Origin of the sequence: Hephaestia sp. MAHUQ-44, assembly GCF_023806085.1 — a bacterium.
Classification (GTDB): Bacteria; Pseudomonadota; Alphaproteobacteria; order Sphingomonadales; family Sphingomonadaceae; genus Sphingomonas.
The window spans coordinates 112,867-167,747 of the sequence record NZ_JAMSLX010000007.1; the positions used below are offsets into that span (position 1 = coordinate 112,867).

Here is a 54,881-nt window from a genome sequence, read left to right on the forward strand (position 1 = left end):
CAGGGCCGGTGCTGCTGCTCCATATCGGGCTCGATACGGTCGGGCTCGATGGCGATGGCTTTACCCCCGCCGTGCATGCGGGCGATCGCGTGGCGACGGGCGATCTGCTGGTCACGATCGATCTCGACGCCGTGGGGCGGCGCGCGCGCAGTCTGGTGACGCCGGTGATCGTCACCAATAATGACGCCTTCGTGCTCACCGCCTTGTCCGAGCCCCGGCTGATCGCGGCGGGCCAGGCGCTTTACGAGCTTCGTGCTGTTGCCCCCGCCTCGACGGTCGCGTCTGATGTCGTGGCGATCGCCGAGCGTACGCTGCGGTTGCCGCTTGCGCATGGGCTTCACGCCCGGCCCGCCGCGCGCGTCGCCAAACTGGCTGGTGCGCACGAGGCGGTCGAACTGATCGCCGCCGATGGCCGGACCGCCTCAACGCGAAGCGCGGTCGCGATGCTCGCGCTCGCGCTCCGCCATGGCGATACGGTTACGGTGCGCGGGGCGGAAGCGGGGGTGGCGGCGATCGCCGATCTGCTCGAAACCGGGATGGACGAATATCGCGCGGTGGCGCCTGCCGCGCCCGCACCGGCGCCCGTGCCCGCGATGGTGCTGCCCGATCGGCTGACCGGCGTGGTCGCGGTGCCCGGCATGGCGATCGGCCGCGCCTACCGATGGCGCGATACCGCGCTTGCCGCCGCCGAAGCCGGGGAAGGCCCCGCGCTCGAACGGCAGGCGCTGGCCGCCGCGCGGTTCAAGGTACGCGCGGCGCTCCATGCCGCTGCGCTCGGCAAGGGCGACGGCGCCAGCGTCGCGGCGGCGCATCTCGCCTTTCTCGACGACCCAGAGGTCGAGGCGGCGGCCGAGCGTGCGATCACTGCCGGCAAAAGCGCGGGCTTCGCATGGCGTGCGGCGATCGAGGGCTTTATCGCGCCGCTGCGCGCGGCGGGCGATCGCCGCTTCGTCGAACGGATCGACGATCTGCGTGATCTCGAACGCCGCGTGCGCGCGGCGCTGGCGGGCGAGGAAGCGCCCGCATCTGCCTTGCCCGAGGGCGCGATTCTCGTCGCGGACGAACTCTTTCCCTCGCAATTGCTCGCACTCGAGACGCGCCCGGCGGCCATCGCGCTCGCGCAGGGCGGCGCGACCTCGCATGTCGCGATCATCGCCGCGGGGATGGGCGTGCCCATGCTCACCGGGCTTGGCCCGGCGCTCGCACTGGTCGAGGACGGCGTCGATCTGATCCTGGCCGATGGCACGCTGACGATCGCGCCCGCTGCCGCGGTGATCGCGGATGCGCGCACAGCCGTGATGGTGCGTGCGGCGCGGCGCAAGGCAGCCGAGGCGCGCGCGCATGACCCGGCGATGACGCGCGACAACGTTCGAATCGAGGTGGTCGCCAATCTCGGTTCGGCCGCCGATGCGCGCGCGGCAGTGGCGGCAGGCGCCGAGGGATGCGGGCTGTTGCGCACCGAATTCCTGTTCCTCGATCGCGCCGCGCCGCCCGACGAGGCCGAACAGCGCGCGGCGTATCAGGCCATCGCCGACGCGCTGGGCCCGCGCCCGCTGATCGTGCGCACGCTCGATATCGGTGCCGACAAGCCCGCGCCGTGGCTCGCATTCGCGGCCGAGGAAAATCCGGCGCTCGGGCTGCGCGGCATCCGCCTCCAGCTGGCGCGCACCGATCTGCTCGAGACGCAGTTTCGCGCCTTGCTCGGTGTGGCGCATCAGGGCGCGCTCAGCATCATGCTGCCGATGGTCGCCGATCGGGCCGAACTGGGCGCGGCACGCGCGTTGCTGGGGCGGCTTGCCGGGGAAGCCGGCGTCGCCGCGCCCGCGCTCGGCATCATGGTCGAAACACCCGCTGCCGCGCTGTTCGCCGCAAGCCTTGCCGAAGATGCCGCTTTTTTCTCGGTCGGCAGCAACGATCTCAGTCAATATACGCTCGCGCGCGATCGCACCAATCCGGCGGTGGCCGCGGGGCTCGACGGGCTCCATCCCGCGGTGCTGCGGCTGATCGACGAGACGGTGCGCGGCGGCGCGATCCATGGCCGCTGGACCGGGGTGTGCGGCGGGCTGGCCGCCGAGCCCGAGGCGGTGCCGGTGCTGCTTGGGCTCGGTGTCATCGAATTGTCGGTGCCGCCCGCCACGATCGCCGAGATCAAGGCGCTGGTGCGCGGGCTCGACATGGGGCGCTGCCGCGATCTCGCGCGCGCCGCGTTGCTCGCGCCCGATGCCGGGGCGGTGCGCGCGCTCAGCCGATCGTTGATGGAGGATGCCGCATGAGGCTCTCGTTGCAAGCGCTCCAGCCGCTCGGCCGGGCGCTGATGCTGCCGATCGCGGTGCTGCCGGTGGCGGCGCTGCTGCTTCGGCTCGGCCAGCCCGATCTGTTCGACGTGCCTTTCGTCGCGGCGGCGGGGGCGGCGATCTTCGACAATCTGGGATTGCTGTTCGCGCTCGGCATCGGCGTCGGGCTCGCCAAGGACAATAATGGCGCGGCGGGGCTGGCCGGGATCGTCTGCTTCCTCGTCGCGACGCGCGGGAGCATGACCTTGCTCTCCGTCCCGCCCGAGGCGCTCGCCGGGCTGTCGGCCGATGCCAGCGCGCTTGCCGCCGAGGCGTGGCGGACCAAGGCGATCGCCAAGCTTTCGGTGCCGGTCGGGATTTTGTCGGGGCTGATCGCGGGGGCGTTCTATAATCGCTATGCGACGATCCGGCTGCCCGAATATCTCGCCTTTTTCGGTGGACGGCGGTTCGTACCGATCCTGTCGGGGGTGGCCGGGCTCGGGCTCGCTTTGGTGTTCGGCGGGCTCTACACGCCGATCGATGGGGGGATGGATTCGCTCTCGACGCTCGTGATCGGTTCGGGCGAGGTCGGGCTGTTCTTCTACGGGCTGCTCAACCGGCTGCTGATCGTCACCGGGCTGCACCATATCCTCAACAACCTCGCCTGGTTCCTCGTCGGCGATTTCCACGGCAGCACCGGTGATCTCAACCGCTTCTTCGCGGGCGATCCGAAGGCGGGGGCGTTCATGGCCGGGTTCTTCCCGGTGATGATGTTCGGCCTGCCCGCGGCGTGTCTCGCGATGTATCGCTCGGCCTTCCCCGAGCGGCGCAAGGCGGTGGGCGGGATGCTGCTGTCGATGGCGCTGACCGCGATCCTGACCGGGGTGACCGAGCCGATCGAGTTCAGCTTCATGTTCTTGGCACCGCTGCTTTATGCGCTCCACGCGGTGCTGACCGGGCTGGCGATGGCGCTGATGGACCTGCTCGGGATCAAACTCGGCTTCGGCTTTTCGGCGGGGCTGCTCGATTACGCGCTCAATTTTTCCAAGGCGACGCGGCCGCTGCTGCTGGTGCCCGTCGGGATCGTCTATTTCCTGCTCTATTACGGCGTGTTCCGGTTCGCGATCCTCCGTTTCAATCTCAAGACCCCCGGCCGCGAGGATGAACCCGTGGGCGAGGAGATCGCGCCCGTCGCGGGATCGCGCGGCCCCGCCTTCGTCGCGGCGCTCGGTGGGGCAGCGAATCTTGCGAGCATCGACGCCTGCACCACGCGGCTCAGGCTGGTGGTCGCCGATCAGGGCGCGGTCGATGAGCCACGGCTACGCGCGCTGGGCGCCAAGGGGGTCGTGCGACCTTCGGCACAAGCGCTGCAAGTGGTGCTCGGCCCCGAAGCCGATCTGGTCGCAACCGAGATGCGCGCGGCAGCAGGGCCGCTCGGTGCCGCAGCGGTGATCGAGTCGCCCAGGGCCACGATTACGCCCATCGCCGACGTCACCGCTTGGCTGACTGCGCTCGGCGGCCGCGACAATCTCGCCGAGGTCACCGCCAATCCCAGCCGGCTGATGCTGCGGTTACGGGACGATGCAGTCGATGATGCAGGGCTGGCCGCGCTGGGCGTCCGCGCGGTGGCGCGCACCGAAGGCATGCTGCACCTGATCGTCCCCGACGCCGAACCGATCGGCCGCGCCCTCGCAGCGTGACTGGACATCGCAGGCCAGGTCGTGGACGTAATCGAAGCGGCAGAAGCGCCCACTTGCAGACATATCCAATCTCGATCAGTCTCGGGCCGTGAACATCCGATCCCTAGCTGCGCGCGCGGTCGCCATTGTGCTGATCGGCGGAGTAGCCGGTTGCGATCCGGGCGTTCACGTGGCGTGGAAGAAGGACTTTAGCGGCACTGTCGATTACGACTGCATTGAGCAGGCGCTGCGTGCCGTTGCGCCGGATGTGAGACGAGGATCGTATCAGTCGGATGGGAATGGGCCGCGTGGATTTGAGCGCGGGATCACCGTCACGCAGTTCAACTATTCCGATCCATCTCTATTGGGAGCCTACACTCTCGATGTCGGCGTGAAATCGAATGGCAGCACGCATTATTGGCATGAGTGGGGCAAGATTGGGACTAAGATACCTGTGGAAGAGCAGCGTCTGGTTGTTCCTCTCTTGGTGCGCGCGAACCGATCGGTAGAGCGACGATGCGGCCTATCGTTCGCCGGGACAGCACCGACGCTTGGGGACGGCTAGGTCCGCTCCCCCCAACAGCGGCCATCCCCATCGGTGAGCCTGCTGGTATCCTAAAATTTAGCCGCGCTCGGCGAGCGTGCGCTCCCAGGCGAGCGCATCGGTGACGATGCGATCGAGATCGGCATAACGCGGCCGCCAGGGCAGCGTTTCAAGGATGCGGCGGTTGTCCGAGACGAGCGCATCGGGGTCGCCCGCGCGGCGGCCTTCGATGCGGCGCTCGATCGTCACATTGGTCACCCGATCGACCGCGTCGAGCACCTCGAGCACCGAATAGCCGCGGCCATAGCCCGCGTTCATCGTCAGGTTGCGCGCCGGTTCGGCGATCAGCGCGGCGAGCGCATCGACATGCGCGGCGGCGAGATCGCTGACATGGATATAGTCGCGCACGCCGGTGCCGTCGGGGGTAGCGAAATCGCTGCCGAACACCGCGACATGCCCGCGCTTGCCCGTCGCCGCCTCGACCGCGACCTTGATCAAATGCGTCGCACCCGCGGTCGATTGACCCGATCGGCCTTCAGGGTCGGCGCCTGCGACGTTGAAATAGCGCAGCGCCGCATAATTGATCCGATGCGCGGCCGCGGTGTCCTTGAGCATGATCTCGGTCATCAGCTTGGACATGCCATAGGGATTGATCGGCCGGGTCGGGCTGTCCTCATGCACCGGCACGACCTCGGGGATGCCATAGGTCGCGGCGGTCGAGGAGAAGATGAAATGCTTCACCCCCGCGGTTACCGCGCTGTCGATCAGCGTCCGGCTCGCGGCGGTGTTGTTGCGATAATATTTGAGCGGATCGGCGACCGATTCGGGCACCACCACCGATCCGGCGAAATGCATGATCGCCTCGACCTCGTGCCCAGCGATGACATCGCGCACGCGGCTATCCTCGACCGCCATCTCGACGAACGCGGCGCGCGGGTCGATCGCCCAGGCGAAGCCGGTGACGAGGTTGTCGATCACGACCACGCGGTGCCCCGCATCGAGCAGCGCCAGCACCGCATGGCTGCCGATATAGCCCGCCCCGCCCGTCACCATCACGCTCGCCATCGGTTTTCCTTTGCGTTTCGCCATCCTATCTTGTCTCCCAAGAACGGAAGGAAAGAGCGATGGCAAGCGAAACGGCGATTCTGGCGGGTGGATGCTTCTGGTGCACCGAGGCGGTGTTCAACGACGTGATCGGCGTCGAAAATGTCGAAAGCGGCTATATGGGCGGCTCGACCGAGAACCCGACCTACAAGCAGGTGTGCAACGGCGATACCGGCCATGCCGAGGCGATCCGCATCACCTTCGACGCCGATTCCGTACGCTATGCCGATCTGCTCGATATTTTCTTCGCGACGCACGATCCGACCCAGCTCAACCGGCAGGGCAATGATGTCGGCACGCAATATCGCTCGACGATCTTCCCGCAGGATCAGATGCAGCATCACGCCGCGCTGGCCGCGATCGAACGCAATCAGGCGGAATGGCCGCAGCCGATCGTCACCACGATCGAGCTTGCCGACCGTTTCTGGCCGGCCGAGGACTATCATCAGGAATATTGGGAGGGCGAGGGCCAGCGCAATCCCTATTGCATCGCGCATATCCCGCCCAAGCTCCAGAAGCTGCGCAAGCGCTTCGCCGATCGCGCCAAGGAAAGCGCGCCCGCCTGAGAGTCGCGTATAGACGCCGTGATGGGGCGCCGGCACTTCGGCGCTCCCACCACGGATCGATCAGAGCGGTTCGCCCGTCACATCGGGGCGTTTGCCCGAATCGGCGCCAAGCGTCTTGTAGATGAGGCCGCCGAGCACGCCGCCGACGATCGGGGCCACCCAGAACAGCCACAATTGCTGCAATGCCCAGCCGCCCGCGATCAGTGCCGGGCCGGTGCTGCGCGCCGGGTTGACCGAGGTGTTGGTCACCGGGATGCAGATCAGGTGGATCAAGGTCAGCGACAGCCCGATCGCGATCGGCGCGAACCCGGCGGGCGCGCGGCTGTCGGTCGATCCCATGATGACGAGCACGAAGAACAGGGTCAACACGATCTCGAGCAACAGCCCCGACGTCAGCGAAAAGCTCTGCGGCGAATGCTCGCCGAAGCCGTTGGCCGCCAGCCCGTTGGTCGCCAGCGAATAATCGGCCTTGCCGCTGGCGATCAGATAGAGAAGCGCCGCCGCCGCGATCGCGCCGATGACCTGTGCCGCGACGTAAAGCGGAATGTCTTTCGCCGGAAAGCGGCCGCCGGCCCACAGGCCGATCGTCACCGCGGGGTTGAGGTGACAGCCCGAAATATGGCCGATCGTGTACGCCATCGTCAGCACCGTCAGCCCGAAGGCGAGCGCGACGCCCGCATAACCGATGCCGACACCGGGCACGCTGGCGGCCAACACCGCAGCACCGCAGCCCCCCAATACCAGCCAGAACGTCCCGATAAGTTCCGCTAGCCCCCGTTGTACGTTGGTCATGGCACCCTCCTGTCTCCCGCGTCTCGAAGCATGGCGGGATCGAGGCAGCCTAACCGTCGTTGCGCTGACGTAAAGACCGTTATCGGTGTGCGGCGCGGCGCAGCCGGTCGTTGATCGCGGCGCCGATGCCCGCAGTGGGCACGGGAGCGACCGCGATGCGGGGGCGGGGGGATGCGTCGGCGCGGTACAGCGCATCGAACAGCCGCGCCGCCGCCTCGATCGGATCGCCCGAGGCCGAGAGCGTGTCATCCCCGGCGATCGTGCCGAAACCGATCAGCCATTCGTCGGCAGCCGCGTCGATGGCGTTCAGCCGTACCGGCTTCGCGGGCGCATAATGGGTCGGAAGCTGCCCGGGCGCCTCGACTGCCGATCCCGGCGACGGCCGCTGTCCGGCATCGCTATCTTGCGTCACCGGGGGCTTTTCCTCGCCGGGGTGGTGACAGTGTCGGAGATCGATCTCGGCAATCGGCCCCGGACGAAGGATCGCCCCGTTCTTGACGATCGTCGATTCCAGCCCCGCCGCGGTCGGGCCGTCATCGACAATTAAGGGGATACGCCCATCGAGCGTGGCCAGCACATGCGCCGCGCGCGTCGGGCTGATGCGATTGCTGGCATTGGCCGATGGCGCGGCGAGCGGCTTGCCGGTCGCCTTGAGCAGTGCCTGCATCGCGCGGTGGCGTGGCACGCGCAGCGCGATCGTCGTCAACCCGGCGGTCACCAGCGCCGCGATTCCCGCATCGGGGCGCAGCGGGACGACCAGCGTCAGCGGTCCCGGCCAGAAAGCCTGTGCCAGTGCGCGTGCATCGGCGTCGAACATGCCGATTCGTTCGGCGGCGGCGAGATCGGGGACATGGACGATCAGCGGGTTGAAACTCGGCCGGCCCTTGGCAGCATAGATGCGCGCCACGGCAGCGGTGTTGGTCGCGTCCGCAGCGAGTCCGTAGACCGTCTCGGTCGGCACCGCGACCGGCTCGCCCGCTGCGATCAGCGCTGCCGCCTCGGCGATCGCGGCCGGGCCGTAGCGTAAGGTGCGCGTCGTGACGACGAAGTTTGGAGCGGTCATTTCGTCGCGCTATATCGCGGCGACGTCCAAGCACAAAGAGAGGATGCCGATGCCCTTCACGCCTGCGCTCGCCGATCAGCGCTTCGTGCTCGATCACATCGTCGACATCGCGGCGCTGGCCGATACGCCGCGCTTCGCCGGGGCCACCCCCGATACGATCGACGCGGTGCTCGACGGAATCGGCGCCTTCGCCGTGGGCGAATGGGCACCGCTCAACCGGCTGGGCGATACCGAGGGCGCACGCTGGACCCCCAATGGCGTGTGCATGCCCGATGGCTTCGCCGCCGCCTACAAAGCTTATGTCGAGGGCGGCTGGGGCACGATCGGCGTGCCCGAGGCGTGGGGTGGGCAGGCCTTGCCGTTCACGCTCCAGACCGCAGTGCTCGAAACGCTCGGCAGCGCCAACATGAGCTTCGCGCTCGCGCCGACGCTGACGGTGGGCGCGATCGAGGCGCTGCTCCATCACGGCACCCCGGCGCAGCAGGCGCTTTATCTCCCCAAGCTCGCGACCGGCGCATGGACGGGGACGATGAACCTCACCGAGTCGCAGGCGGGCTCGGATGTCGGGGCGCTCAAGGCGCGGGCGACGCCGCGCGGCGACGGCACCTGGTCGATTCAGGGCACCAAGATCTTCATCTCGTTCGGCGATCACGACATGGCCGACAATATCGTCCATCTCGTGCTGGCGCGCACGCCCGATGCGCCCGCGGGGACGCGCGGCATCTCGCTGTTTCTCGTTCCCAAATACCGGCCCGACGCCGACGGGAATCCGGGTGAGGTCAACGACGTGCGCGTGGTTTCGATCGAGCACAAGATGGGGCTGCACGGCTCGCCCACCTGCGTGCTCGCTTTTGGTGACGAGGGGAACTGCGTTGGCGAGCTGATCGGCGACGAGCTGGGTGGGATGGCGGCGATGTTCACGATGATGAACAACGCGCGGCTCAACGTCGGCTTGCAGGGCGTCCAGATCGCCGAGGCAGCGACGCAGCAGGCGGTCGCTTATGCGCGCGAGCGGATTCAGGGGCGGCGCGAGGGACATCCGGCGGCGATCATCCAATTCCCCGATGTCCGCCGGATGCTGATGCGGATGACCGCAGAGACGCAGGCCGCGCGCGCGTTGGTCTATTACGCCGCCGCGCAGGTCGATCGCGCCGCGCTTAGCGACGAGGGCGCGCGCGGGCGGCTCGAATTGCTTACCCCGCTCGCCAAGGCGCACGCGACCGAGATCGGCTGCGTCGTCACCAGCCTCGGCGTGCAGGTGCATGGCGGGATGGGCTATATCGAGGAGACCGGTGTCGCGCAGTATTTTCGCGAGGCACGGATCACGCCGATCTACGAAGGCACCAACGGTATCCAGGCCGCCGATCTGGTCGGCCGCAAGCTACCGATGGCGGGCGGTGCCGTGCTTGCCGCGCTGATCGCCGACATGCGCGCCGAAGCCGAGGCCCCGGCCCTGCGCGCGCTGATCGACGCGTGCGAGGCGACCGCGCAGACGTTGCTGGATGCGACCGACGACGATCGACTCGCGGGCAGCACGCCGTTCCTGACGATGCTGTCGGTCGCGGTGTGCGGGTGGCTGATGGAACGCAGTGGTCGTATGGCCGATGCGGCAGGCGATCCGGCGTTCAGCACGCTCAAGCGCGCGGCGGCGCGTTTCTATGTCGAGCAGATTGTGCCGGAGGCGTTGGGGCTCGTCGCGGCGGCGGTGGCGCCCGCGGAGGCGCTCTACCCGGTCTGACGTCTATACCGCCTGGCAGGGGAGCGCGGTGGCGATCGCCGCCTTCACCGCGCTCGCGGCCGATTCCGTGCGCCGTTCGGGATGCGCGGTGAGATAGGCGGTGACGAGTTCGGCGGCCTTTTGATTGGTGATAGCGGCGCGGCAGATCGTCTCGTCGCCGGTGCGCGCCTCGGTCAGGAACACGCCGTCGATCACCCCGGCGACGTACATCGAACATTGGCCGTTATTGGGTCGTGCACAGATCTCATAGAGCGTCTGCGCGGTAAAAAAGGCTGGAATCAGCGGCGGTTCCACCGGCGTCTGCGCGGCGGCGCCCAGCATCAGCAGCATGTTCAGCACGTGCATCTCCCATCGGGATCGACCCCTTCGGCTTGGACGAAATCGGAAGCGAATTCAAATCGGCAGCGGCGAGTGATGGCACGTCTCCGTCAGCTTGAAGGCTTGAATTCAGCGACGAGATCGTAGCGCGTGCCGGGAAAGACCTGGCGGACATAGGTGACGAGCGCACCGCGGCGCCATGTCCAGCGTTCGAGGCTGAGGCACGCCTCTCCCGCGGTGAGATCGAGCGCCGCTGCCGCGTCCGGATCGGCGCCAACCGCCGAAATGCGGTGGCGCGCGTCGCTCCACGGCACGTGCGCGAGCAGCCATGATCCGGGCGCGATGGCGGTGAAGTCCTGCGCCGCGGTCTCGGGCGCGGCATGGATCGCGATCCAGCGGCGTTCGAAGCCGAACGGGGCGCTGTCGGCCTGGTGAAGCCCGGTCACCGCGAGGATCGGGCCGACGCGGCCGATCTCGGGCACCTCGGCCCCGGCGTGGCGGCGCTGTTCGGTCAGCGCCCAGCGATACGCCTCGCCGCGCGCCTCGATCACCGCGCGCAGATCGGGCACGTCGAGCACCGCGGCGTGGATCGGCGGATGCGCGACGAAGCTTCCCGCGCGTCGGCGCCGCTCGATAAACCCGGCGCGCGCGAGCGCCCCCAGCGCCTTGCTGACGGTCGCGCGCGAGCAGCCATAGGTCTCGGTCAGTTCGTGCTCGAACGGGATGCGGTGCCCCGGCGGCCACGCCCCCGATCGGATGCGGGCTTCGATATCGGCCCGGATGCGCGCGTCGAGGCTCATGCGAGCAGCCGCGTGAGCGTCGTGCGGTAGCGCGCAGCCACGGCGTCGCGTGCAACGTGGCGACCGTCCACCACCACCTGTCGCCCCCCGCGCCAGACATGCTGGACGGCGTTGCGGCTGGCGAAGATCCAGCCGTCGAGCAGCGCATCGCTGCTGCGCCCGATCAGCGCGGGATCGTCGGCATCGAGCACCACCAGATCGGCGGGCGCGCCGACCGTGAGGCCGGTCGCGACTCCCAATGCTTGGGCGCCGCCTGCCAGCGCGCCGCCGAACAATCGCGCGCCGGCCGACGGCCGATTCTCGTCCGCCAGCACATTGCGTTGGCGCTGTATCAGCCGCTGGGCATATTCGATCGCGCGCAGTTCGTCGGCGGCGTTGATGCGGATGTTCGAATCGGTGCCGGTCGCAAACGCGCCGCCTGCCGCGAGATAGCGGACGGCGGGGAAGATGCCGTCGCCCAGATTGGCCTCGGTGACCGGGCACAGCCCCGCGACCGCGCCGCTCGCGGCGAGCGCGTCGCCTTCGGTATCGGTCAGGTGGGTCGCGTGGATGAGGCACCAGCACGCATCGACTCCCGCATTGGCGAGCAGCCATTCGACCGGTCGCGCGCCGGTCGCGGCGAGGCACGCTTCGACCTCCTTCACCTGCTCGGCGGCGTGGATATGGATCGGGCCGTCGCCCGCGAGCGGCAGGATCGCGGCCAGTTCGTCGGCGGTCACCGCGCGCAGCGAATGCGGGGCGATGCCGATAATGACGTCATCCGGCAGCAGCGCGCGCGACGCGTCGACCAGCCGCGCGAAGCCATCGATGTCGGACACGAACCGCCGTTGGCCCGGCGTCGGCGGCACGCCCCCGAAATCAGCGTGCGCGTAAAAGACCGGAAGCAAGGTCAATCCGACCCCCGTCTGGTCGGCGGCGGCGACAATGCTCGCGGCGGTCGCGGCGGGATCGGCATAACGGTGGCCATCGACATCGTTGTGGAGATAGTGAAACTCGCCGACGCGCGTGTAGCCGGTCTCAAGCATCTCGACATAAGCGAGCGCGGTGATCGCGGCGATGTCGTCGGGGGTCAGCCGGTCGAGAAAGGCGTACATCACGTCGCGCCAGCTCCAGAAATCGTCACCGGCGCGGCCGCGGCGTTCGGAAAGCCCCGCCATCCCCCGCTGGAAGCCATGGCTATGCACGTTGCACAGCCCCGGCACGCCGATCGCGTGCCGCACATCGCCGGGTTGCGCCGCGCCTACCTCGATCGACGCAATCCGGCCGTGCTGCACGCCCACCCGCACGCCGGTCGCCCAGCCGTCGGGAAGCAGCGCCGTCTCGAACCATAGATGCATACGCGTCGCCCTCGCCGATTATGTCTAGACATAATAGCGCGGCGTGACGAGGATGGCGACATGGATCGCACGGTCGACCGACTCTGGCATCATGCGCGGCTCGCGACGATGGTCGGCGCGGGGCTGGGGGTGATCGAGAACGGCGCGATTGCCGCAAAAGACGGGCGTATCGTCTATGCCGGCGCGGCCGAGGGCGCGCCGTCCGACTCGATCGAGCGGATCGATTGCGGCGGGCGCTGGATCACGCCCGGACTGGTCGATTGCCACACACACCTCGTCTACGCCGGCAACCGTGCGCCCGAATTCGAGCAGCGGCTCGAGGGCGCGTCCTATGAGGAGATCGCGCGCGCCGGCGGCGGGATCGCCTCGACGGTGCGGGCCACGCGCGCCGCCGACGAGGGCGCGCTGATTGCCGAGAGCCTGCCCCGGCTCGACGCGCTGATCGCCGAAGGCGTGACGACGATCGAGATCAAGTCGGGCTATGGCCTGTCGCTCGATGCCGAGATCAGGATGTTGCGCGCGGCGCGGGCGCTTGGGGGCCGGCGTGGGGTTCGCGTGGTGACCAGTTTCCTCGGCGCACATGCGGTTCCGCCCGGCACCGACGCCGACGCGTACCTCACCGAGGTGTGCGATCGGATGATCCCCGCGATCGCCGAGGCAGGCCTCGCCGATGGGGTCGATGCCTTTTGCGAGACGATCGGCTTCACCCCTGCGCAAACCGAACGCGTGTTCGCAGCGGCGGCGGCGCACGGCCTGCCGGTCAAGCTCCACGCCGAACAACTCTCGAACAGCCACGGTGCCGCGCTCGCGGCGAAATACGGCGCGCTCTCGGCCGACCATCTCGAACATCTCGACGCCGCCGGGATCGCCGCGATGGCGGCAGCGGGGACGGTGGCGGTGCTGCTACCGGGCGCCTTCTATTTCATGCGCGACTCGCACGTCCCGCCGATCGCGGGGCTGCGCGGTGCCGGCGTCGCCATCGCGCTCGCGACCGATTGCAACCCCGGCACGTCGCCGCTCACCTCGTTGCTGCTGGCGATGAACATGGGCGCAACGCTGTTCCGGCTCACCGTTGCCGAATGTCTGCTCGGCGTGACGCGCGAGGGCGCTCGCGCGCTCGGCCTCGGCCACGAGATCGGCACGCTCGAGGCGGGCAAATCTTGCGATCTGGCGATCTGGGACGTCGAGACTCCTGCCGAGCTCGTCTACCGGATCGGGTTCAACCCGCTCCATCGCCGTGTCTGGAGAGGCCAATGACGATCACGATCCGGCCCGGCGCGATGGCGCTCGCCGATTGGCGGGCGATCTATCGCGGTGCGGCGGTAATGCTCGATCGCGCGGCCGATGACTCCATTGCGGCGAGCGCGGCGGCGGTGGCGCGCATCCTTGCCCGGCACCAGCCGGTCTATGGCATCAACACCGGGTTCGGAAAGCTCGCGAGCGTCAGGATCGGCGACGACGAACTCGAGATGCTCCAGCGCAATATCGTCCTCAGCCACGCCGCCGGGGTGGGCAATCCCACCCCCGCGCCGGTGGTGCGGCTGATGCTCGCGCTCAAGCTCGCGAGCCTCGCGCAGGGTGCCTCAGGGGTGCGGCCGGTGACGATCGCGATGCTCGAAGCGATGCTTGCACAAGACCTGCTGCCGGTGGTTCCGGGCCAAGGCTCGGTCGGGGCGAGCGGCGATCTCGCGCCGCTCGCGCATATGGCCGCGGCGATGATCGGCGTCGGTGAGATCATGCGCGGCGGGCAGACCGGCCCCGCCGCCGCGATGCTCGCCGAGGCCGGGCTCGTCCCGCTCACGCTCGGCCCCAAGGAAGGGCTCGCGCTGTTGAACGGCACGCAATTCTCCTGCGCCTTCGCGCTCGCCGGGTTGTTCGAGGCCGAGGCGTTGCTGCGCGCGGGGTTGGTGACCGGCGCGCTCTCGACCGAGGCGGCCAAGGGATCGGATACCCCGTTCGATCCGCGCATCCACGCGCTGCGCCGCCATCAGGGCCAGATCGAGACCGCGGCGGCGCTGCGCGGCCTGATGACGGGCTCGGCAATCCGCGCGAGCCATGCCGTCAACGACGAACGCGTGCAGGACCCGTATTGTCTGCGCTGCCAGCCGCAGGTGATGGGCGCATGCCTCGATCTGCTGCGGCAGGCAGCGGCGACGCTGGCGACCGAGGCCAATGGCGTCACCGATAATCCGCTGATCTTCGCCGACGCCGACGCGGCGCTGTCGGGTGGCAATTTCCACGCCGAGCCGGTCGCGTTCGCCGCCGATACGATCGCGCTCGCCTTGTGCGAGATCGGCAGCATCGCCGAGCGCCGGATCGCGATGCTGATCGATCCCGCTTTGTCGGGGCTCCCGGCGTTCCTCACGCCCCGGCCGGGGCTCAATTCGGGGTTTATGATCCCGCAGGTGACCGCCGCGGCACTGGTGTCGGAGAACAAGCAGCGCGCCTATCCGGCCTCGGTCGATTCGATCCCGACCTCGGCCAATCAGGAGGATCATGTCTCGATGGCGGCGCACGCCAGCCGGCGGCTGCTCGCGATGGCGGACAATCTCGGCCATGTCCTCGGCATCGAATTGCTCGCCGCGGCGCAAGGCTGCGATTTCCACGCCCCGCTGACGTCGAGTGTAGCGCTTGAGGCGGCGCGCGCGCTGCTCCGCGCCGAGGTGCCGATGATGCACGACGATCACCATGTCGCGCCCGACATGGCCAGGGCGAACGCGCTGGTGCGATCGGAGCGGATTGCGGGCGTCGCCGCCGATCTGCCGGGGGTGGCGTGAGCGGCTGGCTCACCGTCGCACGCGGCGATGCGCCGCTGATCGTCAGCGTGCCGCACGCGGGCACCGACATCCCCGCGCCGCACGATACCGGGATGCGCTCGATCGCGCTGTCGCAGCGCGATGCCGATTGGCATGTCGACCGGCTCTATGCGTTCGCCCGCGATCTCGGTGCGACGATGATCCGCACGGCGGTGTCGCGCAGCGTGATCGACCTCAACCGCGATCCAAGCGGCGCGTCGCTCTATCCCGGGCAGGCGACGACCGGGCTGTGCCCTATTACGACGTTCATGGGCGAGCCGCTGTACGAAGCAGGGGCCGAGCCCGATGACGCCACGATCGCGGCGCGGCGCGCGGCTTATTTCGATCCTTATCATGCCGCGCTCGCCGCCGAGATCGCGCGGCTGCGCGCCATGCACCCCCGCGTGGTATTGTACGATGCGCATTCGATCGTCGGCGTGGTGCCACGGCTGTTTGCCGGGGTGCTGCCGCAGTTCAATATCGGCACCAATGATGGCGCGACGTGCGATCCGGCGTTGACGGCCGCCGTCGCCGCCGCCTGCCCCGAACCCAGGATCGTCAACGGCCGCTTCAAGGGCGGCTGGATCACCCGCCGTTACGGGCGCCCCAAAACCGGCGTTCACGCGATCCAGATGGAACTCGCGATCCGCGGCTATGCCGACGAAGCGGCGCCCGATCGCTGGGACGCCGATCGCGCCGCGCCGATGCAGCAAACGCTGCGTGCCGTACTCGGGGCGTGCCTCGATTTTGCGAAAGGACGCGCATGACCCGTCTCGACAACAGCCGCATCATCAAGGCCGCGCGTGGCACCGAGATAACGGCGAAAAGCTGGCTCACCGAGGCGCCCTTGCGGATGCTGATGAACAATCTCGACGCCGAGGTCGCGGAAAACCCGCACGAACTCGTGGTCTATGGCGGCATCGGCCGAGCCGCCCGCGATTGGGAGAGTTTCGACCGGATCGTCGCTGCGCTGCGCCGGCTCGAGGCCGATCAGACGCTGCTCGTCCAATCGGGCAAGCCGGTCGGCATTTTCCGCACGCATGAGAATGCGCCGCGCGTGCTGATCGCCAATTCCAACCTGGTGCCGCATTGGGCGACCTGGGCGCATTTCCAGCAGCTCGATCGTGCCGGGCTGATGATGTACGGCCAGATGACCGCGGGATCGTGGATCTATATCGGCTCGCAGGGCATCGTTCAGGGCACGTACGAGACCTTCGCCGAAGTTGCGCGGCGTCACTTTTCGGGGGACGCCTCGGGCAAATGGATACTGACCGCGGGGCTGGGTGGAATGGGCGGCGCACAGCCGCTCGCAGCGGTGATGGCGGGGTTCTCGTGCCTCGCGATCGACTGCCAGCCGAGCCGGATCGAGATGCGCTTGAAGACCGGCTATCTCGATCGCGCGGCGCGCACGCTCGACGAAGCGCTCGATATCGTCCGTAACGCCAGCACGCCGGTCTCGGTCGGCCTGCTCGGCAATGCCGCCGATATCTATCCCGAGTTGGTGAAGCGCGGTATCCACCCCGACGTCGTCACCGACCAGACTTCGGCACACGATCCCGCCAACGGCTATCTGCCGCAGGGCTGGAGCCTCGATCGCTGGGCGCGAGAGCGTACGAGCAATCCCGATGCGGTGACCAAAGCAGCCAAGGCATCGATGGCGGTGCAGGTCCGCGCGATGCTCGATTTCCACCATGCCGGCGTGCCGACCTTCGATTACGGCAACAATATCCGTCAGATGGCAAAGGATGAGGGCGTCGCCGATGCCTTTGCTTTTCCCGGCTTCGTGCCCGCCTATATCCGCCCGCTATTCTGTCGCGGCGTGGGGCCGTTTCGCTGGGTCGCGCTCTCGGGCGATCCGCAAGATATCTACAAGACCGACGCCAGGGTGAAGGAACTGATCCCCGACGATCTGCACCTCCACCGCTGGCTCGACATGGCGCGCGAGCGGATTCACTTTCAGGGCTTGCCGGCGCGGATCTGCTGGGTGGGGCTCGGCGATCGCGACCGACTCGGCGTCGCGTTTAATGAAATGGTGGCGAAAGGCGAGGTGAAGGCGCCGATCGTGATCGGCCGCGATCATCTCGATTCGGGGTCGGTCGCGAGCCCCAATCGCGAGACCGAGGCGATGAAGGATGGCAGCGACGCGGTGTCCGATTGGCCGCTGCTCAACGCGCTGCTCAACACCGCCTCGGGCGCGACCTGGGTATCGTTTCACCACGGTGGCGGCGTCGGCATGGGCTATTCGCAGCACGCCGGGATGGTGATCGTCGCCGACGGCACGCCCGAAGCGGCCGCGCGTCTCAAGCGCGTGTTGTGGAACGATCCCGCCACCGGGGTGATGCGCCATGCCGATGCCGGCTATGACGAGGCGCTGCGCTGCGCCGACGAGCGGGGGCTCGATCTGGTGCGGTAAGGGCGCCGGCTTGTGCTGGTGCTATTGCCCGAACGCGCCCCGGCGGTAGAGCAAGGTGATTGCGACGCGGCGGTTGCGCGGATCGGCGGCGTTGTCGGCGATCATCGGTTCGCGCTCGGCGACGCCTTCGATCCGCTCGAAGCGCGCCTCGCCCAGTCCGCCCGCTGCGAGCCGGCGGCGCACGGCTTCGGCGCGGCCCGATGAGAGCATCCAATTGTTCATGTTCGCCGGATTGCCATAAGCGAGACTATCGGTGTGGCCGCGGATCATGATCGGGTTCTGGCTCGGCTTGATCGCGTCGGCGACCAACCCGATCAATTTGTCGGCTTCGGGCTCGAGCGCGGTCGTGCCCAGCGCGAACATCGAATAATCGGCATCGTCGATCAGGTCGATCCGCATCCCGTCGCGGGTCCGCACGAACCGGATGTGCTTGGAGAGTTTGGACAGTTTGCCGTTGATCGCGATCTCGCTCATCACCTGGCGGCGCATCGCCTCGAAATTCTTGCGATCCTCGGCCGCCAATGCCTCGCGGCTCGTATTTTTGAGCGATCCCTCGCGGCCGCTGCCGGTATCGGGACCGCCGGCGGCGCTGAACGGCACCGTCAGCGCGCGCGTGCCCGTTTGCGACGCTTTGTGCTGGTAATTATCCCGATCGACGATCGATTCGCCGCCGAACAGCCCGTTCGAACCGGCGCTGTTCTCGCGCAGTTCGACCAGCGTCGGCGCGAAATAATCGGCGATCGACTTGCGTTGCTTTTCGGTGGTCGCGCCGAGGATCCACAGCAGCAGGAAAAACGCCATCATCGCGGTCACGAAATCGGCATAAGCGACCTTCCACGCGCCGCCGTGATGCCCGGCGCCATGGCCTTCGACATAGACTTTGCGGACGATGATCTTGGGCGGCTGGTTCGAGCCGTGCGGCGCGCGGGCGGCCATTTATTCGGCTCCCTGCCGTCGCAGGCCGCACCAGCCCACTCCCCCACCCGACCACCCACGATCGTACACTGAATGGGTGGTCGGATGGGGGAGTGGGCTGGTGCCGCTATGGCGAAGCCATACCATCAATCAACGCCCCCGCAGGCCGTCGAACACCTCGGCAAAGCCGGGCTGGTTGACGTTGGCGATGCCCGAGCGCGCGGCTTCGATCACCAGCGGTTGCGGGTGGCCGTGGAGCGAGGCGATGATGATCTGCTTGACGGTGTGGTAGATGGCGGCGTCGGCATCGATCACCTGTTGCAACCGCGTCGCGAGCGGGCCGACCAGCCCGTAGGCGAGCAGCACGCCGAGAAAGGTGCCGACCAGCGCCGAGCCGATCATCGCGCCGAGGATCGCGGGCGGCTTGTCGATCGAGCCCATCGTCTTGACCACCCCCAGCACCGCGGCGACGATGCCCAGCGCGGGCAGCGCATCGGCGAGGCTCTGGAGCGAGGTTTGCGGCCGCTGAACGCTCTGGTGGTGCGTTTTGATCGCGTTATCCATCACCTCTTCGACCGCGTGGACGTCGAGCGTGCCCGACGACACGACGACCAGGCGGAGCGTGTCGGCGATCAGATTGACCAGCGTATGATCGGCGAGCAGCCGGGGGTATTCGGCGAAGATCGCGGAGGATTTGGGGTCTTCGACATGCGGTTCGAGCGCGATCGGCCCTTCCATCCGCAGCATCTTCATCAGCTTCGAGACGAGGAAGATCGTGTCGAGATAATCCTGCTTATGGTATTTCGGCCCCTTGAACACCTTGGCGAGCCCGCCGCCGAGTGCCTTCAACTCCTTGCCCGAATTGCCGATGATGAGCGCGCCCGCGGCGGCGCCGCCGATGATGATCAGCTCGTGCGGGATCGCTTCCATGACGGGGCCGAGCGCACCACCGGTGAAGACGAAGCCGCCGAATACCATGACGAGAAGGACGACGAGGCCGATTGCAGGAAACATGGTGTTGCTTTTTTCCCCCTTGGGCTCACGCGCGCTTGCTTCAGATAACGACCGCGACGCCCGAGGCTTGACCTCATTTTGTCGCTAATTGGTTACCGGCGCCGTAATTAGGTTCAGATTCATGGCCGGCAATGGCCGTGACGGAGCGGATTTTGGCGCAGGAGTAGGAGCGAGAAGGGAGCGATGCAGTAGCATCGTGACCGACGAGGGACGCCCTTCCTGCACCAAAATCCGCCCGCCGCTACGCGGTTGCCCACAGCAGGCCGCTGGCTACGTTACTTGCTTGCGCGTAGCGTCGGCTACGCGTCTGCGCTGCGCTCCTTGCCAGCGGCCTGCTGTGCGCAATCACGACCGTTGCCGGCCATGAATCTGAACCTACTTGATGTAATTGAACAGCGAGAGCTGGGTAAGCTGGGTGAAGGTCGCCTGCGTCGCCTGCAGAATCGTCATCGTCTTTTGCAACTCGGCGATCGCCGTCGTGATATCGGTATCCTCGATCGCCGAACGATCGATCTCGCGCGCATGGGCGGCATCGGCGGCGCGCGATTGTTCGAGGTCGAGCCGGGCGCCGCGCGCGCCGATCGAGGCGCGCACGCCGGTCAGATGATCGACCGATGCCTTGAAATCGCCCAGTGCTGTCGCGGCCGCGGCCCCCACGTCGCCACCGCTTTCGAGCGTGTCGGCGAGCGCGCCGATGATCGCGAACACATCGGTGGGCCCGCCCGCACCCTCGATCCCGCCGAACACGCGTTGGGCGCTGTCGGTGGGCTGGATCTGGACGGTGTCCGACACCGGGATCGCCATCGGATCGCCGGTACCGGCGAAGCTGACGCTGCCGTCGGTCGCGCGGGTGACGCCGGTCTGGGCCGAGCCCGCACCGAACAGGGGCTGGCCGCGCGCATCGGTGGTATTGGCGAGGTTGACGAGATCGTCGAGGATCGCGCGCAATTGCACCGCGATCGCCTTGCGATCGGAATCCGAAAAAGTGTCGCTGCCCGCCTGCACGGCGAGTTCCTGCGCGCGCTGCACCTGATCGAGCACGCTGGCAAGCGTCGCGTCCGATTGCTGGAGCAAGGTCTGCGCAAGCTGGACGTTGGTCGCATAAGCGGTCGCGTCGGCGCCGGTCCGCGCGATTCCCTGCAAGCGCTGATAGGCGATGATATTGTCCGACGGCGCGGCATATTTCCTGGTCGTCGAGATCTGCGCCTGCAGCGTGTCGGCATGCGCGGACAGCGTCGCCATTTGCGACGTCGAGCGATCGAAGAACAGACGGGTGCTGATCTGCATGGGGCTAGCTCACGTTGAGGATCGACTGGAAGATTTCGCGCGCGACCTGGATCACGCGGCTCGATGCCTGATAGGCCTGTTGGTAGCGCATCAGATCGACCGCCTCGGAATCGAGATTGACCCCCGACATCTGGTCACGCGCGGCGATCGCGCCGTTATGGATCGAGGTCTGCGCTGCCGCCACCGTCCGGCGCGAACTGAGCGCGGCGCCGTTATCGGCGACGAGCGCGGTGACGGCGCCTTCCGCGCCGCCCGAGCTGCGCAAGGCGTCGAACCCGGCAAGGTTGGTGTTGTCGCGCGTGCCACCGCCGGGCGTGGCCGCGGCGATCCCGCGCGGGTCGGTCAGCGTCATCGCGATACTCGCGGCGTCGGTGCCGATCGTGAACATCGGTGCGCCGGCATTGCCGTCGAGCGTCTCGCCCGCCGCCTGCACGGCGTTGACGCCGTTGACGAATTCGGTGACGACGCGATTGATCGCATCGGTCGCCGTGGCGAGCCGCTGCGCCGAATCGGCGATGCCGGCAAGCGCGCCCCCCGCGGGCGATACCGACTGGCTGACGCCATTGCGCCGCATCGAAAAAGAGACCGCGCCGTCGGTGTTGCGGCTGTAAAGCACCGTGCCCGGTTCCAGCCCGGGCGCGACGAACACCGGGCCGTTGGCATTGCCCAGCTTGACCGTCGCGCGACCGGCGACATCCATCGTCACGCTGATGTCGCTGAGCGCGCTCATCTGTTCGAGAATCTGGTCGCGCTGGTCGAGCAATTGCGCGCTGCCCGTCGAGCCGGGGGTGGCACGGCTCAACCCGTCGTTGACCCGCGCGAGCCCGGCGGCGAGATCGTTGAGCGTCGTCACCGCATTGCCCGCGGTGGCATCGAGATCGCGGCCGAGCTGCGCAAGCTGCGACGCGGTACCCTTGAAGGCATCGACCAGCCCCGAGGCCGAATCGAGCATCGCGAGCCGCGGCGCGCTCGCGCTCGGATCGGCGGCGATCGCCTTGGTGGCGTTGAAAAAGCCGGTGAGCGCGCTCGACAGCCCGTTGCGCGTCAGCGCCTGCTCGATCTGGTCGAGCCAGGTGACCGCGGTCTCGCTGCGTGCCAGGTCGGCGCCCGCGGTGCGCACCGCACTCTGGCGCAGTTCGTCGCTTTCGCGCGCAATCCCGCTGACGACCACGCCCGAGGCGACCAGCGGCGCATTGCCGTTGATCCCGTGCGAGGCGGCCGCGACCTCGTTCATGTTGGTGGTGCGGCGGACATAGCCCGCGGTGCCGGCGTTCGCGATATTCTCGGACGTCGTGCTGATCGCGGTCTGATAGGCGCGGACGCCCGAAGCGCCGATGCCGAGAAGGTCGGTCATGCTGCGTCACCCCCCTGGTTCGACGGCGCGGCCGGCGTCCCGGGTGCAAGGCCGCTGTCGGCACGTGCGAGAAACTCGACCATCGCCTTGCCGATGCCGATCGGGGCGTGGGACGCCATCGTCTCGGCGATTTTCTGGTCCTGCATCTCGCGGAACGTATCGAGTGCCTTTGAGTCGAACAGATCGTCGGCGAGCTTCGCGGCGCGCATCGATTTGAGCATCATGCCGGTGAAGATCGCTTCGAACTTGTCGCCCGCGGCGTCGAGATTGTCGCGCGTCGCCAGCCGACGCGTGTCGGTGGAGACGGTGGGCGTGAGCCCGGCGATCTGGGAGGCGACGCTCTCGACCATCACAACACGATCAGGTCGGCTTTGAGCGCGCCGGCCTCCTTGAGGGCCTCGAGGATCGCGACCAGGTCCGCCGGCGACGCGCCGATCGCGTTCACCGCCTTGACGATGTCGGCAAGCTGCGGGCCGGGATCGAACAGGAACATCGGGCGCACCTCCTCGTCGACCGCGACGGTGCTGTTCTGCTGGAGCGCGGTCTGGCCCTTGCTGAACGGCGCGGGCTGGCTGATCTGCTGCTGCTCGTCGATCCGCACCGTGAGCTTGCCGTGGCTGACCGCGGCCGGCCCGACGCGCACCGCATTGTTGATGACGACGGTGCCGGTGCGCGCATTGACGATCACGCGCGCGGGCGGATCGGCCGAGATCACGTCGAGATTCTCGATTTCGCTCATCAGCATCGTACGGATGTCGGCGCCCTGCGGCGCGGCGATCGCGACCGACACGGCGTCAACCGCTTCGGCGCGCCCGTTGCCCAGCCGGCTGTTGATCGCGGCGGCGACGCGCTGCGCGGTGGTGAAATCGGCGCGCGTCAGGTTGAAGGTGAGGCGCGGCGTGGTGGCAAAACCGGTGTTGACCGCGCGCTCGACGGTCGCGCCCTCGGGGATGCGGCCGCTCGACGGGATGTTGATGACGATCTTCGAGCCGTCGGCGCCCTGCGCGCCCAGCCCGCCGACCGCGAGATTGCCCTGCGCCATCGCGTAGATCTGGCCGTCCGCACCGTAGAGCGGGGTCATGATCAGCGCTCCGCCGCGCAGGCTCTTGGCCTTGCCCATCGACGAGACGGTGATGTCGAGCCGCTGGCCCGGCTTGGCGAAGGCGGGCAGCTCGGCCGTCACCATCACTACCGCGGCGTTCTTGAGCGCAGGGTTGACCCCCGGCGGCAATTGCAGCCCGAAGCGCGAGGCGACGGCCTTCATCGACTGGATCGTATATTCGAGATTGTCGTCGCCCGTCCCCGGCAGCCCGACGACCATGCCATAGCCGGTGAGCTGGTTGGTGCGGATGCCCTGAAACGCGCCCAGATCCTTGATCCGGTCAGCATAAGCGGGCTGGGCGATCAGGAGCGCTGCAAGAAAGGCGAGGAAGATGCGGGCCATTGCCGGGCGCTCCGTCAGAAGGGGCTGATGATCTGGAAGAACCGGCTCAGCCAGCCCTGCCGGCTGGCGCGGGCGATGTCGCCCTTGCCGGTGTACGAAATCCGCGCGTCGGCGACGCGCGTCGAGGCGACGCGGTTGTTCGCATCGATATCGGCGATGCGGACGATGCCCTTGATCTGGACGAACTCGTCGCCGCGATTGAGCGTGACGCGCTTCTCGCCCTGGACGAGCATCGTGCCGTTGGGAAAGACCTGCGCCACGGTGACGCTGATCTCGCCCGACAGCGCATTGGCTTGCCCCGCGCTGCCCTTGCCGTCGAAGCCGCGCTTGCCGCCGAGCGTTGCATCGCTCTCGCTGAACAGCGACAGCGCGCCGGTGGTCGGCGGGACGAGCCCGAACTGGCCCTTCGAATCGAGCTGCGATGTCGACGATTTGGTCGCGACGGTGCGCTCGACGAGCACGATCGTCAGCGGATCGCCGACGCGGCGCGCCTTCCAGCCTTCGTGAAGCGCGGCATAGCCGTAATCGGCCTGGAAGATCGCGCCGTCGGCTGGCGGCGGCGGCGGCGGTGGCGGCAGCGTGAGGCTGTAATCCTCGTGCGGCTTCTTTTCGGCGTGCGCGGGCGTGGCGCCCGCAGCGACGAAGGCGACGGCAGCGATGCCGAGCGACAGGGCGGAAAGCGTGCGCATCAGATGTTCTGATTGACGTATTTGAGCATGTCGTCGGTCGCCGAGATCATCTTCGAATTGACCTCATAGGCGCGCTGCGTCTCGATCATGTCGACCAACTCCTCGACGACGTTGACGTTCGAGCCCTCGAGCATCCCCTGGCGGATGTTGCCGCGGCCCTCTTCGCCGGCGATGCCGATGCTGACCGGGCCCGAGGCCGCGGTCTCGACCAGATAATTGTCGCCGATCTCCTGCAGCCCGCCCGTATTGGGGAAGCTCGCGATCTGGATCTGGCCGATCTGGCTCGGTTCGGTCTGGCCGGGGATCGTCGCCGAGACGGTGCCGTCGGTGCCGATCGTGATCGAGGTCGTGCCCTCGGGCACGGTGATGCCGGGCATCACCTGATAGCCTTCGCTCGTGATCAGCAGCCCCTCGGGCGAGCGCGAGAAATTGCCCGAGCGCGTGTAGCCGAGCTGGCCGCCGGGCAATTGCACCTGGAAATAGCCGTCGCCGTCGAGCGCGAGGTCGAGCGCGTTGCCCGTGGTCTGCATGTCGCCCTGCGTGTCGATCCGGGCGGTGCCCTGGATCTTGACGCCGGTGCCGAGGTTGAGGCCGGTCGCGTATTTGCTCTCGGACGTGCTCGCCGAACCCGGCGCGGTGATCGTCTGATAGGCCAGCGTCGCAAACGCGGCACGGCCCTTCTTGAACCCGGTCGTGTTGACGTTGGCGAGGTTGTTCGAGATCACCCGCATGCGCGTGTCCTGGGCGTCGAGCCCGGTCCGCGCGATGTGCATGGCTGCGCTGCTCATATCCTAAATCCTCAGCTGGGCATGCGCATCACCGATGCGCCGCTCTCGTCCATGTTCTTGGCCTCTTTCAGAAGGTTGGCCTGTACTTCGTAGCTGCGCTGGTTCTGGATCATGTCGACCAGTGCCTGCGTCATGTCGACGTTCGATCCCTCGAGCGCGCCGATCTCGATCTTGGCGTCCATGTCCTCGGGCAGCGTACCGCCGCCGTTGACGTGGAGCAGGTTGTCGAGCCCCTTGAGCGTGTCCGAACCTTGGGGGCTGACCAGCTTGAGCTTGTCGATCACCTGCATCTCGGTGCCGCGTTCGGCGCCCAAAGGCAGGATCGAGACCGTGCCGTCGGCGGCGATCTGCACCTTGTCGGCGGGCGGCACGGTGATGGGTCCCCCCGAACCCATCACCGGGAAACCGTCACCGGTTTCCAAGACGCCCGACGCCGCGATCGCGAGATCGCCACGCCGCGTATAGGCTTCGCTGCCGTCGGTTGCCTGCACCGCCAGCCAGGCATCGCCGTTCATCGCGACGTCGAGCGGGCGGCCGGTTTGCTGGACGCTGCCGGGGTTGCGATCGGCGTCGATCACCTCCTCGGAGGTGGGGCGGCGCGTTTCGAGCCCCTGGCCGATCAGGGTAAGCTGGTCGAACCGGACGCGATCGGCCTTGAACCCGGTGGTCGAAGCGTTCGCCATATTGTTCGCGATCGCCGCCTGCGCCGCCATGTGCGCGCGCAGGCCCGATGCCGCGGTATAGACCAGCTTGTCCATCTATCGTCCCCGGTTCCCCCTGCGTCGATCAGCGGATGTTGAAGATCGTTTCGGAAATCTTGCTCGACGTATCGAGCGCCTTGGCGTTGGCCTGGAAGTTGCGCTGCGCCGCGATCAGGCTGACGAGTTCCTCGGTGATATCGACGTTCGAGCTTTCGACCGCGCCCGACATCAGCGCGCCGAGCCCGTCGGCATTGGCCTGCCCAAAGGTCGGTTCGCCCGAAATCCCGGTCGATGCCCAGGTCGAGTTACCGAGTTGGCGCAACCCCGAGGGATTCGAGAAATTGACCAGAGCGATCTTGCCGAGCACCTGGTTGTCGCCGTTCGAGAAGCTCGCCTTGACGAAGCCGTTCTCGTCGATCGTCACGCCCTGCAATTCGCCGACGGGCACGCCGTCCTGCGTCTGGGTCAGCACCTCGCCCGCAGCGGTGCGCTGGGTGGTGCCCGCGAAATCGATCGTGATCTGCTGGTTCGACGCGGTGTTCGACGGCGTGAACACGCCGAACTGGGTCGGGGTGGACGGCGCGGTGAGCGTGCCGGTGGCGTCGAAGGTAAGCTGGATGAAATCGCCCGTTCCCGACTGCATCTTCTGGTCGCCGACGAAGGTATGGGCTTCCCACGTGCTCGACAGATCGGGCGCCGCCGGCGGCACCGTTGCGATCGGCGCTGAGACACGCTTGTAATAGGTCGTCATCGTCATCGGCGAGCCGTTCGAATCGTACACGGTCGTCGTGACGGCCTTGTTGTAGCTCGACGCATCGAAGCGATCGAAGGTCGCCTTGGCGGGAACCTCGGTGGTGGCGCCGAGATTGACTGCGAGTGCGACGTTCTGTGTCGCGCTGGGCGTGCCGCTGGTGGCGGGCAGGCGCAGGCTGGTGAGCGCGCTCGCGCTGGTCGCGAAGACATTGCCCGATCCGTCGACCGGATAGATCTGCACATGGTTGCCCTGCCCGTCGACGACGTAGCGGTCGGCGTTGACGAGGAAGCTGCCGTTGCGCGTGTAATTGATCTGCGTGCCGCCCGCGGCCGGCTTGACGGCAAAGAAGCCGTCCCCGGTGATCGCGAGGTCGAGCGAGGATTCGGACTGGACAAGATTGCCCTGGCTGAACTGCTGGCGGATCGACTTCACGACCGTGCCCGAACCGATCATCTTGGTCGGGTTGACCGACACGCTCGACGCGATGACATCGGCGAATTCGGTGTCCGAGCGCTTGAAGCCGTTGGTCGAGACGTTCGCGAGGTTGTGCGAGATCGTCGACATTTCGGTTTGCGAGGCCTTGAGGCCGCTGAGTGAGGTGTAGAAGGACATGCGTGGTGCTCCTTGACGAAGGGATCAGCCGACCTGGCGGATATCGGAAACGGGAACCGAGCCGAGGCCCGGCAGTGTGAGGAGGGGCTGGCCGGTGGCGGGCAGCGACACCGCCGCGACCGGCGCCCAGACGAGCGGTTGGCTGGCGATTTCGGCGCTGCCGTTGATCGCCATCGCGGTCACGAGGAACGGCCCGTCGCCGGCGGCTTCACCGGTTTCGGTGGTGCCGTCCCAGTCGAAGGCGACGGTGCCCTTGTGCTGTGCGCCGAGCGAGACGCTCCTGAGCACCTCGCCATCGGCATTGGCGATCGTCACCACCACGTCGGTGGCGTCGTCGCCAAGCTCGACCGCGCCGGCGATGCCGCCATCGGTGCGCCCGTAAGCGACATGGCCCGGCGTCAGCACGGTGCGGCCGACATAGGAGAGCGCGTCGCTGGTCGAGCTGCCGGCAAGCTTGTCCGAGATCGCCTTGAGCGTCGTGTTCATCTCGGCGATGCCCGCGACGCTTGAGAATTGCGCCATCTGGGCGACCATCTGCGTGTTGTCGACGGGGCTGAACGGATCCTGGTTCTTGAGCTGCGCGGTCATCAGCTGGAGGAAGTCGGACTGGTCGAGCGTCTGCTGCTGCTGGCGCGTCTGCACCGCAGCCGCATTGCCCGAATTGGTCCGGCCGATGCCGAGGCTGGCGAGCGTCGAATCGAAAGCGGTGGTCATGATCAGCGTCCGAGCTTGAGGGTGTCGAGGATCAGCGACTTGGCGGTCTGCATGACCTCGACATTGTTCTGGTAGCTGCGCGCGGTCTCCATCATGTCGACCAGCTCGCGCGTCTCATCGACCGCGCTTTCCCAGATGTTGCCGTCGGCATCCGCCATCGGGTTGGTGGGGTCGTAGCGCCTGGTGGGCGCCTCGCCCGCGCTGACGATCCGCTCGACATTCACCGTCGCAAGGCCGGTGGCATTGTCATATTGGGTACGGAAGACGGGCTTGATCGTCTTGTACGCGGCGTCGGCGCTCGATGCGATGCCGCCGGCATTGGCGAGGTTCGACGCGGTCGTGTTCATCCGCACGAGCTGCGCGGACATCGCGCGGCCGGCGACCTGGAAGATGGTGAGCGGAGAATCGGCCATGGCTTATTCTCCCCTGAGCGCGCGCGAGATCGTGGAGAGCCGCCCGTTCAGGAACGACAGCGTCGTCTGATACTGGACGGCATTCTCCGCGAACGCGGTCTGCTCGGTCGACAGGTCGACGGTGTTGCCGTCGAGCGATGGCTCCAGCGGCACGCGATATTTGAGCGCGCCATCAAACGCTGCCGGGCTGCCGGTCTGCTCGACGGCGGCGAGCGCGGTCTGGAAATCCACGTCGCGCGCCTTGAAGCCGGGCGTCGAGACGTTGGCGATGTTCGAGGCGAGCAGCCCCATGCGCTTCGAACGCACTTCGAGCGCTGCTGCGTGAACGCCGAAAAGAGTGTCGTTTGCCATGGGTGTCCCCGTTGCGCGAATATGTCCGCCCCCTTTCCAGCAAGGTGCGTGCCAATTGCGCGAAGGCGGCTCGGGGGCGGTGCTTTGCGGGTTTGCGGCACGGTGGGCGGCAAGATGGCACGGTGGGCGGCAAGATGTTGCCGGTCGGCGGCAAGCCCGCGCCGCGCCGTTGCCGATTCCACGGGTGCGATGCGCGGCATCGCGCGGCTGCCCGGTTTGGCGCGAGGCTTGCAACGCTCCCGCGCAATGCAAGGAGCAACGATGAGCACCACCCTCACCTTCACCCCGATGCTGGGCGCCTATCTCGATCCGAGCGCGATCGCGATCGTCGTCGGCGGCACCGCGCTCGGCACGATCCTGAGGACGCCGCGTCGCGATCTGGTGCGGGCGCTGTCGGCGTTGCGCATCCTGTTCCGCCGCCGCTTCGACGCCACCGGGCTGCTCGCGCAGATCGCCTCGCTGGGGCGGATCGCGCAGCGCCACGGCGTGATCGCGCTCGATCGCTCGGTGATCCGCGATCCCGATGTCGCGGTCGCGGTCGCCGCGATCGTCGATGGCGCCGGGCCCGACGAGATCGCCGCACTCCTCACCGAGCAGCGCACGACCCGCGACGAACGCCACGCCACCGCCGCCGATGTGTGGGCCGCCGCCGCCGAGCTCGCGCCCGCGATGGGGATGATCGGCACGCTGATCGGGCTGGTCGGCATGTTCACCGCGATGGACGATCCGCAATCGATCGGCGGCGCGATGGCGATCGCGCTGCTCACCACGCTCTATGGCGCGGTCCTTGCCAGCCTGGTCGCGATGCCGGTTGCCGCGCGGTTGCGCCGCGCCGCGTGCATCGAGGCGAACGAACGCAGCCGGATCGACGCGCCGCTGATCAGCCTCGCCGAGCGCGAACGCCCGCGGCTGCGCGCCGTGCCCAGCGAGGCCGCGGCATGATCGCCACCCATGCCCCCGATCGCGCCGCGCGGCCGATCTGGCTGACCACGCTCGCCGATCTCGGCCTGCTGCTGGTCGGCTTCTTCGTGTTCGTGCAGGCGACGCAGAATCTCGACAAGCGCGCGCTCGCCAACGGCTTTCGCGAAGGCTTTGGCGCCGCGCCCGCGCCGGCCGCACCCGATCCGATGCCCGTTGCCGCCGCCGCGATGCTCAATTTCGCACCCGGTTCAGCCACGCTGCCGGGGGCGCCCGATGGCCTTGTCGCCTGGGCGCGCGCCGCGACCGGTGATCCGCGCGTCACGCTTAGGATCGCGGGCAGCGTCGATGGCAGCGCCGCCGATGTCGATGCCGCCACCGGCAGCGGCGCGGTGCTCGCGGCCGATCGCGCCCGCGCGGTCGCCGCCGCGCTCGCCCGCGCGCGCGTCGCGCCCGGCCGGATGACGATCGTCAACGCCCCCGACCGACCCGGTCAGGGCCGCCGCCAGGTGCTCGTCACGCTCGGCTTTGCCGGAGACCCTTCATGACCCGTTCCAGCCCAAGGGAGACCATCATGTTTCGCCTGATCGTGCCCGCGCTGCTTATCGCCGCGCCTGCTGCTGCCGCCGATTTCCAGGATACCGCCGCGCTCGATCGCGCGGTCGCCTCGTTCACCGGCCACGGCGTCGGCGAGGATGGCGGCGCGCGCGCACCCGTCGACAAGCGGCTCAAGCTCGCGCAATGCCCCACCGTCGCGCTGTCGTGGCGCACCGATCGGCACGATGCCGTGGTGGTCGCGTGCTCGGGCCCCGATTGGCGCATCTTCGTGCCCGTCCAGCGCAATGCGCCGGTGGCCATCGCCGCGGTGAGTGCGCCCGTGCCCGTAGCACCCGTCGTCAAGCAGGCGCCGGTGATCAAGCGCGGCGATCCGATCGTGGTCGCGGCGGGCACGCCCGGCTTTTCGATCTCGCGGGAAGCGATTGCGATGGGCAATGCCGCGCCCGGTGAACGCTTCATGGCCAAGGGCGATGGCGACAAAACGCCCTTCCAGGCGATCGCGATCGAGCCCGGCCGCGCGACCTTGCCGGGCTGGGCGGATTGACGGTGCGAAAAATACGCTAAAGCATTCGGCGGCACGGTCGTTGAATGCGATGTCGGCATAACAGAAGGCTGCACTAAGATGATTGCTCCTGTCGGTTCCAAACCGGTTTTGCCCGTCAACGGCCTCGCGCCGCTGACGAAGGCGGCCCCGGTGCGCCCGGCGGGGTCGAGCGTCGGCAGCGCCGATGAGACGGTCCGCTCCGCGATCGCCAGCCTTGCGCACGACATGGCGGCCAATGCCCCGGTCGATGCCGATCGCGTCGCGCGCTTTCGTCAGGCGATCGCCGACGGCAGCTTTGCGGTCGCGCCCGATGCGATTGCCGATCGGCTGCTCGCGATGCGCAACGACTGGAATGGCCAATGACCCGGCGTGACGCCCTGATCCGCGTGATCGATTGCCTTCATGCCGAAATCGCGGCGCTCAAGGCGAACGACATCGCCGCGCTCGAGCGCGCGACCCGCGACAAGCTGTCGGGGATCGAGGTCATCGCCGCCAATGACGATCAGGCGCCGCCCAGCGCCGAAATCCGCGAACTGGCCGAAGAGGCCAACCGCCTCAACGAGACCTGCCGGATCTACGTCAATCTGATGACGGCAAATGTTCGCCGCCGCCTGCAACAATTGGCCGGCACCACCGGCAATGCCTATGGTCCCGGCCCGGGCGCCTACGCCTGCGCGTAAGGCTGTCCTCCCCGGCGAGGCCGGGGTTTTGACCGTTTAAGACTCCGGCCACCCGCGGGGATGACGCTTTCGAGGTTCTGGCACGATCCTTGCTGATCTTGTTCGCGATAGCGACAAGGCAGTCAGAATCTGATGAGCGTTCCTTCGATACCGCCCACGGGCAGCGTCCAGTCGGCGATTGCGCTGGCCAGCCGCAAAACCGGAATCGATTTCAACTATCTGCTGGGGCAGGCGCAGGTCGAAAGCGGGCTGCGCCCCCATGCGCGCGCCGGCACGTCGAGCGCGACCGGGCTCTATCAGTTCATCGAACAAAGCTGGCTCGCGGTGGTCAAGCAGCACGGCGCCGAACACGGGCTGGGCTGGGCGGCCGACAGCATCTCGGAAGCCGGCGGACGACTGACCGTAGCCGATGGCGCGACCCGCCAGGCGATCCTGGGCCTGCGCAACGATCCGACGATCGCGTCGCTGATGGCGGCCGAACATGCGTCGGACAACAAGACCGCGCTCGAAGGCGTGCTCGGCCGGCCGGCGACGGGCACCGATCTTTATATGGCGCACTTCCTCGGCCTCGGCGGTGCGCGCAATTTCCTGGCGACGATGGCGAGCGATCCCGATCGCGGCGCGGCGAGCCTGTTTCCGGCGGCGGCGCGCGCCAATCGCGGCGTCTTCTATACCGCCGACGGCCATCAGCGCTCGATGGCCGACATCTATCAGCGCTTCGCCGCCAAGCTCGATCGCGGTGCCGCCGCGGTCGGCGGCACCGGGCGCGCGTCCGATTCGGTCGGCGACGGTTTTGCCGCGCAGGTGCGCGCGCTCGGGCTGGGGGGCGATTCCACCGTGATCACCGGTAACGGTGTTGCGGCCGATGACGCGGTGCAATGGGCCGCCGCCACGCTCGATCGGTTGAACGGCAAGACGCAGCTCGCCGACGCCAATCTGCTGCGCCCGACGCCCCGGACCGCACGGCTCGCTTATATGATGCTCGCGAGCATGGGGGGCTGATCGGTGGCTGCATTCGCGCTCTCACGGGGGAACATGGCCCCGATCTTTCGTAACGCCGCGCTGCCGGTCGGCACGCTGCTGCTCGTGTTGCTCATGGTCGTGCCGATCCCGGCGGCGATGCTCGACGTGTTCTTCATCATGAACATCACGATCAGCCTTGCGGTGCTGATGGTCGCCTTGAACGCGCAAAAGCCGCTCGATTTCTCGGCTTTCCCGACGGTGCTGCTGTTCGCGACGCTGTTCCGGCTGGGGCTCAACGTCGCCTCGACGCGCGTCGTGCTCGTCCACGGGCACGAAGGCGAGGCGGCGGCGGGCCATGTCATCGAGGCGTTCGGCACCTTCATGATCGGCGGCGATTACGTCGTCGGCCTGTTCGTGTTCGCGATCCTCGTCATCATCAACATGATCGTCGTCACCAAGGGCGCGGGCCGCGTGTCCGAAGTGTCGGCGCGCTTCACGCTCGATGCGCTGCCCGGCAAGCAGATGGCGATCGACGCTGATCTCAACGCCGGGCTGCTGACGCCGGACGAGGCCAAGGCGCGCCGCGTCGAAGTCTCGACCGAGGCCGATTTCTACGGCTCGATGGATGGGTCGTCCAAATTCGTAAAGGGCGATGCGATCGCTGCGCTGCTGATCCTCGGGGTCAACATCATCGGCGGGCTGATCCTCGGCACCGTCAGCCACGGGCTGTCGATGGGCGACGCCGCGCGCGCCTATCTGCTGCTCGCGATCGGCGATGCGCTGGTCGCGCAGATCCCGGCGCTGATGCTGTCGATCGCCGCCGCCGCGATCGTCACCCGCGTCACCTCGAACCAGGATCTCGCCGGCCAGATCGGCACCCAGTTCGGCTCGGCGCGCACCTGGACCCCGGTCGCGGTGATCCTCGCCCTGCTCGGGGTGCTGCCGGGAATGCCGCATCTCGTGATCCTGCCCGCGGCGATCGCCGCCGGCGCGTTCGCATGGCGGATCAACCGCAACGCCAAACGCCCGGTGCTGACGGACACGCCCGACGCCGAGCCGGTCGATCTCGCGCGGATCGGCTGGGAGGAAGTCACCGATACGATGCAGGTCAATCTCGACATCGGTTACGGCCTGGTGCCGCTGGTCGACGAGCGCCGCGGCGCACCGTTGATGGGCCGGATCACCGGCGTCCGGCGCCAGCTCTCGAAAGAACTTGGCTTCGTCGTGTCGCAGGTGCGCGTGCGCGACGACATCAACATGCAGCCTTATGCCTATCGCATCCTCGTCGGCGGCGTCGTCGTCGGCGAAGACAGCGTCTCGCCCGATGAAATGCTCGCGCTCGATACCGGGCAGGCGGTCGGCCCGCTCGGCGGCAAGAAGGCCAAGGACCCGACGTTCGGGCTCGACGCCATCTGGATCGCGCCCGGCGATGCCGATGCCGCAACCGGGCAGGGCTATCTCGTCGTCGATCCCGGCACGGTGATCGCGACCCATCTCAACCACAAGCTCGCGCAACATTCGTCCGAACTGCTCGGCCCCGACGAGGTCCAGAGCCTGCTCGACGGGCTGAAGGAGCACGCCGCGCAATTGGTCGCGTCCCTCTCGCCGCAGCCGTTGCCGCTCACCGCGTTGACGCAGGTGCTGCGCGGGCTGCTCGCGGAGAACATCTCGTTGAAGGAATTTCGCCGCATCGCCAGCGCGATCTCGGTCGCCGCGCAGAAGACGCTGAATGCCGAGGAGATCATCGAGCTGATCCGGCCCGAACTCGGCGCGCTGATCATCCAGCGGCTGTGCACCGTCAACGAACCGCTGCGCGTGATGACGCTCGAAGGCCAGCTCGAAGGGCTGCTCGGACAAGCCGTGCGCGGCGATCCGGCGCAGCGCCACACGATCGAGCCCGATCTCGGGCGGCGGATCGTCGACGCGCTCCAGCGCGCGGCGCAACCGTTGATCGCCGAGGCGAAGCCGTTCGCGCTCGTCGTCCAGCCCGCGATCCGCGTCGCGATCCGCAAGCTGGTCAAGACCTGCCTGCCCGATACGCCGGTGCTGAGCTTTTTCGAGGTGCCCGAAGACAAATCGGTTGAGGTCGTCGCCGTGATCGGCGCGCCCGAGGCGCTTGCGGCATGAACGCGCAGGCGATGAACCGTGCGTTCCACACGCCGTCACCCGCACCCGCGCCGCTAACTTATGCGCGCGATGGGGCGAACCGCACCGCGATGGAAGGCCTCGCGCGCAAGCATCTGCCGCTGGTGCGGCGGATCGCGTGGCACATCCACGGCACGATGAGCAGCATCGTCGAGGTCGAGGATCTGATCCAGATCGGGCTTGTCGCGCTGGTCGAGGCGGCGACCGCGTTCGAGGAGCGCGGGCAGGTCACCTTCGAGCAATATCTTGCCACGCGCGTGCGCGGGGCGATGATCGACGAGCTGCGCCGCCAGGCAACGCTGACGCGCGGGGCGATGAAACGCCGCCGCCATTATAACGATGCGATCGCCGCGCTCACCGACCAGAGCGGCAACGCGCCCGACGAGGCCGCGATCGCCGAACGCCTCGGCGTGTCGATCGAGAAATTGCGCGCCGAATACGCCACGGCGGAGCCGCTGCGTTTCGAGACGATCGACGAGGTCTATTCGGACGAGGCGCCGCGGTTCGCCAGCGACGAGCCCGATGCTTTCGCGCAGCTCGCCGATGCCGATCTGCGCGACGCGCTGGCGGCCGCGATCGCGGGGCTGCCCGAGCGTGAGGCGCAGGTGGTGCAGCTTTATTATGTCGAGGAACTGAACCTCGAGGAGATCGGCCAGGTGCTCGGTGTCGGCGCCGCGCGCGTCTGCCAGATCAAATCCGCCGCGCACGCGAAGCTGAAAAGGGCGCTTGCCGCGCGGGTTTGAACGCTACCTCATAGCCGTCATGCCAGCGCAGGCCGGCATCTCACGGTTCTTGAGCTACGCTCTCGCGATGACGCGGGGCGGCTGGACCTACATTATGACGAACAAGCCGCGCGGCGTTCTCTATATCGGCGTGACTGCCCATCTGGCGGCGCGCGTCCACCAGCATCGCAACGATAGCGGTGCGGCATTCTGTCGGAAATACGGGCTGAAAATGCTCGTGCTCGCGGAGCGCCACGACTCCGTCGAAGAAGCAATCACACGCGAGAAGGCCCTCAAGGCATGGAAGCGTGTCTGGAAGATTCGGCTCATCGAAGAGATGAATCCCGAATGGTGTGATCTGTACGATCGTCTTGGCTGAGAGGCGAGACCCCAGCCTTCGCTGGGGTGACGCAAATGGGACATAAACAAAACCCCGGCGGCGCGGACGCCACCGGGGTTTCTTTTCGCGCTCCCGCATCACGGGAGAGCCGGTCGGCCCCTGCACCCTTGAAGGGGGGCGGCGCCGGGGCCGTACGCTTACTTGGGCTTGCTCCACTTCGTGGAGGCGGTGCCGGCCCGCTCCCCCACCCGACCACCCAACGGCAGTATTCTATGGGTGGCCGGGTGGGGGAGCGGGCCGGTGCCGCACCCGGTTCAGCTACGCTGAATCCGGCTTAGCGCAGCAGCGTCAGGACGTTCTGCTGGCTCTGGTTCGCCTGGGCGAGCATCGCGGTCGATGCCTGCGACAGGATCTGCGCCTTGGCGAGGTTGGTCGTCTCGGCCGAGAAGTCCGTATCCTCGATACGGCTGCGCGCATCGGTCAGGTTGGTGGCGTTCGACGTCAGGTTGTTGACCACCGAGGTCAGGCGGCTCTGGCCGGCACCGAGCGTGGCGCGGGCGGTCGAAACCGTGTTGATCGCGGTCGTCAGCGTCGCGAGCGCGGCTGACGGGTCGTCGAACAGCGTCGATGCGACGGCGTCGTCGAGATCAATCTCGGTGAATGAGAGATCGACCGTGTCGGCGGCATTGGCGCCGACCTGCACCGTGACCGTGCCCGAGGTGCCGGCGGTGCCGTCGAACAGCTTGATGCCGTTGAACTCGGTGTTGGATTTGATGCTGGTGATCTGCGCCTGCAGCTCGGTGACCTCGGCCTTGATGTTGGTCAGGTCGTCGGTCGAATAGGTGCCATTCGACGCCTGGACCGCCAGCTCGCGAATACGCTGGAGCATGTTGGTCACTTCGTCGAGCGCGCCTTCGGCGGTCTGCGCCATCGAGATGCCGTCATTGGCGTTGCGCACGCCCTGGTTCATGCCGCGGATCTGCGAGGTCATCGACGCCGCGATGGCGAGGCCGGCCGCGTCGTCCTTGGCCGAGTTGATGCGCTTGCCGGTCGACAGGCGCTGCATGCTCTGCTGGAGCGAGGCGTTCGCCGTCGTCGACGCGTTGGCCGCGCGGAGCGCTCCGATATTGGTTCCGATAACAGTCATTGTCCGATCTCCGTATTGCCTGGCGATCCCCGCCGCCCCCTTTTCGGCGGAGGGCCGAGCCGCCAAACCAGTAAACGACCGTCGACGAACAAGCTTTAGGCCCCCTTGGAATCGGTTCGTCGCATGGCGTGGCGGCGACCGGTTCGGCGGGCTCCGGCGCGCGCGGCCACGCGGGATGAATTTCGACGGGCGCGCGCGCATCCGGTTGGCGGCATGTACATTTTTTCGATTTTGGCACCGTGCTTAACGATCCGTTTACCAACAATCGGGCATGACGCTGGGCAAGGGGGAATTCTTGATGCGTCCGCTTTTTCCATCCGCTGCCGTGTGCGAACAGAAATACGCACTCCTCTCTTCGCTGCGCGCGCAGGGGGCACCGATCCACACGCTTGGTAGCGATATCCCGGGCCCCGATTCGGTGTTCCTGGTCGCCGAGGGCGAAACCCCGCCGGTCCCGGCGCGGACGCTGGTGATGGCCGCCGAGGGGCGGTATTTTCAGCCTGCGCACGATGGCGGCCCGGCCCGGATCGGTTATGGCAGCGACGATGCGGCGATCGGCAATGCCTTCGCCCGTGCCCTGCTCGCCGGCCCCGAAGCGCCAACCGCGGCTGATCCCGAGAGCCTCGCGCTCTATGCGCTCGCCGATCGTGTCGCCGCCGCCGATATCACGGTGTTGATCAACGGCCCCACCGGCACCGGCAAGGAAGTGCTGGCACGCACGATCCATCTGCGGTCGGCCCGCCGCAACGGCCCCTTCATCGCGATCAATTGCGCGGCGCTGCCCGAAACCATGCTCGAAGCTCTGCTGTTCGGCCACCAGAAGGGCGCCTTCACCGGCGCCTCGTCGGGCGGCGAGGGTTTTTTCCGCGCCGCCGACGGCGGCACGCTGCTGCTCGACGAAGTGTCCGAGATGCCGCTGACGCTGCAGGCCAAGCTGCTGCGCGCGCTCCAGGAGCGCGAGGTCATTCCGATCGGCGCGACCACGCCCGAGAAGATCGACGTGCGCGTCATCGCCTGCGCCAACCGCGATCTTCAGGATGAAGTCGCCGCGGGGCGCTTCCGCGCCGATCTTTACTACCGGCTCAGCGTTTTCCCGCTCGCGACGCGCCCGCTGGCCGAGCGCCCGCAAGACATCCCCGCGCTCGCGGCAGCGCTGATCCTGCGCCACGCCGGCACGCGCGCCGCCCTGCCCTGGCCCGATGCCGCAGCGATCGCGAAGCTGGCGGCGCACGATTGGCCGGGTAATGTCCGCGAGCTCGAGAACGTCATCCAGCGTGCGTTGCTGTTCGCCACCGACGACACGATCGACGAAAGCCATATCGTGTTCGATCGCGCCGCCCCGGTGCCGATGGTGCCGTCGGCTGTGTCGGCGCCATCCGATGTCGCATCCGAAACGCTCAGCAACATCGTCCAGATGAGCGAATTCGCGCATATCCGCGAAACGCTGCGCGCCTGTGGAGGCAGCCGGATGGAAACCGCGCGCAAGCTCGGGATTTCGGAACGCACGCTGCGTTATCGCCTCGCCAAGGCCCGCGAACAGGGTGAGGACATCGCCCGGGTGGCGTCGGCATGAGCGGCGTCGGCGGAATCGGCGCTGCCGGTGGCGGTGGTGCGATCGATCGCGTGATGGCGTTGCGCGCGCAAATCCTCGAACGCAACGAGGCGCTCCAGCGAGCCGGTTCGGCAGGCGCGATTGCCGCGCCGACGCCCGCCACGGCGGCACGCCCGACCAGCTTTGCGGCCACGCTCGAAGACGCGCTCCAGAGCGTCAACAGCCAGCAGCAGCAGGCCAGTGCGCTTTCGGAAAGTTACGAACGCGGTGAAACGATCGACATCGCCAAGGTCATGCTGGCGCGCCAGCAGGCCTCGGTGGGGTTCGAGGCGACGCTGCAGGTCAGAAACAAGCTGTTGTCCGCCTACAAGGACATCATGAGCATGCCGGTGTAACCCATGAACACAGCCATCACCCCCGCCGCCGCGCCCGCCTTGCCCGAGCGTTTCGCCAACCCGCTGAAGCAGATCGGCGGGCTGTTGGCGCAGCCTGCCGTCAAGCGCAGCTTGCCGCTGATCCTGATGATCGGGCTGATCGCCGCGGCCGGGCTCGCCTGGATGATGCTGTCGACGCCGCCGCAGCGGACCTTGTTCGCGGGGCTTCCCGATGCTGACAAGGCCGCGGTGGTGCAGGCGCTCGATCAGGCCAGGATCACCAGCCATATCGACAACGGCACCGGCGCGGTCACCGTCGCCAATGACGATTACAACCGCGCGCGGATGCTGCTTGCGAGCCAGAATCTGCCCAAATCGGCGCCCGGCGGCTACGCCATCCTCGATAATCTGCCGATGGGGGTCAGCCGCGCGGTCGAAGGCGAACGGATGCGGCAGGCGCGCGAGACCGAAATGGCGCAATCGATCGAGGAGATCGACGCCGTCGCCGAGGCGCGTGTCCATCTCGCGATGCCCGAACATTCGGTGTTCGTGCGCGATCAGGCGGCACCATCGGCATCGGTGATCCTCAAGCTCCAGCCCGGCCGCGCGCTGTCGGACGCGCAGGTGCGCTCGGTGGTCAACCTCGTCGCCTCGTCGGTGCCGGGGATGAAGCCCGATGCGGTGACCGTCGTCGATCAGATGGGCGCCTTGCTCACCAAGCCCGATGGCGGCCGATCGTCAACCGCAGAGGGCAACGAACGGATTGCCTTCCAGCAACGCGTCGAGGACAAATACCGTCAGCAGCTCGCGCAGTTGCTGACGCCGCTGGTCGGCGCGGACAACTTTTCGACCGAGGTGCAGGCCGAGGTCAATCTCGATGAAACGCAGGCCGCGAGCGAAAGCTACAAGGACGGGGCGTTGCGCGCCGAACAGGGGAATTGGACGACGGCGAGCGGCAACGGCCCGCAGGCCGCCGGTGGTATTCCCGGTGCGCTCTCCAACACCCCGCCGCCCGCCAGCACGGTCGCCGTGCCGCAACCCGCCGCCGCCGCGCCCGCTGCCGGGGCGCCCGCGCCGGCAGCCGTGGCCACCGCCGCCCCGGGGGCCGGGCCGATGCCCGATGCGATGAAGGCGAGCGACAATTATTCGCGCGATTATGCGCTCGGCAAAGAGGTTTCGGTGACGCGCCAGGCGCCCGGCGAGATCAAGCGGCTGTCGGTCGCGGTGCTGCTGCGCCAGCCCGAGGGCAAGCCGCGCGGCAATGCCGAGATCGCGCAGATCGAGCAACTCGTGAAGGCAGCGGTGGGCTTCGACGCCAATCGCAGCGATCAGGTCACCGTCATCAGCCGCAGCTTCGCCGGCGTGCCCGATCTGGCGGCGGGCCAGCCCTGGTACGAAGCCGGGTGGCTGCCGATGGTGGTGCGCAACGCCACCGCGATCCTGATCGCGCTGCTGGTGCTGATCCTTGGCGTCCGCCCGCTCGCGCGGACCTTGCTCAAGAAGCGCGACGAGGCCGGCGTGCGCGCCGCGCTGGGTCGCCCGATGGGCAATCCGCAGGGCGCGCCGCACACGCCGGGGGCCGAGGTGAGCATCGACATGCTCGAAAGCAGCCGTGGCTATGACGATCGCGTCGGGCTGGTGCGGGGCTTCACGCGTGACAATCCTACCCGCGCGGCGCTCGCCGTGCGCGACATGATCAAGGCGGACGCACAGTGATGGAAACCACACTACGCAGCTATACCGGGGTCGAACGCGCCGCGGTGCTGATGATGCTCGTCGGCGAGGAGGAAGCCGCGGCGATCCTCCAGAAGCTCGAACCCGAAGAGGTCCGCAAGCTCGGCAGCGCGATGTTCGCGGTCGCCGATGTGCGCGAGGACGAGGTCGAGACCGTGCTCGACGATTTCGTCGCCAAGGCGCGCGAGCGGACCGCGATCGGTTTCGATCCGCGCCCGCAGATCGAAACGATGATGACGCGGGCGCTGGGCCCCGAAAAGGCCGAGAATGTGCTCGCGCGCATCATCCCGACGCAGGATGCCTGCCAGATCGACCTGCTCGACTGGCTCGAGCCGGCCGATATCGCGAGCATTATTGAAAAGGAGCATCCGCAGGTTGCGGCGCTGCTGATCGCCAATCTCGATCCGGCGGTCGGTGCCAAGGTGCTCGAATTGCTGCCCGATGGCGTGCAGCCCGATATCATGCACCGGATCGCGCGATTGGGGTCGATCACCCCTGAGGCGGTCGAGATGCTCAACGCGCTGCTCGCGGTGCGGCCCAGCTCGCGTCAGCAGACGGCGGGCTTCATGCTCGGCGGCACGCGCGAGGCGGCGAAGATTATGTCGAGCGCGCGCAAGGCGACCGGCGAACGCGTCATGCCCAAACTGGCCAAGATCGATCGCGAGACCGCCAAGGCGATCGAGGAAGCGATGTTCGTGTTCGAAAATCTGCTCGAAATGGACGACAAGAACCTCGGCACCTTCATCCGCAACGTCGATGGCGACGTGCTCACCAAGGCGCTCAAGGGCGTCGAGGAGGGGGTGCGCAACCGCTTCCTCGGCTGCATGTCGCAGCGCGCGGCCGACGGCATCCGCGACGAGATGGAAGCGCGCGGGCCGATGCGGCTCACCGAAGTGCTCGAGGCGCAAAAGACGATGATCCAGATCGCGCGCGCGCTCGCCAAGGACGGCACGATCATGCTCGGCGGGGGCGAAGACGATTATGTCTGATGCACGCCGGGCGGACGCCCAGCCCGAATTCACCGCCGGATTCGCCTCGCGCCACGAACTGGCGGCGCACATCCTGGCGCAGGCTTTCGCGCCGCGCACGCGGGATTTCGCGCCGTCGGACATCAAGCAGCGCGCGGGCGGCAAGGCCAGGCCCAAGGGCCCGGTCGGTTTCGCACCGCAAGGTAAGACCGAGGCGACACCCAGACATTTCGCGCCCGCCGATCCCGACACCAACCCCACCGAGGGCTGGGATCCGTTCGACCCCGATGCGACCCAGCAGGAAAGCACGGGCTTTCTCGATCCGGTCGCCGCCGCCCAGGCCGCCGGCTATGCCGAGGGCCTGGCCGCCGCGCGCGCCGAGGCTGCCGAGGCGGCGCTGCGCGATCGTGGGCTGGTCGAGGGCATTGCCGCCGCGCTCAACGCCGGCGATCGCTACGATCGTGAGCGGATGGCGGCGCAATTGCGCCAGACCGTGTTGTTGCTCGTGCGCCGGATCGTCGGCGAGACCGAGATCGACGCCACGCTGCTCGCCGCGCGGATCGAGGCTGCGATCGATATGCTCGCCGACGCCGCCGAAGCGGCGCTGCTCCGGGTCAACCCGGCCGATGTCGCGCTGCTCGACGGCAAATTGCCCGGCACCATTTTCGCCGCGGGCGATGCCGAGGTGAAGCGCGGCAGCTTCGTGCTCGAATCGGCCTCGACGATCGTCGAGGAAGGCCCCGATCTGTGGCTCGAACAGCTCGTTCAGGCGATCGATCAGGTCGCGGTGCCGCCGCTGTGCTGAACCGTTTTTCCGAAGATTATCTCGCGACGATCGGCAGCGCCGATTTCGCGCCGCGGCCCAAGGTGTCGGGGCGGCTCGCCTCGTTCGACGGGCTGCTGATGGAGGCCGTCGGGCTTCAGCTTCCGGTGGGCACGGTGTGCGCGGTCGGCGGCGACAACGGCGCGGGCCGCGTCGAGGCCGAGGTGATCGGCTTTCGCAACGGCCGCACCTTGTTGATGAATCTCGGCGGCCCCGCGCCGCTGCTGCCCAAATCGCCGGTGCGCCCGCTCGGGCCTCCCGGCGAGGCCGAGGTCGGCGCCGCCTTGCTCGGCCGCGTCGTCGATGGCGCGGGCAAGCCGATCGACGGGCTCGGCCCGGTGCGCGGTGCGCAGCATTGGCCGCTCGCCGGCAAGCTCCAGAACCCGCTCGATCGCGGCCGCGTGCTCCAGTCGCTCGATGTCGGCGTGCGTGCGATCAATGGCCTGCTGACCATTGGCCAGGGCCAGCGCGTCGGCATCATGGCCGGCTCGGGGGTCGGCAAATCGGTGCTGCTCGGGATGATCGTGCGCGCGGCGGCGGCCGATGTGGTCGTGATCGGGCTGATCGGCGAGCGTTCGCGCGAAGTTGCCGATTTTCTCGAAACCAAGGTCGCGGGCGACGCGCGAAAGCGCTCGGTGGTGGTGGCGGTGCCCGCCAACCATTCGCCGGTGCTGCGCATTCGCGGCGCGCTGCGTGCCACCGCGATTGCCGAGGCGTTCCGCGCCGAGGGCAAGAAGGTGCTCCTCATCATGGATTCGCTGACCCGTGTCGCGCACGCCGGGCGCGAGATCGGGCTGGCGCTGGGCGAGCCGGCGAGCGCGCGCGGCTATCCGCCCAGCGCGATCGCGATGCTCCCCAATCTGATCGAACGTGCGGGCGCATCGGTGTCGTCGGGCGGGTCGATCACCGCGATCTACACCGTGCTTGCCGATGGCGATGACGGCAACGATCCGGTCGTCGATTCGGCGCGCTCGATCCTCGACGGGCATATCGTGCTGTCGCGCCAGCTTGCCGAACGCGGCGTCTATCCCGCGATCGATCTCGGCCCCTCGGTCAGCCGCGTGATGACCGACATCGCCGCGCGCGATCACGTGCAGGCCGCACGCGTGCTGCGGCGGCATCTCGCGACCTATGAGGAAAATCGCGATCTGGTGCTGATGGGTGCGTATCGCGCGGGCGCCGATCCGGCGATCGACGCTGCGATCGCGTGCCACCCGGCGGTGATCGAATATATCCGCCAGGACGCCGATGAGGTTGTCCCGCTCGACGCGTCGGTTACCGAACTGACCGGCGTGTTCGGCGATGGATGATGTTGCCGGGATGATTTTTGCTGAAGGCCGCACCGCACCCAAACGATGACCCAGCCCCGCAAACTCGATCGCATCCTGCGCGTCCGCACGCTCCAGCTTGGGCTGTCGCGCGCGGACGAGGCGCGCGCGCAGGCCCGCGTCGATAGCGAAGCGACATTGCGCACCCGCATCGAACAGCTTTCGGAAGGGGTCGCCCCCGCCGAGGCGGCGGCGTCGACGGCGTTGTCGTTCGTCGCCGCGGCGCATTTCCGCGATCGGCTCCACCAATCCGCCGTCGCCGCCGATGAACGGTTGCGCGCGGCGCAGGCAGTGCTCGACCGCGCGGGTGAGGCACGCAAACAGGCCAGGCGCGATCAGAGCGCGGTCGAGAAGCTGATCGCGCGCGACGATGCGCTCGCCGCGCTCAAGGCGATCCGCGCGCTCGAGGAAGCGCCACCGCTTCGGAAGATCCGGCACGATCCTTGCTGAGTGTCGGTCCGGTACCAGTCCGGACGGAACATCTCGCTCATGCTTTCGCTATCGTCAGCCCTGCCTCCCACCGTGGTTCAGATACCGGGAAGCCCCGCGATGCTCGCATCGCCGGGCGATTTCGCGGCGGCGTTTGCGGGGCTGCTGGCGGTACAGGGCGATCCCGCCGGGCCACCGATCCCACCCACCGATCGGCAGCCTGCTGCCATGCCCGGCAAGGATTTGCCGGTCGTTGCCGGGCCGGCAGGCGCGATCGCCACCGCACCGGTCATCGAAGCCGTCCTCGACGCGCCGGTGCCGGTCGCGCCGCCAGCGCACCCGGCCGAGCTATCGACGCTATCAATCGATTCTGCGCCATCGGTGCTGCCGGTCACGCCTTCGGCGGACGGCACCCCAGCGACGGTCGCGACACCGGCGGAGCCGCCCGCCTTGCTGGCCGGCGCGGGAAAAACCACGCCGTTGCCGCGCGACGCGTTGGATACCACCAGCCAACCCATACCGACCGGCACACGCGCGCAAACCCGTAAAGGCGTGATCGCGGCCCTGCCGTTGCCGATCCCGGCGGCCCCCATGGCTCCCGCCGCCGTGCGCGGCGTGTCGGACGCACCCGGCGCTGTCGTCTCGGTACCCGCTCCTGCCGCGATGAGCGGCAAGAAGGCAAGCGAGGCAGGCGAGCTGCTGGTGGGCAGCGACACGCATGATTCGATCGTCGCGGCGCATGCGTCGCCGTTGCCCGATCCGGCGGTGCCGCTCGTCGCGGTCACGCCGACCATCACCGAGACGCTCGATCTGGTGGCGCCACCGCCCGCCGTGACCAGCGCCGTCCGCCCCCAGCGGTTCACTGCGCCGGCGACACCCGTCAGTGCAGCGCCCGCCGCACCGCCAGCGATCGTCATCGACTCTCTCGACGCACGCACACCGTCGGTGATCGCGCCGCTGCGCGCAGGGCAGCCCGAAGCGCCGGTCGTGCCCGTCTCGATGCCGCCGGGCCACGGCGCCAAGGGTACGCCCATCCCGACTGTCGCGGCCGCGATCTTACAGCAAGCACCCGTGGCGGCCCCCGATTCCACGCCCCACCCGGCGCGCGCGCGCGATCGAGCGCCCATCCAGCCGGTCGCCCAGCAGGCCTTGCCCGCCGCGCCGCCGCTCATCATGCCCGGCGCGCGCATCGCGGTTGCGGCCGCCGCGATCGGGCCCGTTTTGCCGCGCGGGCTGGCGACCGACGCCGCCGAACCGACGGCACCGCTGCTCGCAAGCCATCCCGCGGGCTCCGTCACCGCGCCGGTCGAACAGGCGCTGGCGATGCCGCGCACCCCGCTCGACATGCGGCGCGACGATTGGACGCGTGCGCTGCTCGATCGGATCGAGAAGGTGCGCGACATGACCAACGCCGCCGACACCCGGATCAAGCTCGCGCCCGACGCGCTCGGCAAGATCGACGTGGCGATGCGCAAGGACGGCGATGTCGTTCACATCAGCTTTACCGCCGATGTCGCCGCGACTCGCGCGCTGCTGGCGGAAGCGCAGCCCCGGCTGGCCGAACTCGCCGAACAGCGCGGGCTTCGGCTCGGGCAGGCGTCGGTCGATGCCGGCGCGGGCGGCGAGCGCCAGCCCCATCAGCCCGGCGCCGCGCCGGCACCGCTTCGGTCCCGCCGCGCGGCGGCGACCGACCATGACGACACCCTTACCCATAGCGGCCGCCTGGCCTGAACCGAGGATTGAACGATGAGCGACGACACCGAAACGACGGGCAAGAAAAAGGGCGGGATGAAGAAGATGCTGCTGATGGGCGTGGCGCTGGTCGCGCTGGTCGGCGGCGGCGTCGGCGCGGGGCTGTACGCCGCCTCGTCGGGGCTGGTCGGCGGGGGCGGCGGGGCCGCGGTCGCCAACGGCCCGCAACTCGTGCCCAAGGCACAGGAGAAGCGCGCCGCGCCGGCGGGCGGCGGCGATGGCGAGGGACATGACGAATCGCGTGCAAGCGGCGCAGGCGAATCGACCCCGCTCGGGGCCGGCGGCGATAAATATGCCTCGACCTATTACGCGCTCGAAAAAGAGTTCACCTCGAACCTTCAGGACAGTTCGCATTACATTCAGGTCGGGCTCGCGGTCGGCACGCATTACGACGATCGCGTGATCCAGAACCTGCGCACCCACGAGATTGCGGTGCGTTCGGCGGTGCTGATGACGCTCGGCGACGCCACCGAAGAGGACGTGTTCACCTCCGACGGCAAGAAGCGGCTCCAGACCAGGATCGTCGCCTCGATCAACAATGTGCTCAAACAAAAAGAGGGCTTCGGGGGAATTGGTAACGTCTACTTTACCAATTTCGTTGTTCAGTGAGTCATGGTTAACGAGCGAGCAACCACGGCGGCAGCCGACCGGCGCAACCGCCCCCGCGACAGCGCGGAACCCCCGCGCGTGCTCGGCGCCGCCAAGCTCAATCCGTTCGGCGACCTGCATACGATGCAGCATCTGTCGGCGCGGCTGGCGCGGTCGCTGCGCGGCGTGTTCGAGCCGCTGCTGCGCGCTGAAACCCGCGTCTGGGCCGAACCGCTCGTCGTCCAGCGCTTCGGCGATTACCGCGCCGAGCGTCCCGAAGGGCTGACGGCGTGGGTGCCGCTCAAGATGACGCCGGGCAACGGCCACGCGCTCGCGGTGCTCGATGCCGGCTTCGTGCTGGAGATGCTCGATCGCTTCTTCGGCGGCCCCGGCGTGGTGCCGGGTGCGATCCCCAACGAATTTTCGGCCACTGCGGAGATGATGGCGGCACGCGTCGCGCGGCAACTCGCGGCGCCGCTGGCGATCGCCTGGGAACCGCTGGTGCGGCTCGGGTTCGATGCGGGCAATGTCGAGGTCAATCCCTCGATGCTGCCCGATCTCGATGCCGAGGATGCGATGGTGATCACCCGCTTCGGCATCGCCGCGGGCGAGGGCGATCATCGCCGGCTCGATCTGGTCTATCCGGTCGCGGCGTTGAAGCCGCACACGCTGTCGCTCACCGGCAAGGTCCACACCAAGAGCGCCGAGCCCGAGCCCGAATGGCTCGGCGGCATGACGCGCGCGGTGATGGGCGTGAAATTTCCGGTCCGCTCGGTGCTCGCCGAACCCGTCATCTCGCTCGCGCGGCTGATGGAGCTCAAGGAAGGCGATGTCATCCCGATCAGCTTCGGCCCCGAAGTGCCGGTGATGATCGGCACCGACCGGTTCGGCGCGGGCACCGTCGGCACGTCCAACGGGCGCGCCGCGATTCGCCTCAATTCGATCGTCCGTATCCATGAGGAAGACTTCCGATGAACGACATGACCGGCGGAATCCCCGCCGACGGCGCGGTCGCCGCCAATTTCAAATTGCTCCAGGGCGTCGACGTCAAGCTGACGGTCGAGATCGGCTCGACCCAGCTCACGCTGCGCGAGTTGCTCGCGCTCGGCGAATCGAGCGTAATCGAGCTCGATCGGCAGGCCAACGAACTGCTCGACGTGTTCGTCAACGGCACGCTGATCGGCCGGGGTGAAGTGGTGACGGTGGGCGAGCGCTTCGGCGTGCGCATGACCGAACTCGTCTCCCCCGAAAAGCGCGACAAGGCGTAACCCCGCGATGATGTGGTCCTACATCCTCAAGCTGGTCGTCCTGCTGCCGCTCGTCTGCGGGCTGATGATCGGCTGCCTCTATCTCTGGCGCCGGCTTGAGGCGCGGATGCCGGGCCAGCCCGCCAACCGGCTGCTCGCGGTCAGGGAAACGATGATGATCTCGCCGGGGGTCAAGCTCGCGGTGCTCGAATTCGAAGGCCGCAAGCTGCTCGTCTCGGTGGGGCGCGGGGGCGTCAGTCTGATCGATCGGGGCAATTCGTGAGCCAGCCGGTGATCCGCCGCCTGCGTGCCGACACACCGGCGCTGTTCAGTCCGCCGCGCGTGCGCCAGCAGCCGCGAGGGGGCGGACTGTCGCTCGGCCGGCTCGTGCTGATCGTGCTCGCGGTCGCATTGGTCGCGATCATCGCCGCGCCCGCGTTCGCGCAAGTTGCGCCCGCCGCGCCGGTGGCACAGGCACCCGCGACGCCCGGCGTCGGCGATGCGATCGATCGCGCGCTCGGCGATCTCGGCAGCGCCTCGAATGGCGGGCGGGGCGAGGCGCCGATGGCACTCAGCCTGCAGATCCTCATCATCATGGGGCTGCTCACGGTGCTGCCCGGCATCGTGCTGATGATGACCAGCTTCACGCGGATCATCATCGTGCTCTCGATCCTGCGTCAGGCGCTGGGGCTCCAGCAGACGCCGCCCAATCAGGTGCTGATCGGGCTGTCGCTGTTCCTGAGCTTCTTCGTGATGGCGCCGGTGATCGGCCAGATGAACACCAATGCGATCGAGCCCTATTCCGCCGGCAAGATCGGCGCGACCGAGATGATCAAGACCGCCGGCGTGCCGCTCCATGATTTCATGATGAAGCAGACGCGCACCAAGGATGTCACGATGTTCGCCGAGATGGCCAAATCGGGCCCCTATGCGAGCCCCGCCGACGTGCCGTGGTCGGTCGCGCTGCCCGCGTTCGTCACCAGCGAACTCAAGACCGCGTTCCAGATCGGCTTCCTGATCTTCCTGCCGTTCATCGTCATCGATCTCGTCGTCGCGACGGTGCTGATGTCTCTGGGCATGATGATGCTGTCGCCGACCATCATCTCGCTGCCGTTCAAGCTGCTGCTGTTCGTCCTCGTCGACGGTTGGGCGCTGACGATGGGCAGCCTCGCCAATTCGTTCATGACCTGAGCGATGGGCCCCGATTATTTCCTGACGGTCGCGCATGAGGCGATGTGGGTGCTGGCGCTCGCCGCCGCGCCGATCCTGATCCCGATCCTGCTGGCCGGGCTGCTGATCGGCATGATCCAGGCCGCGACCTCGATCAACGAACAGACCCTGTCGTTCATCCCCAAGCTGATCGTTACCGCGGTGGCGGTGCTGATCTTCGGCGGGATGATCATGGGGCTGCTGGGGGATTTCACGCTCGGCATCTACGATCGCATCCCGGATCTGGTGCGCTAGCGATGGCGGGTGCGCACGCTTCTTCCCTCCCGCCCGCGGGAGGGGTCGGGGGAGGGCTTGTTGGAGCCGTCCCTTTCGGAACACGCCCTCCCCTAACTCCTCCCGCAAGCGGGCGGGGGATCTAGGATGCTCGGCTTCGGCCTTGCGATCGAGCCGCAGCTCTGGTCGCTGATCTTCGTCATGGTACGGATCGGCGCGGCGCTGGTCGCGGCGCCGGTGTTCGGCGCGGTCGCGGTGCCGCTGCCGGTGCGGGTCGCGCTGTCGGGCGCGATCGCGGTACTGGTGCTCGGCGCGCATCCGGTGACGCCGCCCGCCGAGGTGTTCGCGCTCGCCACCTTTCTCTCGATCGCGGCCGAGGCGCTGGTCGGCCTTGCGATCGGTTTCATCCTCCAGATCGCCTTTGCCGCGCCGCTGATCGCGGGCGAGATCATCGGCAATTCGATGGGGATCGGTTTCGCGTCGATGATCGATCCGCAGACCGGCCGCTCGAGCGCGGCGTTGAGCAACTTCCTCTCGACGATGCTGACCTTGCTGTTCCTCTCGGTCAACGGCCACCTCGTGCTCGTCGAGATGCTGGTGAAAAGCTATGACGCGATGCCGCCCGGCGCCGCGTGGATGGCGCCCGAACGCTTCAGGGATATCGCCTTGTTCGGCAGCTACGCCTTTGCCGCAGGATTCCTGCTCGCGCTGCCGGTCGGCTTTCTGCTGTTGTGCCTCAACCTCATCGTCGGGATGCTGTCGCGCTCGGCGCCCGCGCTCAATCTGTTCGCGATCGGGCTGCCGATGAGCCTCGGCGTCGGCGTGATCGCGCTCGCGATCGCCTTCCCCGCGATGGGCGATTACATGATCGTCATCGTCGACGAAGGGCTTCGTGCCGCGCAGAATCTGGTGTTCGGCTGATGGCAGAGGATTTCGGCGAAAAGACCGAAGCGCCAACCCCCAAGCGCAAACGCGATTCGGCGAAGGAAGGCAATATCCTCAAGTCGCGCGAGTTCGCGACGGCGCTGGTGGTGCTTGCCGGGTGTGGCTGGATGGCGCTGTTCGGGGGCTCGCTGCTCGATGCGTGCAAGGCGCTGATGGCGGCCAGCTTCCAGTTCGGGCGTGGCGATGTCGAGGATTTCGAGCCCTTCCGCGCGCTCGCCGAGGCGGGGTGGAAGCTGGTGCCGTCGCTTGGCATTCTGTTCGCGGTCACGGTCCTGGCGGGCATCACCAGCCAGGCCGGGCTCGGCGCGTTCCAGTTCAATCCCGGCTTGTGGGCCCCCAAGGCGTCGCGCGTCAATCCGCTCGCGGGGCTCAAGCGGATGCTGGGGCCGCAAGGCTGGATCGAGCTCGGCAAGTCGCTGCTCAAGGTCGCGCTGCTCGCGGCGATCGGCGCGTACATGCTCAACGCCGCCGGCGACCGGTCGATCGGCATGGCGAGCACCGACATCAACCGCGCGGTCGCCTCGCTCGGCTCGACGCTGGTCGGCATCATGTTCGCGATGGCCGCCGGGCTGGCGCTGATCGCGGCGATCGACGTGCCGATCCAGATCGTCCGCCTGCTCGGCAAGCTTCGGATGAGCAAGCAGGAGGTCAAGGACGAGCACAAGGAAAGCGAAGGCTCGCCCGAGGCCAAGGGCGCGATGCGAGCACGCCAGCGCCAGATGGCGAAACGCTCGGTCAAACAGGCGGTCGCGGGCGCGCATGTCGTGCTCACCAACCCGACTCATTTCTCGGTCGCCTTGCGCTACGAACGCGCGACCGATCAGGTGCCCGTCGTCGTCGCCAAGGGCCGCGGCATCACCGCCTTCGCGATCCGCGAGGTCGCCACGGAGCTGGGGGTGCCGGTGCTCGAATATCCGGCGCTGGCGCGCGCGCTTTATTACACCAGCCAGGAAAACCAAGAGATCCGCGACGATCTCTACATGGCGATCGCGACCGTGCTGGCCTTCGTCTTCAACCTCAATCTCCAGGCCGGCGGTACCCCGCCCGCCGTCACCGTGCCGCCGGGCGCACGCTTCGACGAGAACGGCGTGAAGGTTGGTTAGGAGCGGGCCGGTGCCGCCTTCCACATAAACGAAACACCTCTAAACATTTCCGCCGCGCGGTCGCTCTGTGGGGTAGCGCGAAAGGGGCTCACGGATGACCACGACCAGTGCGACCAACCCGGCGGCCTCGGCCACGTCGCAGATCCTGACGTCGCTCAACAGCGGCTCGGGGATCGATACGCCCAATCTCGTCTCGTCGCTGGTCGCGGCGCAATATGCGGTCAAGCGCGACCAGCTTGCGAGCCGCAGCGCGGCGCTCACCACGCAGATTTCGGATGCGGCGGCGCTGCTCAGCGGCATCCAGACCTTTTCGTCGTCGCTCAAGACGCTCGTCGGCAGCGGCTCGCTGTCGACCCAGCCGACCAGTTCGAACTCCGGCGCGCTGTCGGTAAGCGCGCTATCGGGCGCCAAGCTCGCCGGGCTGTCGGCCTCGATCGAGGTCCGGCAACTCGCCACCGCGCAGACCAGCGCTGCCGCGACCGTCGCCGATCGCGCCGCGCCGATCGGCACCGGCAGCTTCACGCTCACCTTCGGCACCGCGACCGTCGCGGGCGGGGCGATGACGGGGTTCACCGCCGGGGCGCGGCCTTCGGTCGAGATCGCGATCGACGCCGATCACGCCAGCCTCGACGGGATCGCAAGCGCGATCAACGCCGCCAAGGCAGGAATCACCGCGACCATCGTCACCGATGCGAGCGGCGCGCGGCTGATGCTCAAGAGCGCGACCGGTGCCGAACAGGCGTTCACGTTGACCGCGAGCGGCGCATCGGACCCCGCGCTCGCCGCGCTCAACGTCGGCGTCGGGGCGGCCGGATCGACGATCGGCACCGCCGCGCAGGATGCGGTGGTGCTGCTCGACGGCATCGCGGTCTCGCGCAGCACCAACAGCGTCGATGATCTGATCGCCGGCGTGAAGATCGATCTGCTCGCCGCCACCCCCGGCGCGCCGGTGACGATCGGCAGCACACGCCCGATCGCGAGCCTCGAACAGGTCGTGCACGATTTCGTCGATACCTATAATCAGATGCTCGCGCTGTTGAAGGAAGACACCAATCCGATCTCGGGCACGCTCGCGCGCGACGGCGCGGCGCGCACGCTCAAGACGTCGCTCGCCGCGCTGACGCTGACGCCGCTGACCACCGGCGCCGCTGCCGGCGTGCCGACCACGCTGGCCGAGATCGGCGTCACCACCAACCGCGACGGGACGCTCAGCGTCGATGCGGGCCGCTTGTCGCGCGCGCTCGCGGCGAACCCGGACGCGATCGAGGCGATGTTCGCGACCGGCAAGGCGGCGACCGGCGACGGGCTGCCCGCCGCGCTCGATGCGATCGCCAAGGCGGCGGCCGACAAGAAATACGGCCTCGCTGCCAGCCAGAGCACCTACGACAAGGCGCTTGCCGCGATCGCCGACCAGCAGATTCGGATCGAGGATCAGGCCGAGGCGATGACCACCCGGCTGACACGGCAGTTCGCGAGCATGGATGCGCGCGTCGCGGCGTATAAATCCACCCAGACCTTCCTCGAGGCGCAGATCGCCGCCTGGAACAAGAAAGACTGATCGCGGTGGCCGCCTATGCCAGCAGGATCGGGCGCGACCCCGAGGCGACCTATCGTCAGATCGACGCCGTCGGCCGTACCGGTGAGGCCGATCCGCACGCGCTCGTGCAATTGCTCTACGAGGAACTCGTGCGCGCGCTGCGGGTCACCGCCTGGGCCGCCGAGCACCGCCAGTTGCGCGTGCGCAGCGAAAAGGCGACGCGATCGATCGCGATCCTGTTCGCGCTCGAATCGGGGCTCGATTTCGAACGCGGCGGCGAGGTCTCGCAAACGCTCTCCCGGCTCTATCAGGGCGCGCGCCAGACGGTGATCAACGCCAGCCTCGGCCACGATCCCGCGCCGTTCCTCGAGGTCGCCGACAATATCGAGGAAATCGCCGAGGCCTGGCGGCAAGTCCGCGGCGGCTGAGGCCGAGGACGCTTCCTGCCCGTTCGTGCTGAGCTTGTCGAAGCACCGTTCCTCATTGGGCGCGCCCTTCGACAAGCTCAGGGCGAACGGAAAACGGCTCAGCGCCCCCGCAATATCGCGCGCGCGGCGTTGCGCCCCGGGCGCCCGCTGACCCCGCCGCCGGGATGCGCGCCCGATCCGCACAGCCACAGCCCGGCAAGCGGCATCCGATAGCCCGCCATTCCCAGCATCGGCCGCGCGCTCCACAATTGGTCGAGCGACATCCGGCCGTGGAAGATATCGCCGCCGACCAGCCCGAAACGCGCTTCGAGATCGGCAGGCGCCAGCGCGAGATGGCCGATCACCGCTTGACGGAACCCCGGTGCCGCCGCCTCGATGGCGTCGAAGATCGTCTCGACCGCCGCATCGCGATGCACGTCCCAGCCGCCGGCGATCGTGGGGTTGAAATGCTGGCAGAACAGGCTCGCGACATGCTGGCCGGGCGGTGCGAGGCTATCGTCGACCAGGCTCGGGATCAGCATCTCGACGATCGGGCGGCGCGACCAGCCGTGCGCGCGCGCGTCGGTGAAGGCGCGATCCATATAATCGAGGCTGGGCGCGAGGATGATCCCGCTTTTGAGATGATCGCCCGGCTCGGGCAGCACCGCGAAACGCGGCAGCGCCGACAGCGCGACGTTGATCCGGAACGTCCCCGATCCGTTGGCGTGCTGCGCCATCCGCGCGCGCACCCCGGCGTCGAGCGTGTCGGGCGGCACCATGTCGAGCAGCAGCGTTTTGGGGTGAACGTTCGAAGCGACGATCCGCGCGCCGATCCGGCTGCCGTCGGCGAGTTCGACCCCGTCGACGCGCGTGCCGGTCGCGAGCACGCGGGCAACGGCTGCGTCGGTGCGGATCGTCACGCCCGCGCCCTCGCACGCGCGCGCCATCGCCTGTGTCACCGCACCCATCCCGCCGATCGCATGGCCCCATTGGCCCGCTTTGCCGTTCACCTCGCCGAACACATGGTGGAGCAGCACATAGGCGCTGCCCGGCGTGTCGGGGCTGGCATAATTGCCGACCACCGCATCGAAGCCGAACACCGCCTTGACGCAATCGCTTTCGAAAAAGCCGTCGAGCACCTCGCGCGCCGAGCGCGTGAACAGGTCGAGCGCGTCGCGCTTGGCCTCGATCGGCAGCCGCAGCAACCGCCACGCCTGATCGATCGCGCGCGCGACATCGCCCGGCCCGCCGCCCACATCGGGCGGGGCGCGATCGGCGAGCATCCTGAGCACGCGCGCAACCGCATCGAGCCGCCGCTCGTACTCGGGCAGCGCCGCCGCGTCGGCCTGCGAAAAGCGCGCGATTGCCGCGCGACTCTGCCCGCCGCCCATCAGCAGATAGCGGCCGTCCTCGGTGGGCAGGAAATTGGCATAGGGCCGCTCGACGATACGCAGTCCATGCGCTTGGAGGTTCATATCGGCGATGATGCGCGGATCGAGCAGCCCCAGCGTATAGCTCGCGGTCGAATTGCGGAATCCGGGCACGAATTCCTCGGTCACCGCCGCGCCGCCGACCACGCCGCGCCGTTCGAGCACCAACACGCGCTTGCCGCCGCGCGCCAGATACCAGGCGCACACCAGCCCGTTATGCCCGCCGCCAATCACGATCGCGTCGAAGTCGCTCATCGCTATCAGCCTGCCACTCTGCCGGCCGGGGCGACAAGCCCGGATATGGTTGGGCGACGGTTTACCGAATCGTGACGATCGTGCGTCATACGGGCGGGTCTGGGATAGGAGCCGCATGGAACGATTCGACGACATCGAGGCGCCACGCACGCGCCAACGGCCGGTCCGTACCGTGCTGGCGATCGACGACAGCCGCGCGACGCTCGAGATGCTCGGTGAGCAATTGTCGCGCCGTGGCTTTTTCGTCGTGCAATGCACCAATGGCGGCGAGGCGCTCGATCTGCTCGCCGCGCGCGGGGTCGATCTGGTCCTGCTCGATATGGTGATGCCGGGGCTGACCGGACTTCACGTTCTCGCCGAAATCCGCGCCAACCACGAAACCGCGGACCTGCCGGTGATCATGCTGACCGGGCACAACGATGCCGCCGCGGCGGTCGAGGCGCTCGCCACGGGCGCCGACGATCTGCTCGCCAAGCCCGTCGCGATCGATC

Annotated in this window: 58 protein-coding genes (2 of these 58 only partly in view); 37 read left to right on the forward strand and 21 right to left on the reverse strand. The window is 67.9% G+C overall.

Annotation, left to right across the window (positions count from 1 at the left end; all coding sequences use genetic code 11):
- The 3 genes from ptsP to NFE57_RS09635 all read left to right on the forward strand — a co-directional run.
- Positions 1-2,273, forward strand: the 3' portion of a protein-coding gene (gene ptsP, locus NFE57_RS09625; protein ID WP_252135359.1) for a phosphoenolpyruvate--protein phosphotransferase. The gene continues 193 nt to the left of window position 1, outside the view; the window shows 2,273 of its 2,466 coding nt (coding positions 194-2,466); the start codon falls outside the window, past its left edge; it ends in the stop codon at positions 2,271-2,273.
- Positions 2,270-3,973 (forward strand): N-acetylglucosamine-specific PTS transporter subunit IIBC, encoded by a 1,704-nt coding sequence (gene nagE / locus NFE57_RS09630; protein ID WP_252135360.1) that lies wholly within the window; start codon positions 2,270-2,272, stop codon positions 3,971-3,973. Before ptsP ends, nagE begins: the two co-directional genes overlap by 4 nt.
- Positions 3,974-4,061: 88 nt before the next feature.
- Positions 4,062-4,517 (forward strand): hypothetical protein, encoded by a 456-nt coding sequence (locus NFE57_RS09635; protein WP_252135361.1) that lies wholly within the window; start codon positions 4,062-4,064, stop codon positions 4,515-4,517.
- 57 nt (positions 4,518-4,574) lie between these two features.
- Here the strand turns inward: NFE57_RS09635 and galE are convergent, their stop codons facing one another.
- On the reverse strand, positions 4,575-5,561 hold the full coding sequence (gene galE / locus NFE57_RS09640) for a UDP-glucose 4-epimerase GalE (RefSeq protein WP_252135362.1): 987 nt from the start codon (positions 5,559-5,561) through the stop codon (positions 4,575-4,577).
- Between the two features lie 59 nt (positions 5,562-5,620).
- Between galE and msrA the strand changes: the two genes are divergently transcribed.
- The gene (gene msrA, locus NFE57_RS09645; protein ID WP_252135363.1) at positions 5,621-6,166 is read left to right on the forward strand and encodes a peptide-methionine (S)-S-oxide reductase MsrA; all 546 of its coding nucleotides are present in this window, start codon (positions 5,621-5,623) and stop codon (positions 6,164-6,166) included.
- Between the two features lie 60 nt (positions 6,167-6,226).
- Here the strand turns inward: msrA and aqpZ are convergent, their stop codons facing one another.
- Together aqpZ and NFE57_RS09655 are read right to left on the reverse strand one after the other, a co-directional pair.
- Entirely contained in the window at positions 6,227-6,958 is a 732-nt protein-coding gene (gene aqpZ, locus NFE57_RS09650; RefSeq protein WP_252135364.1) for an aquaporin Z, read from the reverse strand.
- Positions 6,959-7,037: 79 nt separating this feature from the next.
- The gene (locus NFE57_RS09655) at positions 7,038-8,021 is read right to left on the reverse strand and encodes an L-threonylcarbamoyladenylate synthase (RefSeq protein ID WP_252135365.1); all 984 of its coding nucleotides are present in this window, start codon (positions 8,019-8,021) and stop codon (positions 7,038-7,040) included.
- A 43-nt stretch (positions 8,022-8,064) separates the two neighbouring features.
- On the opposite strand from NFE57_RS09655, the gene NFE57_RS09660 reads away from it, so the two are divergent.
- Positions 8,065-9,759, forward strand: a complete 1,695-nt coding sequence (locus NFE57_RS09660) for an acyl-CoA dehydrogenase family protein (protein ID WP_252135366.1) — start codon at positions 8,065-8,067, stop codon at positions 9,757-9,759.
- A gap of 3 nt (positions 9,760-9,762) precedes the next feature.
- Here the strand turns inward: NFE57_RS09660 and NFE57_RS09665 are convergent, their stop codons facing one another.
- The 3 genes from NFE57_RS09665 to NFE57_RS09675 all read right to left on the reverse strand — a co-directional run bounded on the left by NFE57_RS09665 (position 9,763) and on the right by NFE57_RS09675 (position 12,214).
- Positions 9,763-10,089, reverse strand: a complete 327-nt coding sequence (locus NFE57_RS09665) for a Rap1a/Tai family immunity protein (RefSeq protein ID WP_252135443.1) — start codon at positions 10,087-10,089, stop codon at positions 9,763-9,765.
- 98 nt (positions 10,090-10,187) lie between these two features.
- Positions 10,188-10,877, reverse strand: a complete 690-nt coding sequence (hutC, locus tag NFE57_RS09670; RefSeq protein ID WP_252135367.1) for a histidine utilization transcriptional repressor HutC — start codon at positions 10,875-10,877, stop codon at positions 10,188-10,190.
- Entirely contained in the window at positions 10,874-12,214 is a 1,341-nt protein-coding gene (locus NFE57_RS09675; RefSeq protein ID WP_252135368.1) for a formimidoylglutamate deiminase, read from the reverse strand. Before NFE57_RS09675 ends, hutC begins: the two co-directional genes overlap by 4 nt.
- 60 nt (positions 12,215-12,274) lie before the next feature.
- Here NFE57_RS09675 and hutI point away from each other — a divergent pair, with 60 nt between their 5' ends.
- From hutI to hutU, 4 genes are read left to right on the forward strand one after another with little or no spacing between them, the layout of a single operon-like run.
- Positions 12,275-13,471, forward strand: a complete 1,197-nt coding sequence (gene hutI, locus NFE57_RS09680; protein WP_252135369.1) for an imidazolonepropionase — start codon at positions 12,275-12,277, stop codon at positions 13,469-13,471.
- On the forward strand, positions 13,468-14,991 hold the full coding sequence (hutH, locus tag NFE57_RS09685) for a histidine ammonia-lyase (RefSeq protein WP_252135370.1): 1,524 nt from the start codon (positions 13,468-13,470) through the stop codon (positions 14,989-14,991). The genes hutI and hutH overlap by 4 nt, the downstream gene beginning before the upstream one ends.
- Positions 14,988-15,776 (forward strand): N-formylglutamate deformylase, encoded by a 789-nt coding sequence (gene hutG, locus NFE57_RS09690; protein ID WP_252135371.1) that lies wholly within the window; start codon positions 14,988-14,990, stop codon positions 15,774-15,776. Before hutH ends, hutG begins: the two co-directional genes overlap by 4 nt.
- Positions 15,773-17,422, forward strand: a complete 1,650-nt coding sequence (hutU, locus tag NFE57_RS09695; RefSeq protein WP_252135372.1) for a urocanate hydratase — start codon at positions 15,773-15,775, stop codon at positions 17,420-17,422. The genes hutG and hutU overlap by 4 nt, the downstream gene beginning before the upstream one ends.
- Before the next feature lie 21 nt (positions 17,423-17,443).
- Here the strand turns inward: hutU and NFE57_RS09700 are convergent, their stop codons facing one another.
- The 13 genes from NFE57_RS09700 to NFE57_RS09760 form a co-directional block, all read right to left on the reverse strand.
- Positions 17,444-18,358 carry a flagellar motor protein MotB gene (locus tag NFE57_RS09700; RefSeq protein WP_252135373.1) on the reverse strand — a complete coding sequence of 305 codons (915 nt, stop codon included), beginning with the start codon at positions 18,356-18,358 and terminating at the stop codon, positions 17,444-17,446.
- 129 nt (positions 18,359-18,487) lie between these two features.
- Entirely contained in the window at positions 18,488-19,351 is an 864-nt protein-coding gene (gene motA, locus NFE57_RS09705; protein ID WP_252135374.1) for a flagellar motor stator protein MotA, read from the reverse strand.
- A gap of 375 nt (positions 19,352-19,726) precedes the next feature.
- Positions 19,727-20,638, reverse strand: a complete 912-nt coding sequence (gene flgL, locus NFE57_RS09710) for a flagellar hook-associated protein FlgL (RefSeq protein WP_252135375.1) — start codon at positions 20,636-20,638, stop codon at positions 19,727-19,729.
- Positions 20,639-20,642: 4 nt separating this feature from the next.
- Positions 20,643-21,992, reverse strand: a complete 1,350-nt coding sequence (flgK, locus tag NFE57_RS09715) for a flagellar hook-associated protein FlgK (protein ID WP_252135376.1) — start codon at positions 21,990-21,992, stop codon at positions 20,643-20,645.
- Positions 21,989-22,342: a rod-binding protein gene (locus tag NFE57_RS09720; protein ID WP_252135377.1), complete on the reverse strand. Its 354-nt coding sequence runs from the start codon at positions 22,340-22,342 to the stop codon at positions 21,989-21,991. The genes flgK and NFE57_RS09720 overlap by 4 nt, the downstream gene beginning before the upstream one ends.
- Complete coding sequence (locus NFE57_RS09725) at positions 22,342-23,427, reverse strand: flagellar basal body P-ring protein FlgI (protein ID WP_382280258.1); 1,086 nt, start codon at positions 23,425-23,427, stop codon at positions 22,342-22,344. The genes NFE57_RS09720 and NFE57_RS09725 overlap by 1 nt, the downstream gene beginning before the upstream one ends.
- A 23-nt stretch (positions 23,428-23,450) precedes the next feature.
- Positions 23,451-24,125 carry a flagellar basal body L-ring protein FlgH gene (locus NFE57_RS09730; RefSeq protein ID WP_252135379.1) on the reverse strand — a complete coding sequence of 225 codons (675 nt, stop codon included), beginning with the start codon at positions 24,123-24,125 and terminating at the stop codon, positions 23,451-23,453.
- Positions 24,125-24,913, reverse strand: coding sequence for a flagellar basal-body rod protein FlgG (flgG, locus tag NFE57_RS09735; protein ID WP_252135380.1), 789 nt, complete (start codon positions 24,911-24,913; stop codon positions 24,125-24,127). Before flgG ends, NFE57_RS09730 begins: the two co-directional genes overlap by 1 nt.
- Positions 24,914-24,924: 11 nt before the next feature.
- Positions 24,925-25,671, reverse strand: a complete 747-nt coding sequence (flgF, locus tag NFE57_RS09740; RefSeq protein WP_252135381.1) for a flagellar basal-body rod protein FlgF — start codon at positions 25,669-25,671, stop codon at positions 24,925-24,927.
- Positions 25,672-25,699: 28 nt separating this feature from the next.
- Positions 25,700-26,980 (reverse strand): flagellar hook protein FlgE, encoded by a 1,281-nt coding sequence (locus NFE57_RS09745; protein WP_252135382.1) that lies wholly within the window; start codon positions 26,978-26,980, stop codon positions 25,700-25,702.
- Between the two features lie 24 nt (positions 26,981-27,004).
- Positions 27,005-27,694: a flagellar hook assembly protein FlgD gene (locus tag NFE57_RS09750; RefSeq protein WP_252135383.1), complete on the reverse strand. Its 690-nt coding sequence runs from the start codon at positions 27,692-27,694 to the stop codon at positions 27,005-27,007.
- Positions 27,695-27,696: 2 nt separating this feature from the next.
- Positions 27,697-28,107 carry a flagellar basal body rod protein FlgC gene (gene flgC, locus NFE57_RS09755; RefSeq protein WP_252135384.1) on the reverse strand — a complete coding sequence of 137 codons (411 nt, stop codon included), beginning with the start codon at positions 28,105-28,107 and terminating at the stop codon, positions 27,697-27,699.
- 3 nt (positions 28,108-28,110) lie between these two features.
- Complete coding sequence (locus NFE57_RS09760; protein WP_252135385.1) at positions 28,111-28,458, reverse strand: flagellar basal body rod protein FlgB; 348 nt, start codon at positions 28,456-28,458, stop codon at positions 28,111-28,113.
- Positions 28,459-28,719: 261 nt separating this feature from the next.
- Between NFE57_RS09760 and NFE57_RS09765 the strand changes: the two genes are divergently transcribed.
- The 9 genes from NFE57_RS09765 (at position 28,720) to NFE57_RS09805 (ending at position 35,367) form a co-directional block, all read left to right on the forward strand.
- A complete protein-coding gene (locus tag NFE57_RS09765; RefSeq protein ID WP_252135386.1) occupies positions 28,720-29,400 on the forward strand; it encodes a motility protein A in 681 nt (226 codons plus the stop codon).
- Complete coding sequence (locus NFE57_RS09770) at positions 29,397-29,924, forward strand: flagellar motor protein MotB (protein WP_252135387.1); 528 nt, start codon at positions 29,397-29,399, stop codon at positions 29,922-29,924. Before NFE57_RS09765 ends, NFE57_RS09770 begins: the two co-directional genes overlap by 4 nt.
- Before the next feature lie 26 nt (positions 29,925-29,950).
- Positions 29,951-30,478, forward strand: a complete 528-nt coding sequence (locus NFE57_RS09775) for a hypothetical protein (protein ID WP_252135388.1) — start codon at positions 29,951-29,953, stop codon at positions 30,476-30,478.
- Positions 30,479-30,556: 78 nt separating this feature from the next.
- Entirely contained in the window at positions 30,557-30,841 is a 285-nt protein-coding gene (flgM, locus tag NFE57_RS09780) for a flagellar biosynthesis anti-sigma factor FlgM (protein WP_252135389.1), read from the forward strand.
- The gene (locus NFE57_RS09785; RefSeq protein WP_252135390.1) at positions 30,838-31,158 is read left to right on the forward strand and encodes a flagellar protein FlgN; all 321 of its coding nucleotides are present in this window, start codon (positions 30,838-30,840) and stop codon (positions 31,156-31,158) included. Before flgM ends, NFE57_RS09785 begins: the two co-directional genes overlap by 4 nt.
- Positions 31,159-31,290: 132 nt before the next feature.
- Entirely contained in the window at positions 31,291-32,160 is an 870-nt protein-coding gene (locus NFE57_RS09790; RefSeq protein WP_252135391.1) for a lysozyme family protein, read from the forward strand.
- 33 nt (positions 32,161-32,193) lie between these two features.
- Positions 32,194-34,248 carry a flagellar biosynthesis protein FlhA gene (gene flhA / locus NFE57_RS09795; protein ID WP_252135392.1) on the forward strand — a complete coding sequence of 685 codons (2,055 nt, stop codon included), beginning with the start codon at positions 32,194-32,196 and terminating at the stop codon, positions 34,246-34,248.
- Positions 34,245-35,009: a FliA/WhiG family RNA polymerase sigma factor gene (locus tag NFE57_RS09800; protein WP_252135393.1), complete on the forward strand. Its 765-nt coding sequence runs from the start codon at positions 34,245-34,247 to the stop codon at positions 35,007-35,009. Before flhA ends, NFE57_RS09800 begins: the two co-directional genes overlap by 4 nt.
- A gap of 67 nt (positions 35,010-35,076) precedes the next feature.
- Positions 35,077-35,367, forward strand: coding sequence for a GIY-YIG nuclease family protein (locus NFE57_RS09805; protein WP_252135444.1), 291 nt, complete (start codon positions 35,077-35,079; stop codon positions 35,365-35,367).
- A 295-nt stretch (positions 35,368-35,662) separates the two neighbouring features.
- Here the strand turns inward: NFE57_RS09805 and NFE57_RS09810 are convergent, their stop codons facing one another.
- Entirely contained in the window at positions 35,663-36,475 is an 813-nt protein-coding gene (locus NFE57_RS09810) for a flagellin N-terminal helical domain-containing protein (protein WP_252135394.1), read from the reverse strand.
- A 298-nt stretch (positions 36,476-36,773) separates the two neighbouring features.
- On the opposite strand from NFE57_RS09810, the gene NFE57_RS09815 reads away from it, so the two are divergent.
- From NFE57_RS09815 to NFE57_RS09900, 18 genes are all read left to right on the forward strand, one after another.
- Positions 36,774-38,048: a sigma-54 interaction domain-containing protein gene (locus tag NFE57_RS09815; protein WP_252135395.1), complete on the forward strand. Its 1,275-nt coding sequence runs from the start codon at positions 36,774-36,776 to the stop codon at positions 38,046-38,048.
- Complete coding sequence (gene fliE / locus NFE57_RS09820; protein ID WP_252135396.1) at positions 38,045-38,422, forward strand: flagellar hook-basal body complex protein FliE; 378 nt, start codon at positions 38,045-38,047, stop codon at positions 38,420-38,422. Before NFE57_RS09815 ends, fliE begins: the two co-directional genes overlap by 4 nt.
- 3 nt (positions 38,423-38,425) lie before the next feature.
- Complete coding sequence (gene fliF, locus NFE57_RS09825) at positions 38,426-40,117, forward strand: flagellar basal-body MS-ring/collar protein FliF (RefSeq protein WP_252135397.1); 1,692 nt, start codon at positions 38,426-38,428, stop codon at positions 40,115-40,117.
- Positions 40,117-41,124, forward strand: coding sequence for a flagellar motor switch protein FliG (gene fliG, locus NFE57_RS09830; protein ID WP_252135445.1), 1,008 nt, complete (start codon positions 40,117-40,119; stop codon positions 41,122-41,124). The genes fliF and fliG overlap by 1 nt, the downstream gene beginning before the upstream one ends.
- Positions 41,117-41,908, forward strand: coding sequence for a FliH/SctL family protein (locus NFE57_RS09835; protein ID WP_252135398.1), 792 nt, complete (start codon positions 41,117-41,119; stop codon positions 41,906-41,908). Before fliG ends, NFE57_RS09835 begins: the two co-directional genes overlap by 8 nt.
- The gene (locus NFE57_RS09840) at positions 41,902-43,236 is read left to right on the forward strand and encodes a FliI/YscN family ATPase (RefSeq protein WP_252135399.1); all 1,335 of its coding nucleotides are present in this window, start codon (positions 41,902-41,904) and stop codon (positions 43,234-43,236) included. Before NFE57_RS09835 ends, NFE57_RS09840 begins: the two co-directional genes overlap by 7 nt.
- Positions 43,237-43,281: 45 nt before the next feature.
- Positions 43,282-43,704 carry a hypothetical protein gene (locus NFE57_RS09845; protein ID WP_252135400.1) on the forward strand — a complete coding sequence of 141 codons (423 nt, stop codon included), beginning with the start codon at positions 43,282-43,284 and terminating at the stop codon, positions 43,702-43,704.
- A gap of 99 nt (positions 43,705-43,803) precedes the next feature.
- Positions 43,804-45,414: a flagellar hook-length control protein FliK gene (locus NFE57_RS09850; RefSeq protein WP_252135401.1), complete on the forward strand. Its 1,611-nt coding sequence runs from the start codon at positions 43,804-43,806 to the stop codon at positions 45,412-45,414.
- A gap of 15 nt (positions 45,415-45,429) precedes the next feature.
- Entirely contained in the window at positions 45,430-46,044 is a 615-nt protein-coding gene (locus NFE57_RS09855) for a flagellar basal body-associated FliL family protein (protein ID WP_252135402.1), read from the forward strand.
- Between the two features lie 3 nt (positions 46,045-46,047).
- Positions 46,048-46,998 carry a flagellar motor switch protein FliM gene (locus tag NFE57_RS09860; protein WP_252135403.1) on the forward strand — a complete coding sequence of 317 codons (951 nt, stop codon included), beginning with the start codon at positions 46,048-46,050 and terminating at the stop codon, positions 46,996-46,998.
- Positions 46,995-47,291, forward strand: coding sequence for a flagellar motor switch protein FliN (fliN, locus tag NFE57_RS09865; protein WP_252135404.1), 297 nt, complete (start codon positions 46,995-46,997; stop codon positions 47,289-47,291). The genes NFE57_RS09860 and fliN overlap by 4 nt, the downstream gene beginning before the upstream one ends.
- A 7-nt stretch (positions 47,292-47,298) precedes the next feature.
- Entirely contained in the window at positions 47,299-47,553 is a 255-nt protein-coding gene (locus tag NFE57_RS09870) for a flagellar biosynthetic protein FliO (protein ID WP_252135405.1), read from the forward strand.
- A complete protein-coding gene (gene fliP, locus NFE57_RS09875; protein WP_382280231.1) occupies positions 47,550-48,461 on the forward strand; it encodes a flagellar type III secretion system pore protein FliP in 912 nt (303 codons plus the stop codon). Before NFE57_RS09870 ends, fliP begins: the two co-directional genes overlap by 4 nt.
- 3 nt (positions 48,462-48,464) lie before the next feature.
- Positions 48,465-48,734: a flagellar biosynthetic protein FliQ gene (locus tag NFE57_RS09880; protein ID WP_252135406.1), complete on the forward strand. Its 270-nt coding sequence runs from the start codon at positions 48,465-48,467 to the stop codon at positions 48,732-48,734.
- Positions 48,735-48,860: 126 nt separating this feature from the next.
- Positions 48,861-49,634, forward strand: coding sequence for a flagellar biosynthetic protein FliR (gene fliR, locus NFE57_RS09885; RefSeq protein WP_252135407.1), 774 nt, complete (start codon positions 48,861-48,863; stop codon positions 49,632-49,634).
- On the forward strand, positions 49,634-50,761 hold the full coding sequence (locus NFE57_RS09890; protein WP_252135408.1) for an EscU/YscU/HrcU family type III secretion system export apparatus switch protein: 1,128 nt from the start codon (positions 49,634-49,636) through the stop codon (positions 50,759-50,761). The genes fliR and NFE57_RS09890 overlap by 1 nt, the downstream gene beginning before the upstream one ends.
- Positions 50,762-50,855: 94 nt before the next feature.
- A complete protein-coding gene (gene fliD, locus NFE57_RS09895) occupies positions 50,856-52,319 on the forward strand; it encodes a flagellar filament capping protein FliD (RefSeq protein WP_252135409.1) in 1,464 nt (487 codons plus the stop codon).
- 5 nt (positions 52,320-52,324) lie between these two features.
- Positions 52,325-52,726 carry a flagellar export chaperone FliS gene (locus NFE57_RS09900; RefSeq protein ID WP_252135410.1) on the forward strand — a complete coding sequence of 134 codons (402 nt, stop codon included), beginning with the start codon at positions 52,325-52,327 and terminating at the stop codon, positions 52,724-52,726.
- 98 nt (positions 52,727-52,824) lie between these two features.
- Here NFE57_RS09900 and NFE57_RS09905 read toward each other — a convergent pair whose 3' ends face one another.
- Positions 52,825-54,390, reverse strand: a complete 1,566-nt coding sequence (locus NFE57_RS09905; protein WP_252135411.1) for a phytoene desaturase family protein — start codon at positions 54,388-54,390, stop codon at positions 52,825-52,827.
- 115 nt (positions 54,391-54,505) lie between these two features.
- Between NFE57_RS09905 and NFE57_RS09910 the strand changes: the two genes are divergently transcribed.
- A protein-coding gene (locus NFE57_RS09910; RefSeq protein WP_252135412.1) for a response regulator crosses the window boundary here: on the forward strand, positions 54,506-54,881 show its 5' portion. 209 nt of this gene lie beyond the right edge of the window; only the first 376 of its 585 coding nucleotides appear in the window; its start codon is at positions 54,506-54,508; its stop codon lies beyond the right edge, outside the window.

What these genes read in the sequence shown, in the direction of transcription:
- nagE (WP_252135360.1), top strand. Translation starts at nt 2,270, where the DNA reads ATGAGGCTCTCGTTGCAAGCGCTCCAGCCGCTCGGCCGGGCGCTGATG.
- galE (WP_252135362.1), bottom strand. Translation starts at nt 5,561, where the DNA reads ATGGCGAGCGTGATGGTGACGGGCGGGGCGGGCTATATCGGCAGCCAT.
- msrA (WP_252135363.1), top strand. Translation starts at nt 5,621, where the DNA reads ATGGCAAGCGAAACGGCGATTCTGGCGGGTGGATGCTTCTGGTGCACC.
- aqpZ (WP_252135364.1), bottom strand. Translation starts at nt 6,958, where the DNA reads ATGACCAACGTACAACGGGGGCTAGCGGAACTTATCGGGACGTTCTGG.
- NFE57_RS09655 (WP_252135365.1), bottom strand. Translation starts at nt 8,021, where the DNA reads ATGACCGCTCCAAACTTCGTCGTCACGACGCGCACCTTACGCTACGGC.
- NFE57_RS09660 (WP_252135366.1), top strand. Translation starts at nt 8,065, where the DNA reads ATGCCGATGCCCTTCACGCCTGCGCTCGCCGATCAGCGCTTCGTGCTC.
- NFE57_RS09665 (WP_252135443.1), bottom strand. Translation starts at nt 10,089, where the DNA reads ATGCTGCTGATGCTGGGCGCCGCCGCGCAGACGCCGGTGGAACCGCCG.
- hutC (WP_252135367.1), bottom strand. Translation starts at nt 10,877, where the DNA reads ATGAGCCTCGACGCGCGCATCCGGGCCGATATCGAAGCCCGCATCCGA.
- NFE57_RS09675 (WP_252135368.1), bottom strand. Translation starts at nt 12,214, where the DNA reads ATGCATCTATGGTTCGAGACGGCGCTGCTTCCCGACGGCTGGGCGACC.
- hutI (WP_252135369.1), top strand. Translation starts at nt 12,275, where the DNA reads ATGGATCGCACGGTCGACCGACTCTGGCATCATGCGCGGCTCGCGACG.
- hutH (WP_252135370.1), top strand. Translation starts at nt 13,468, where the DNA reads ATGACGATCACGATCCGGCCCGGCGCGATGGCGCTCGCCGATTGGCGG.
- hutU (WP_252135372.1), top strand. Translation starts at nt 15,773, where the DNA reads ATGACCCGTCTCGACAACAGCCGCATCATCAAGGCCGCGCGTGGCACC.
- NFE57_RS09700 (WP_252135373.1), bottom strand. Translation starts at nt 18,358, where the DNA reads ATGGCCGCCCGCGCGCCGCACGGCTCGAACCAGCCGCCCAAGATCATC.
- motA (WP_252135374.1), bottom strand. Translation starts at nt 19,351, where the DNA reads ATGTTTCCTGCAATCGGCCTCGTCGTCCTTCTCGTCATGGTATTCGGC.
- flgL (WP_252135375.1), bottom strand. Translation starts at nt 20,638, where the DNA reads ATGCAGATCAGCACCCGTCTGTTCTTCGATCGCTCGACGTCGCAAATG.
- flgK (WP_252135376.1), bottom strand. Translation starts at nt 21,992, where the DNA reads ATGACCGACCTTCTCGGCATCGGCGCTTCGGGCGTCCGCGCCTATCAG.
- NFE57_RS09720 (WP_252135377.1), bottom strand. Translation starts at nt 22,342, where the DNA reads ATGGTCGAGAGCGTCGCCTCCCAGATCGCCGGGCTCACGCCCACCGTC.
- NFE57_RS09730 (WP_252135379.1), bottom strand. Translation starts at nt 24,125, where the DNA reads ATGCGCACGCTTTCCGCCCTGTCGCTCGGCATCGCTGCCGTCGCCTTC.
- flgG (WP_252135380.1), bottom strand. Translation starts at nt 24,913, where the DNA reads ATGAGCAGCGCAGCCATGCACATCGCGCGGACCGGGCTCGACGCCCAG.
- flgF (WP_252135381.1), bottom strand. Translation starts at nt 25,671, where the DNA reads ATGGACAAGCTGGTCTATACCGCGGCATCGGGCCTGCGCGCGCACATG.
- NFE57_RS09745 (WP_252135382.1), bottom strand. Translation starts at nt 26,980, where the DNA reads ATGTCCTTCTACACCTCACTCAGCGGCCTCAAGGCCTCGCAAACCGAA.
- NFE57_RS09750 (WP_252135383.1), bottom strand. Translation starts at nt 27,694, where the DNA reads ATGACCACCGCTTTCGATTCGACGCTCGCCAGCCTCGGCATCGGCCGG.
- flgC (WP_252135384.1), bottom strand. Translation starts at nt 28,107, where the DNA reads ATGGCCGATTCTCCGCTCACCATCTTCCAGGTCGCCGGCCGCGCGATG.
- NFE57_RS09760 (WP_252135385.1), bottom strand. Translation starts at nt 28,458, where the DNA reads ATGGCAAACGACACTCTTTTCGGCGTTCACGCAGCAGCGCTCGAAGTG.
- NFE57_RS09765 (WP_252135386.1), top strand. Translation starts at nt 28,720, where the DNA reads ATGAGCACCACCCTCACCTTCACCCCGATGCTGGGCGCCTATCTCGAT.
- NFE57_RS09770 (WP_252135387.1), top strand. Translation starts at nt 29,397, where the DNA reads ATGATCGCCACCCATGCCCCCGATCGCGCCGCGCGGCCGATCTGGCTG.
- NFE57_RS09775 (WP_252135388.1), top strand. Translation starts at nt 29,951, where the DNA reads ATGTTTCGCCTGATCGTGCCCGCGCTGCTTATCGCCGCGCCTGCTGCT.
- flgM (WP_252135389.1), top strand. Translation starts at nt 30,557, where the DNA reads ATGATTGCTCCTGTCGGTTCCAAACCGGTTTTGCCCGTCAACGGCCTC.
- NFE57_RS09785 (WP_252135390.1), top strand. Translation starts at nt 30,838, where the DNA reads ATGACCCGGCGTGACGCCCTGATCCGCGTGATCGATTGCCTTCATGCC.
- NFE57_RS09790 (WP_252135391.1), top strand. Translation starts at nt 31,291, where the DNA reads ATGAGCGTTCCTTCGATACCGCCCACGGGCAGCGTCCAGTCGGCGATT.
- flhA (WP_252135392.1), top strand. Translation starts at nt 32,194, where the DNA reads ATGGCCCCGATCTTTCGTAACGCCGCGCTGCCGGTCGGCACGCTGCTG.
- NFE57_RS09800 (WP_252135393.1), top strand. Translation starts at nt 34,245, where the DNA reads ATGAACGCGCAGGCGATGAACCGTGCGTTCCACACGCCGTCACCCGCA.
- NFE57_RS09805 (WP_252135444.1), top strand. Translation starts at nt 35,077, where the DNA reads ATGACGCGGGGCGGCTGGACCTACATTATGACGAACAAGCCGCGCGGC.
- NFE57_RS09810 (WP_252135394.1), bottom strand. Translation starts at nt 36,475, where the DNA reads ATGACTGTTATCGGAACCAATATCGGAGCGCTCCGCGCGGCCAACGCG.
- NFE57_RS09815 (WP_252135395.1), top strand. Translation starts at nt 36,774, where the DNA reads ATGCGTCCGCTTTTTCCATCCGCTGCCGTGTGCGAACAGAAATACGCA.
- fliE (WP_252135396.1), top strand. Translation starts at nt 38,045, where the DNA reads ATGAGCGGCGTCGGCGGAATCGGCGCTGCCGGTGGCGGTGGTGCGATC.
- fliF (WP_252135397.1), top strand. Translation starts at nt 38,426, where the DNA reads ATGAACACAGCCATCACCCCCGCCGCCGCGCCCGCCTTGCCCGAGCGT.
- fliG (WP_252135445.1), top strand. Translation starts at nt 40,117, where the DNA reads ATGGAAACCACACTACGCAGCTATACCGGGGTCGAACGCGCCGCGGTG.
- NFE57_RS09835 (WP_252135398.1), top strand. Translation starts at nt 41,117, where the DNA reads ATGTCTGATGCACGCCGGGCGGACGCCCAGCCCGAATTCACCGCCGGA.
- NFE57_RS09845 (WP_252135400.1), top strand. Translation starts at nt 43,282, where the DNA reads ATGACCCAGCCCCGCAAACTCGATCGCATCCTGCGCGTCCGCACGCTC.
- NFE57_RS09850 (WP_252135401.1), top strand. Translation starts at nt 43,804, where the DNA reads ATGCTCGCATCGCCGGGCGATTTCGCGGCGGCGTTTGCGGGGCTGCTG.
- NFE57_RS09855 (WP_252135402.1), top strand. Translation starts at nt 45,430, where the DNA reads ATGAGCGACGACACCGAAACGACGGGCAAGAAAAAGGGCGGGATGAAG.
- NFE57_RS09860 (WP_252135403.1), top strand. Translation starts at nt 46,048, where the DNA reads ATGGTTAACGAGCGAGCAACCACGGCGGCAGCCGACCGGCGCAACCGC.
- fliN (WP_252135404.1), top strand. Translation starts at nt 46,995, where the DNA reads ATGAACGACATGACCGGCGGAATCCCCGCCGACGGCGCGGTCGCCGCC.
- NFE57_RS09870 (WP_252135405.1), top strand. Translation starts at nt 47,299, where the DNA reads ATGATGTGGTCCTACATCCTCAAGCTGGTCGTCCTGCTGCCGCTCGTC.
- NFE57_RS09880 (WP_252135406.1), top strand. Translation starts at nt 48,465, where the DNA reads ATGGGCCCCGATTATTTCCTGACGGTCGCGCATGAGGCGATGTGGGTG.
- fliR (WP_252135407.1), top strand. Translation starts at nt 48,861, where the DNA reads ATGCTCGGCTTCGGCCTTGCGATCGAGCCGCAGCTCTGGTCGCTGATC.
- NFE57_RS09890 (WP_252135408.1), top strand. Translation starts at nt 49,634, where the DNA reads ATGGCAGAGGATTTCGGCGAAAAGACCGAAGCGCCAACCCCCAAGCGC.
- fliD (WP_252135409.1), top strand. Translation starts at nt 50,856, where the DNA reads ATGACCACGACCAGTGCGACCAACCCGGCGGCCTCGGCCACGTCGCAG.
- NFE57_RS09905 (WP_252135411.1), bottom strand. Translation starts at nt 54,390, where the DNA reads ATGAGCGACTTCGACGCGATCGTGATTGGCGGCGGGCATAACGGGCTG.